Genomic DNA, 55,143 nt, shown 5'->3' with positions numbered 1-55,143 from the left:
CGCCCTTCGTGCCGCTGTTCGTCGTCGGCTTCGTCGCCGCGGTCGTCGTGCGGAGCGTGGTTCCGATTCCGAATTCGGTGTTGGACGGAGCGAAGGTGTTTCAGACGCTACTGCTCGCCGCCGCGATGTTCGCTCTCGGCACGGGAGTGACGGCCAAGGCCATGCGTGCTGCCGGCGCGGCACCCTTCGCGCAGGCAGCGCTCTGCACTGCCTGCGTCACTGCCCTCGGCCTGGGCGGGGCGTTGCTCGTCGGTTAGAGACGCTCCGCAGGCGGTGGGAGAATGCCGCCCATGCCGCAGATGCCCGACGGAGAGCCCGCACCGAACGACGGAGCGCTGCCAGCCGACGCCCTCGCGAGCGTGCCGGGCAGCGCCTTCGCGATGTACCTGCACGTGCCGTTCTGCGTGACGCGCTGTGGGTACTGCGACTTCAACACCTACACGCTCACCGAACTCGGCGTCCCCGGCGCGAGCCTCGACACGTACGCGGGCGCTGTCGAACGTGAACTCGACCTCGCAGCGCGCGAGATGGGAAAGGCGCCCGGCGGCGTGCCGACAGTGCAGACCATCTTCGTCGGTGGAGGAACGCCGACGATGCTCGCAGCGACCGACCTCGTGCGGATGCTCGACGCGGCGCGCGAGCGGTTCGGCCTCGTCGACGACGCCGAGGTGACGACCGAGGCCAACCCGGACTCGGTCGACGAAACGTACCTGCGCGTGCTCGCCGAGGGCGGCTTCACGCGCGTCTCCGTCGGGATGCAGTCGTCGGTGCCGCACGTCCTCGCGACGCTGGAGCGCACCCACGATCCGGCCAACGTCGAGCGCGCCGTCCGCGCCGCCAAGGCTGCCGGCCTGCAGGTGAGTCTCGACCTCATCTACGGCGCGCCGGGGGAGTCGCTCGACGACTGGCGGGCCTCGTTGGAGGCGGCGATCGCGCTCGATCCCGACCACATCAGCGCCTACGCGCTCGTCGTCGAGGAGGGCACGAAGATGGGCGCCCAGGTGCGCCGCGGCGAACTGCCGCTGCCCGATGACGACGACGAAGCGGACAAGTACGAACTGGCCGACGAACTCCTCGAGGCCGCGGGATACCGCTGGTACGAGGTGTCGAACTGGGCGAAGGAACCGCGCTTCCAGTGTCGTCACAACCTGGCCTACTGGCGTGACGAACCGTGGTGGGGCGCGGGCCCCGGAGCCCACAGCCACGTCGGCGGGGTGCGCTGGTGGAACGTCAAACACCCGCGCGCCTACGCTCAGCGGGTCGGTGAAGGAACCTCACCTGCGCTCGCGCGCGAGATCCTGGACGAGCGTCAGCGGTACGAGGAGAAGGTGCTCCTGCGCGTGCGTCTCGCCGAGGGGTTGCCGCTCGACCTGCTCGACGACGCAGGGCGCCGCGCGGTGGCGGGACTCGTCGCGGACGGTCTGCTCGAGGGAACGTCTGCCGTCCGTGACCGTCGGGCCGTGCTCACATTGCGCGGGCGGCTGCTCACCGACACCGTCGTCCGGCGCCTGCTCGACTACTGACCGCCGAACGCGAAGGGCCGGAACGCCACCCCAGAGATGTGACGTTCCGGCCCTTCGCGTGGCCGGGGCGAGTCAGCTGAGCACGCGCAGCTGGAACGGGTAGCGGTAGGGGCGGCCGCTGCTCGCGTTGAGCGCGCCACGGATGTGGCACCACAGGGCAACCACCGTGATGACGAACCACAGCGGGATCGCGACGACGATGCCGATGAACGTGATGGCGAACAGCCAGCCGACCCAGTAGAGCAACCACCAGGAGAGGTTGAAGTTGAACGCCCCGGCGGCGGCTTCACGCACGGCGGGTGACTTGTCCTTGTAGATGAACCACACGATGAGCGGGCCGAGCAGGCTGAGCGAACCGGCCGACACGACGGCCGCGACGAGTGCAGAAAGGTGGGCGACGACAGCGGCGCCCGTCTCGTCGGAGCTCAACTGGCGGGGCGTGACGCCCGCCTCGGTGGGCCGACCGTTGGGGTAGGCGTCGCCGTTGTGGCTCCACTGGGGGTCGGGGGTGGGGTAGGGCTGCTGGCTCATGGTGTCCTCACGACCTCGGCTGCGTAGGTGAACATCGTTCCAACCTCAAAGATGCCCTCCTCATTCCGTCGGCACCATCCTGGGTGACCCTGGTTCGTCCCTGAGGCTGGGGCTTAGGGCGTCACTGCTGCTCGGGGTCGGTGACGAAGTCGATGAGTTCCTCGACACGTCCGAGCAGTTCCGGCTGCAGGTCGGCGTAGGTGCGCACTGTGCCGAGGATCTGCTTCCAGCCGCGCGCGACGTCGGCCTGGCTCTGGTGCGGCCACCCCAGCTCGGCGAGGATGCCGTGCTTCCACGACTGACCCTTGGGGATCGTCGGCCACTTCGACCACCCGAGGCGCTCGGGGCGCACCGACTGCCACACGTCGACGTAGGGGTGACCGACGATGAGCACGTGATCGCGGGCCTGCGGAAGAGCCTGGGCCTCGGCGACGATGCGGGCCTCCTTCGTGCCGGGCACGAGGTGGTCGACGAGTATGCCGAGACGGCGCCCCTTCTCAGGGCGGAAGTCGCGGATGACGGCGGCGAGGTCGTCGACGCCCTCGAGGTACTCGACGACGACGCCCTCGATGCGCAGGTCGTCACCCCAGACCTTCTCGACAAGTTCGGCGTCGTGGCGACCCTCGACGAAGATGCGCGAACCGAGGGCCACGCGCGCCTTGGCGTTCGGGACGGCGACCGAACCCGACGCCGTGCGTCCGGCCTGCACCTTGCGCTCGGCGAGTGCGGCAGCGTCTGCGGGACGCGGGGGAGTGAGGATGACGGGTTCACCGTCGATGAGGAAGCCACCCCCGAGGGCGAAGCCGCGGGTCTTGCCGAAGCGATCCTCGAGGAAGACGACGTGGGTTCCACCCGACTTCTCGACGCGAACGACGGCACCCACGTAACCGCTCTGGGCGTCCTCGACGACGACATCCCGCTCGGCCGGAACCTCACGGGATCGGCCGCGCTTGGGCGCGCGCCAGTCACCGTAGAGGACGTCGGAGCCGTAGCGGTCGTTCATGGCAGTCAGGGTAGGCAAGCCCGACGCGGCACGGGCGGAGGCGCGCTGGACCGACGCAGAAGCGGCGACACCCACGGTCAGGACGAGCGGAGGAAGGTGAGCACCACCGCCACTCGACGGTGCTCGTCGCCGTCGGTGTGCAGATCGAGCTTGCTGAAGATGCGTTGCACGTGCTTCTCCACGGCGCCCTCCGTGACGACGAGGCGCTTCGCGATGCCTCGGTTCGTCAGTCCCTCGGCGATGTGTGAAAACACCTCGTGCTCCCGCGGCGTCAGGGTGTCGAGAACCGATTCCGCCGCGGGTCCTTGAGGGCCTCCCACACGCGCTTGATCGACCATCCGGTCTCCGCCGCCGTCGGGGCATCGGGGAGGGCACGGTCCAGAAGATGGCGCTGCATGGAGCGTTCGGCGTCCGTCATGACGTGAGCGACTCCGAGGCCGCCGAGGACGAGCGGAATGCCGACGAGCACGAACAGCATGCTCAGCCCGCCGGACATGAGGACGGCGAACGCGACGAAGCCCAGCAGGTGGATCCACCAGCCTGCGAACAGGTAGGCGCTGTCGCGCAGTGCCTGGCGTGGGGACCAGCGGAACTCGCGGTCCATCGCCGAGCCGGCGGCATTCGTGGGGACAGGGGCTGTGACGTCTGGAGTGCTCATCTCTTCGACGCTGTGGAGAGGCACGGGGGCACAACCATCCTGCCTGCAGGCTTCTTGACGGTGGGGAAAACCCGACATTCCGGCCCGCCGCGGACGCGACGCCCTGAGCGAACACGCCCGGAAAGATTTGGCACTCGATACCCGTGAGTGCCAACCTTGGGGAAGGTCAAAGGAGGTGTGAAGGCATGAGCAACGAGCGCCGTCTCGAAGTGTTGCGCGCGATCGTGCAGGACTATGTCTCCACGTCCGAGCCGGTCGGCTCCAAGGCCCTCCTCGAACGTCACCAGCTCGGTGTCTCGGCGGCCACGATCCGCAACGACATGGCGGCTCTCGAGGACGAGGGCCTCATCGCCGCGCCGCACACCTCCGCCGGGCGTGTTCCGACCGATGCCGGCTACCGCGTCTTCGTCGACCGCCTCTCTCAGGTGCGTCCGCTCACGCCGAGCCAGCGCCGCGCCATCCAGGCCTTCCTCGCGGAGAGCATCGACCTCGACGACATCGTCGAGCGCACCGCGCGTCTGCTCGCTTCGCTCACCCAGCAGGCCGCCGTCATGCAGTACCCGTCGCTGCGGCGCTCGCGGGTGCGTCACATCGAGTGCCTCGCGATGACGCCGACCCGCGCCATGCTCGTCGTCATCCTCGACTCGGGCCGCATTGAACAGCGCAACGTCGAGTTCGCCCACCCCGTGGCCGAGAGTGACGACTTCGTCGCACGGCTGCGCGAGCGACTCAACGCCGAGACCGACGGCCTTCTTCTCGCGGAGGCGGCCCGCGGCCTGTCGTTGCTGCGCGAAGCGTTCGAGCCCGAGCGGCGCGCTGACGTCGACGCCGTCGTCGAGACGATCACCGCCGTGTTCGGCGAGGAACGTGAGGAGCGTGTCGTGCTCGCCGGTACGGCCAACCTCGCGCGCGCCGGAACAGACGGGCTGCACGTGCAGCCGGTGCTCGACGCACTCGAGGAGCACGTCGTCATCCTGCGCCTCATGAGCAACCTCGCCGAGGATGCCGAAGCCCACGACCAGGTGACGGTCCGCATCGGCGCGGAGAATCCCCACGAGGGCCTGCACTCGACGTCGCTCGTCACCACCTCCTACGGCCCCGACGCCGTGGCGGCCCTCGGCGTGCTCGGACCCACCCGCATGGACTACCCCCAGACGATGGCGAACGTGCGGGCTGTGGCCCGCTACGTCTCACAGCTCATCGAGAGCTGACGCCCGCACACATCCCTTTCCACCCGCTGACGACAAGGACGTTCGTGAACGACTACTACGCCGAACTCGGCCTCTCCCGCGATGCCTCGAGCGAGGAGATCAAGCGCGCCTACCGCAAGATGGCGCGCAAGCTCCACCCGGACGTCAACCCGTCCGACGAGGCGGCGGATCAGTTCAAGCGCGTCGGTCAGGCCTACGCGGTGCTCGGCGACCCCGAGAAGAAGGCCTCCTACGACCAGGGAGTCGACCCGTACGCGCCCGGCGGCGGTGCGGGTGCCGGCTTCGGCGGCGCCGGTTTCAGCTTCAGCGACATCATGGACGCGTTCTTCACCGGCGGAGCAGCGGGCGCCTCGGGTGGCCCGCGCAGCCGCGTACAACACGGCCAGGACGCCCTGCTGCCGCTCGACATCGAGCTGTCCGACGCCGTCTTCGGCGGCGAGGTCGACCTGACGTTCGACACCGCCGTCGTCTGCACGACGTGCCACGGCGACGGTTCGCGCCCCGGCACCGGCAAGCACACGTGTGACGTGTGTGGTGGGGCAGGCCAGACCCAGCAGGTGCAGCGCAGCTTCCTCGGCCAGGTGCTCACCTCGCGTCCGTGCACGGCGTGCGACGGCTACGGCGACATCATCGACAGCCCCTGCTTCGAGTGCGACGGCAACGGCCGCAAGCGCGACACCCGCACCATCAGCATCAAGGTGCCCGCGGGCGTCGACACCGGCACGCGCATCCAGCTGCGCGGCGAGGGCGAGGTCGGCCACGGCGGCGGCCCCGCCGGCGACCTCTACGTCGAGGTGCGCGTCGCGAAGCACCCTATGTTCCAGCGTCAGGGTGACGACCTGCACTGCTCGCTCGAACTGCCGATGTCGGCCGCCGCACTCGGCGCGTCCCTTCCGCTCGAGACGCTCGACGGCCCGCGCGACATCGACATCCAGGCCGGTACCCAGCCGGGCGACGTCGTCACGCTCAAGGGCCTCGGCGTCACGCGCCTGCGTACTGAGAGCCGCGGCGACCTGCTCGTGCACGCCAACGTGCGCACGCCGAGCAAGCTGACGAGCGAGCAGGCCGACCTGCTGCGTCAGTTCGCGGCGTCGCGCGGCGAGGAAACGCCTGCTCCCAAGTTCCAGCCCGTCAACCAGGGCCTGCTCGGCAAGCTGCGTCAGGCCTGGAAGGGCTGACGTGACCGCACATCTGTACTTCGTCGCGCCGGGCACGCTGCGTGAGCAAATGCGGCCCGAGGAGCCGGTCGTGCTCGGCGGTGACGAGGGACGCCACGCGGTCACCGTGAAGCGCATGGCCGTGGGGGAGGAGATCCTCCTCGCCGACGGCGAAGGGCTCCTGGCCCACTGCGTCGTCGCGTCCACAGCCAAGTCGGAACTGACGGCGCTCGTGCAGACGGTGGAGCGCGAGGAGCGCCCGGCCGTCACGTTCACCCTCGTCCAGGCACTCGCCAAGGGCGACCGCGATCTCCAGGCGCTCGAAGCCGCCACCGAGCTCGGTGTCGACCGCGTCGTGCCCTGGAAGGCTGAGCGCTCGATCGTGCAGTGGAAGGGCGAGCGGGCCGCCAAGGCGCACCGTAAATGGGTGGCGCAGGCCGAGGCCGCCACGAAACAATCGCGTCAGGCCACGCCGCCCGTCGTTGACGAGCTCGCGGCGAAGCAGACCGTTGTCCGCCTCGTCGAGGAATCGGCCCTCACACTCGTCCTTCACGAGGACGCCGAGGTCGGACTGAGCGACGTGACGTTGCCCGACGCGGGCGATGTCGTGCTCGTCGTCGGCCCCGAGGGCGGCATCACGCCCGGCGAACTCGACGCGTTCGCCGCTGCGGGCGCCACGAGCGTCCGGATGGGACGCACGGTGCTGCGCTCGTCGTCGGCCGGCCCCGCGGCACTGGCCGCGCTCTTCGCGCGCTCGCGCTGGAGCTGACGCGCCCTAGACTGGAGGCACGATGACAGACGTTCCCGCCACCCAGGCCACCCCCGATTCGTCCAGCCAGACCCGTATCGTCGTCCCGCCGGACGTGTCGATGGTTCAGCTGCTCGGGCCCACCGACCAGCTCCTTCGCACGATCGAGCGCGCCTTCCCGCGCCTCTTCGTCTTCGCGCGGGGCAACGAGCTGACGATCGACGGCCCGGCCGAGGACGCGGCCATCGTCGAGACCCTCGTCGGTGAGTTGCTCACGATGATCGACGCGGGGCACGCGGTGAACCGCGACAACGTCGAGCGTTCCATCGCCATGCTGCGCAGCAAGAACGCGCAGCGCCCCGCCGACGTGCTCACGACGAACATCATCTCCAGCCGTGGCCGGACGATTCGTCCCAAGACGCTGGGCCAGAAGGAGTACGTCGACGCGATCGACAAGAACACGATCGTCTTCGGCATCGGCCCCGCCGGTACGGGCAAGACGTACCTCGCCATGGCAAAGGCCGTGGCGGCGCTGCAGAGCAAGCAGGTCAACCGCATCATCCTGACGCGCCCCGCCGTCGAGGCGGGCGAGCGACTCGGTTTCCTGCCGGGCACACTCAACGACAAGATCGACCCGTACCTGCGCCCCCTCTACGACGCGCTGCACGACATGATCGATCCCGACTCGATCCCCAAGCTCATGGCCGCCGGCACCATCGAGGTGGCGCCGCTCGCGTACATGCGTGGACGCACGCTCAACGACTCGTTCATCATTCTCGACGAGGCCCAGAACACGAGCAGCGAGCAGATGCGCATGTTCCTCACGCGACTCGGCTTCGGTTCGAAGATCGTCGTCACCGGTGACGTCACGCAGGTCGACCTTCCGGGTGGCACGACGTCCGGCCTGCGCGTCATCGAGGACGTGCTCACGGGTGTGGGCGACGTGCACTTCGCGCACCTGAGTAGCGGCGACGTCGTGCGTCACCGCCTCGTGTCCGACATCGTCGACGCCTACGGTCGCTACGACGCCGCTGCCGAGCGTCGTAAGGCGCAGGCCAAGAAGCGCCGCGAGGCACGTGCGAACGACGAGCAGGGAGAACGCGAGTGACGATCGACCTCGCCAACGAGACCGACGTCGCCGTCGATCTCGACGAGATTCACGACTGCGCCCGCTACGCGATGGACGCGATGTTCGTCCACCCCAACGTGGAGCTGTCGATCCGCATCCTCGACGAGGCGGCCATGGAGACCCTCCACGTGCAGTGGATGGATCTCGAGGGCCCCACCGACGTCATGAGCTTCCCCATGGACGAGCTGACACCCGGTCGTGAGGGCGCGCTGAGTGACGAGGGCATGCTCGGCGACATCGTTCTGTGCCCGACGGTGGCCGCCGCCCAGGCGTCCGCGGCAGGGCACGACACGATGGAGGAGTTGCTCCTTCTCACCGTTCACGGCGTGCTGCACCTGCTCGGCTACGACCACGCCGAGGCCGAGGAGCGCCTCGAGATGTTCGAACTGCAGCGCACGATCCTGCTCACCTACCTCGCGAGCCGTGGCCGCAGCGTCGAGGCGGGCACGATCCGCATCGCGCCGCCGAGCGGTCGCGAGTAGTCGGGGAGTGAAACGCACGTGACGATCGTGCTGATCGCCGCGCTCGTCAGCGTGGTGCTGGGCTTCGGGTTCGCCCTCGTGGAATCCGCCGTCAGCCGCATGACGCGCCTGCGCGTCGCGTCGCTCGCCGAGGACGGCCACGCCGCCGCGCCGGCGCTCGGAGCCGTCGTCGAACGACACAGCACCGCGCTCATGGTGCTCACCTTCATGCGCGTCGGTGCCGAGATGACGGCGGCCGTGCTCGTTACCGTCGCGGCCACCCGCATCTTCGACGACTTCTGGCCCGCGCTCATCACGGCGGTGGCCGTCATGGCGGTCGTCTCGTTCGTGCTCGTCGGCGTCTCGCCGCGCACGCTCGGCCACCAGCACGCCGACGCCGTGGCGCTCGCCGCGTCGCGTCCGCTGCTCGTTGCGCTCAAGGTCCTCTCGCCGTTGGCACGGATGCTCGTGGCCCTCGGCAACGCCGTCACCCCGGGCGAGGGCTACCGCGAAGGCCCGTTCGACTCCGAGGCCGAATTGCGCGAGTTCGTCGACCTGGCCGAGGATTCCGACCTCATCGAGGCCGACGAACGGCGCATGATCCACTCGGTCTTCGAACTCGGCGACACCATCGTGCGCGAGGTCATGGTGCCGCGCACCGACATGATCGTCATCGACGGCCACAAGAGCCTGCGCCAGGCGATGAACCTCTTCGTGCGTTCCGGCTTCTCCCGCGTGCCCGTCGTCGGCGAGAACACCGACGACATCGTCGGCCTGCTCTACTTCAAGGACGTCGTGCGTCGTCACCTCACGGGTGAGGCCGAGGAGATCCGCATCAGCGAGGTCATGCGCGACATGGCGTTCGTGCCCGAGTCGAAGCCGGTCGACGCCCTGCTCAAGGAGATGCAGCGCGACCGCGTCCATTTCGCCATCGTCGTCGACGAGTACGGCGGCACCGCGGGCCTCGTGACGATGGAGGACATCGTCGAGGAGATCGTCGGCGAGATTGACGACGAGTACGACCGCGTCACGCCTGGCGTCGAGGATCTCGGTGACGGACGCACCCGCGTGCCCGCGCGCATGTCCATCGACGACCTGGGCGAGCTGTTCGGCGTCACGATCGAAGAGGACGACATCGACACCGTGGGCGGCCTGCTCGCGAAGATCGACGGACGGATGCCACTGCCCGGCGCCACCGGTGAGATTGCGGGTCTGCGCCTCACGGCTGAGAAGATGGCCGGACGACGCCACCAGCTGGCCACCCTCGTGGTCGAGCGCGTCGGAGACGAAGATCCCGCCGAGCGCGGGGATGAACACGCCGCCAACAGCGGCGCGGAGGAGATGGTGTGATGAACACTGACGAGAGCACGTACCGGGCAGGGTTCGCCTGCCTCGTGGGCCGGCCCAACGCCGGCAAGTCGACGCTGACGAACGCCCTCGTGGGCGAGAAGGTCGCCATCACGTCGAGCAAGCCGCAGACGACGCGTCACACGATCCGCGGCATTCTCACGCAGGACGACGGGCAGATCGTCCTCGTCGACACCCCCGGGCTGCACAAGCCCCGCACGCTCCTCGGGGAGCGACTCAACGACGTCGTGCGCGAGACGCTGGTGGACGTCGACGTCATCGGTTTCTGCCTGCCCGCCGATCAGAAGGTCGGCCCGGGCGACCAGTACATCGCGAAGGACCTCGCCGAGCTGCAGCGCGTGCGCCGCAAGCCGGTCGTCGCCATCGTGACGAAGACCGACAAGGTCGATCGTGAACGCCTCGCCGAGCACCTCATCGAGGTCGACCGACTGGGGGAGTGGGCGGAGATCGTGCCGTGCTCCGCCGTCTCCGGGCGCCAGGTCGAGGACGTCGCGAAGGTGCTCACGAGCTACCTGCCGCCGTCGCCGAAGCTGTACCCGGACGACGTGCTCACCGACGAGCCGCAGATCGTTATGATCGCCGAACTCATCCGCGAGGCCGCGCTCGAGGGTGTGCGCGACGAACTGCCGCACTCGCTCGCCGTCGTCGTCGAGGAGATGGTGCCGCGCGAGGGGCGCCCCGAGGACAAGCCGCTCATGGACGTGCGCGTCAACGTGTTCGTCGAGCGCTCGAGCCAGAAGGCGATCATCATCGGGCGCGGTGGTTCGCGGCTGCGCGAGGTGGGCACGACGGCGCGTGAGGGCATCGAGAAGCTCCTCGGCCAGAAGGTCTACCTCGACCTGCACGTCAAGGTCGCGAAGGACTGGCAGCGCGACCCCAAGCAGCTGGGCAAGCTGGGATTCAATTTCTGAGGGTGTGAACGACACGATGGCTGGCAACATGAAGGATCACGAGGCGTGGGCCGAATTCGGTGACACGCTGCGTCTGCCGATCGATCCGGCGACGGACTACGTCGGCGGAATCCCGTGGGAGGCAGCAGGCTTCAAGCCGGACCTGCCGCTCGTCGACATCGGCCCGGGATCGGGCCTGACGACGCTGGCCCTCGCCGAGCAGTTCCCCGACTCCGAGCTCATCGCCGTCGAGCCCGACGCCTGGATGCGCTCGATGCTCATGATGCGCGTGGCCGAACGCCCCGAACTGCGTGAGCGCACGACCGTCGTGCCGAACTCCATCCTCGACGCGTGGATGCCCGAGCAGATCGGCGGCGCGCTGCTGTTCAACGTCATCTACTTCCTCGGCGGACGGGCCCGTCAGGCGTTCTGGGACCGCATGGCCCAGGTGCTGCCGGAGGGCGCCCCGATCCTCATGAGCCGCGCGTACGGCGTCGTCGAGACCGGTGAGGAGATGGTGAAGTCGGCCAGCGCCACGATGGGCCGCAACACCTACGAGCGCTGGCGTCAGACGGTGCCGGTCAAGGACGGGCGCGTCGAGATCACGAACACCTACCGCACCGTGCGTGACGGCGAGATCGTGCGCGAGGTGACGACGCGCATCGCGCCGTTTTCGCTCGACGAGGAACTCGTCGTCTCCGAGGTGCCGATCGGCAAGTACTCCATCGAGGAGATCGACGAGAAGTACCTCGTCATTCGGCGCGCGAGCGACATCCGGCGCTGAGGGCGCGCTCAAGGGTGATGCTCACAGGCGAGCAATGCGTGGCGACGTCCGCGTGCTGGGACGCTCGTCTCGAACGGTGGTGCTGTGCGCCGCGTCACGCCTACGGTGAGGGCGTGCGCTTTTCGCAGGGAGTGAGCCTCCTTCTTCGATGCCGCGGTGGGGCCAGTTAGTCGGCCATCCTCACCGCGGAGTTGAATGGTGCTCGGCCGGCACCCGCAACGAAACGCAGTGAGGCGAAAACCCAAATGCACGCACAGCAGCCGACGACCATGCCGATCGGCAAGTACGTCCCCTTCCACGAGCAAATCAAGGTCGACCTGCCCGATCGCACGTGGCCCGACAAGGTCATCGACAAGGCCCCGCGCTGGTGCGCGGTCGACCTGCGTGACGGCAACCAGGCGCTCATCGATCCGATGAACTCCGAGCGCAAGATGCGCATGTTCAAGCTGCTCGTCGACATGGGCTACAAGGACATCGAGGTCGGTTTCCCCTCGGCGTCCGACACCGACTTCAACTTCGTGCGTGAACTCATCGACGGCGGGCACATCCCGGACGACGTGACGATCCAGGTGCTGACGCAGTGCCGCGACCACCTCATCGAGAAGACGTTCGACGCCATCAAGGGTGCTCCGCAGGCGATCGTGCACTTCTACAACTCGACGTCGGTGCTGCAGCGCCGGGTCGTGTTCAACCTCGACCAGGACGGCATCGTCGACATCGCGCTGCAGGGCGCGCGCCTGTGCAAGAAGCTCGAGGAGACGATCCCCGAGACGAAGGTGTACTACGAGTACTCGCCGGAGTCCTACACGGGCACCGAGCTGGAGTTCGCGGCGCGCATCTGCAACGAGGTCATCGACGTCATCGACCCGACGCCGGACCACAAGATGATCATCAACCTGCCGGCGACGGTGGAGATGGCGACGCCGAACGTCTACGCCGACTCGATCGAGTGGATGTCGCGCAACCTCAACCGCCGCGAATCGGTCATCCTGTCGCTGCACCCGCACAACGACCGGGGCGAGGGCGTCGCGGCGGCCGAGCTGGGTTACATGGCCGGCGCCGACCGCATCGAGGGCTGCCTGTTCGGCAACGGTGAGCGCACCGGCAACGTGTGCCTCGTGACGCTGGGCCTCAACCTCTTCGGCCAGGGCGTCGATCCCCAGATCGACTTCTCCGACATCCAGACGATCCGGTCGACGGTCGAGTACTGCAACCAGATGCCGGTGCCCGAGCGCCACCCCTACGGCGGTGACCTCGTCTTCACGGCTTTCTCCGGCTCGCACCAGGACGCCATCAAGAAGGGCTTCGACGACATGGATCGTCAGTCCAAGGAGACAGGCAAGCCGATCAACGAGCTCGTCTGGGGCGTGCCGTACCTGCCGGTCGACCCGCACGACGTGGGCCGCTCGTACGAGGCGGTCGTGCGCGTCAACAGCCAGTCGGGCAAGGGCGGCGTCGCGTACCTGCTCAAGAGCGAGCACAACCTCGACCTGCCGCGTCGTCTGCAGATCGAGTTCGCGGGCGTCGTCCAGAAGTGGACGGACTCCGCGGGTGGCGAGGTGACGCCGCAATGGCTGTGGGAGACGTTCTCCGACGAGTACCTGCCGGGTACGGGCACGGGTGACTCCGCGTGGGGCCGCTTCTCGCCGGTCGGTCACTCGCTCGAGTCGACGGACGACGGCCAGGACCACATCGTCGCGCGCCTCACGGACGCGGGGGAGCCGCTCACGATCACGGGTACCGGTAACGGCCCGATCGACGCGTTCTTCGACGCGCTAAGCAGCATCGACGTCGACGTGCGCCTGCTCGACTACTCGGAGCACACGTTGAGCTCGGGCGAGGCGTCGCGCGCTGCGGCGTACGTCGAGGTGGCCATCGGCGACCGCGTGCTGTGGGGCGTCGGCATCCACGAGTCGACGGTCAAGGCCTCGCTCATGGCGATCCTGTCGGCGGTCAACCGCGCGGAGCGTGACGCTGCGAAGGTGAACGCCTGAGCGGTCGTGTGATCGCGCAAGTGCGCATCAGCGCACGATTGACGGCATAATCATGTGGGCGGGTGGAACCCAGTAACCGGGGAAGGTACTGGGCTCCACCCGCTTCGTCATGTCTGTCGGCGGCCCGTCGTGTGTCGCAGGAGACCGGCGCTGGGCGGGGGAGCCTGCCGTGAGGCCGGGGGCCGGTTCGAGATCAGGGACGACGTTCGCGCGTCTGCAGTTCGGTGGCAACACGCAGGAGTTCGCGCAGGGCGTCGAGGTAGTCGTTGAGGGCGTCCCAGGGGTAGTCCTCGCCGGTGACGGCCAGGTTGGGGGCGTCCTCGTCGTCACGATCGGCGCTCCAGGCGCCGCGGTAGTACGCGTCGAACTCGCTGAAGCGGGCGTCCATCGTGCGCAGCCCGCTCGTGAACCGGGCGATGCGCGCGGTGTCGTGCTCGACGGCGTCGAGGGTGCTCTGATCGCGACCAGTCTTCAGAGGCTCACTCGCTGAACTGTTCGTTGCGTCGGTGCTCACGCGTCACGCTCCTGGGTGTGCAGGTCGGCGGCGGTGCGCACGAGGTGACGCAGCGCATTGCTGCGGGCCGTCGCGATGTCCCACGGGTAGTCGTCGCTGATGACGGGCATCGAGACCGCGCCCGGGTCGTCCGGGTTCTCGCTCCACGTCTCGTGGTGGGCGGCGTCGACGGCGTCGAAGCGCTCGCCCATGGCGGGCAGGTCGCGCGTGAGCGCGCGGATGGCCTCGGTGTCGGCGATGACGGCGTCCATGAGCTCCTGGCCCCGGATCAGTCTCTGTGCAGCGTCCATGCGTGGACTCTATGCGGCGACGCTGGACGTTCGCCCAGCACGAGTGGCTTCAGCGGACGTTGTACGGCCTGAACTGGATGCTGATGCGCGGGCCGACGGGCTTGGTCGTCTTCGGCACCGCGTGTTCCCAGGTCCTCTGGCAGCTGCCGCCCATGACGAGCAGGTCGCCGTGCCCGATCTGGAAGCGCAGGCTGTTGCCGCCTCCGACGGGACGCAGCGCAAGGGTGCGCGGTGAGCCGATCGAGACGATGGCGATCATCGTGTCCTGCGTGCTCGAGCGGCCCTCCTTGTCGCCGTGCCACGCGACAGAGTCTCGGCCGTCGCGGTACAGGCACATTCCTGCCGTGGTGAAGGGCTCCCCGAGTTCCGGGAAGTAGTGCCGACTCAGGGCGTCCTGCGCTTCGCGCATCACCGGGTCGGGCCACGTCTCGTCGCTGCGGTAGAAGCGCAGGAGGCGTGGCGTCTCCACTTCCTTCTCCCACATGACGCGACGTTCACCCTGCCAGTCGACTCCGGCGCTACCGCCGAGATTGAGGCGCGTGAACAGTTCGTCAGCGCCGGTGATGAAGCCCGGGCGCAGATCGACCCACGCACCACGCGACAACTCGGTGCGACGTACGGCGCCGGCGAGCGGGCGGACGCCGACCTCGTCGACCTGGTCGAGCAGTGAACCCTGTAAACCTCCGAACATGCGTTCGATTATGGCATGGGAGAGCTGCGACGGAGGTCAGCTGGTGAGGTTTGCTGCGGATGGTGACGTTGCAACGTCACCAACCGCAGCAAACCTCACCAGCTGGAGCACTGAACGCCGAGCGTCTTCAACACGTCCGAGCGTCCCTGGATCAATCCCGAGCAAGCTCCCGACGAAGCCTCCGCCGATCACCTGCGCGAGGTTGTGGGGCGCTGCCCGTCCGGGGCCCTGCACATCGAGGAGCACTGAGCGCGCACCTGGTGGCCGCTAGGTGGTGGGGGGGGGGGGGGGGGGGGGGGGGGGGGGCGCCGCCCCCCCCCCCCCCCCCCCCCCCCCCCCCCCCCCCCCCCCCCCCCCCCCCCCCCCCCCCCCCCCCCCCCCCCCCCCCCCCCCCCCCCCCCCCCCCCCCCCCCCCCCCCCCCACACTCTCCTCGGGGGGGGGGGGGGGCCTTTTTTAATATCCGCCCGGGGCCCCCCCCCCCCGCGGGGGCCCCCCCCCGCGTCGCTCGTTGGGGCGCGCATGGCCCGACGGGGCCGATCCGGATTGGCCGCCCGACATCTCTTGCGCCTCAACCCTTCCCCCGTCACCGAAGATCCGTAGCCTTCAGGTATGGGGAGAACGACACGCAGCATCATCATGTCCACGGCCGTCCTCGCACTGACGGTCGCCTGCACTTCGGGCGACGGCGCGGATACCGCTCGCTCCGGTGACGGCACGAACACATCATCGGAGACGAACACCTCGGCGTCATCGTCGAGCGCGGGCCTGACGCACGGCGAGGTCGTCCACGTCGGCGGCTCGGGCGACATCCTCGTCCACACGCCGGTGCGTGATCGAGCCAAGGCCAACGCGGGCGGCTCAGGGTACGACTTCGACCCGATGTTCGCCGCCGTGAAGAAGCCGATCAGCGAGCTCGACCTCGCGCTCTGTCACATGGAAACGCCGCTCTCGACCGACAACACCAACCTGTCCGTCCCGGCCACGCTGTCGTTCAACGTGCCGCACGAGGTCGCGGGTTCGCTCAAGCGCGCCGGGTTCGACGGGTGCGACCGCGTCGGCAACCACGTCGTCGACCGCGGCCTCGCCGGCGTCGCGTCGACGAAGAAGGTTCTCGACGACGCGGGGCTGAAGAACCAGGGGCCCTCGCCCCATACGACGGACACCCAGAAGCCGGTGATCCACGACGTCAAGGGCCTCAAGGTGGCTCATCTCGCGTACTCGTACACGACGGGCAACGAGGCAGCGTCCAACACGAACGTGCCGCCGGACATGCCCTGGTTCAAGTACTGGCAGTTCCCGATCGTCAAGGCCGAAGGCATCCGCGCAGACGCCCGCAAGGCAAAGGCGGCAGGCGCGGACGCCGTCGTGCTGAGCATGCACTGGGGGCCGGAGTACAGCTCCGAGGCGAGCCCTGAGCAGCGGGAGCTGGCGAAGAAGCTCCTCGACTCCCCCGATGTCGACCTCATCCTCGGCACGCATGTTCACGTCGCCCAACCCTGCGAGAAGATCAACGGCAAGTACGTCGTCTACGGCATGGGCAACTTCATCAGCAACCAGAGCCACGACCAGAACCCGGACCTCAAGCCCGCGACCCAGGACGGCATGATCGTCGACGTCGCCTTCAGCCGCGGCTCGGACGGCAGGCTCGCGCAGAAGCTCACCTACCAGCCCACGCACGTCCACCTCGGCGACTACGAGATCCAGCTCGCCACGCCGACGCAGAACGCCGAGGCGTACAAGCGCGTCACGTCGACGATGTCGGCCCTGCCGAGCTGTGACGCGAAGCCCGCGAGCTGAGCCGGCAGGTCACCGGGGCCAGATCCTTACCCACGCTATGGAATGCACCGACGGCGAGCACCCGCTCGCCTTACATTGAGCGGGTGAGCAGCGCCGACCACCGCGAACCCGAGATCACCGCGAGACACTCGCGGCTGGCGATCACCGGTGTCGGCGTGCTCGGGACGCTCGGCGTCGCTCTCGTCTCGATCAACCTGCGCCCCGGGGCCGCCTCCGTCGGACCGGTCCTCGAGGAGGTGCGTGACGACGTCGGGCTCAGCGCCACCGTCGCGGGGCTCATGACGGCTCTGCCCTGCCTGTGCTTCGGCCTCGTCGGCGCGCTCGCCGTCACGCTGGCCAAGCGCATCGGCGTGACGGCGGGTGTCGCTGCGGGCCTCGTCGCCATCACGACCGGCCTCCTTCTGCGTTCCCTCACGGGCAACGGCGTCGGTTTCCTCCTGTTGTCGACGCTCGCGCTCGCCGGCATGGCCCTCGGCAACATCCTCGCGCCGGCCTGGATCAAGCGGCATTCGAGCGACGGCGGCACCCGCGGCATGACGATCTACAGCACCGGCCTGGCGATCGGCGGCTCGCTCGGCTCGCTTTTCGCCGCGCCCGTCGCCCAGAGCGCGCCCGGCGGGTGGCGAGGATCCCTGGCGCTGTGGGGCCTCGTCGCGGGCATCGCCGTCATCCCCTGGCTGGCCCTGACCGGGCGCGAGCGACGAACGTTCGCCCATCACACCGTGCCGCCGGCGGCGCCCCCGGTCCGCCTGCGAGCCTCGCGCACCGCCGTCTTGATGTGCGTGTACTTCGGGATGCAGTCGATGAATGCCTACGTCCAGTTCGGGTGGCTTCCGCAGGTGTGGCGTGACGCCGGCCTGTCGAACGTCGAAGCGGGATCCTGGCTCGCGCTCATCGCCTCGCTCGGCATTTTCGGCGGGCTCATCATGCCCAGCGTCGTCAACCGACGTGGACTCATGACGGTGATGGTGCTCGTTCTCGGCGCGCTCCTGTTGGGCGGCTACTTCGGGCTGCTCCTCGCACCGGCCAGCACCCCGTGGCTGTGGGCGCTCATGCTCGGCATCTCCGGGTGGAGCTTCCCCGGTGCCATCGCCATGATCACCGCACGCACCCGCAATCCGCGCATCACCGCCCAGGTGAGCGGCTTCGTCCAGCCCATCGGGTACGTCATCGCCGGCGTCGGGCCCGTGGCTGTGGGAATCGTGCACGAACTCGTCGGCGGATGGACCCTCGTCCTGCTGCTCCTCATGGGGACCGGCGTCATCATGACCGCCGCCGGACTGGTGCTCGCCCGTTCGGGATACGTCGACGACGAGCTCGCCTGAGTCTCTGCGGCCGACGTGGGTCCACGCCGATGGCGGGTCAGGCGCCCGTGCGTCGCCGCCTGCTCGGGACGCCCGCACGCAGGTGGGCGTAGGCGTCATCGGCGAGGACGACGGCATGCGTGCGACGCCGCGAGCGCCACATCATCGCGAGGCCGAAGGCCCAGACGAGATACTGCACGCTCATCGCTGCGCGGAAGGAGCCCGCGTCGTAGGTAGCCGGGCCGCCCGGGGCGACGTGGTCGAGCACGACCCCGATGAGCAGGATGCACGTCACGGAGGCGACGTATCCCCCGACGTTGACGATGCCGTTGGCACTGCCGAGGCGGGTGGGCGCGTTGAAGGAGCGGGCCATGTCGAAGCCGACCATGGAGCCCGGCCCGCCGAGCGACACGGCGATGCACAGCAGGACGAGCAGCCACAGCGGCGCCCGCCCGGGCCACGCGAGCACGACGCTCCACAGCGCGATGATGACGCCGATGAGCGTCATGACGACGACCGAGCGACGGTGTGGCATCCGCGCCGTGTACATGCCCAGCACCGGACTCGCCACGATGATCGTCACGACCATGAGGGACCGCAATGTGCTCGCCGTCGCCTCGGACAGGCCCTGACCCTTCGTGAGGAACGGGAAACCCCACAGGAGGACGAACACGTTCATCGCGAACTGTGCGGTGAAGTGGGTCCACAGGCCCAGGCGTGTGCCCGGCTCGCGCCAGACCTCGCCGAGCACCCGGGCAACCGCCCGCAGCCTGACGGTGTCGCGCCGTTTGTCGAGGTTCGGGCTGTCGACGACGACGAACCACATGACGAGGCCGAGCACGAGACCCAGGGCAGCGGCGATGAGGTAGGTCGTCTCCCACCCCAGCGCGTGGAGCGCCGCGGCGAGCGGACCCGCCGCGAGCAACGCACCGATCTGGCCGGCGAAACCGGTGATCTGGGTGACGAGCGGCGCTCGCATCGGCGGGAACCACAGCGCGGCGATGCGCAGGACGCAGACGAAGATCATCGCGTCGCCCATGCCGACGAGGACGCGGGCGCCCAACCCTGCCGCGAAGGTGTGAGCGAAGGCGAACCAGGCCTGCCCGGCCGTCATCGTCAGGGCACCGGCGGCCAGGAGGATGCGTGAGCCGTACTGGTCGAGCGCGGCCCCGACGGGCACCTGCATCGCCGCGTAGACGAGCAGTTGGACCATGGCGAAGGTCGCGAGCTGCGAGGAGCTGATGCCGAACCGCTCGGCCGCCATGATGCCCGCCACCCCGAGCGATGTGCGGTGGAAGACAGCGAGCACATAGACGGCGACCGCCGCTCCCCAGATCGCCCACGCGCGTCGGCCGCCGAGCGGTGCGAGGAGGCGGGGTTCGGGGGCGGGTGCGGGCGTGCTCGTCATGACGCCTCTACTTTAGTTCGCCTTCCGATATTCTCGCGTCAGTGTCTCAGCGCACCCGATGCGCCCGCACGCGGTGGATCGGGTGGAACGAGGCCACCCCGCGTGTGCCCGGTTCGGCATATGCCCGACGACCGATGGGATGACGATGGCCTCCGAGCGCAGCAACGCGCCCTCCTCGACCTCCGGGGCGGCCGCCGTCGAGACGCCGAAGCAGCGTCGCGCCGCACTCGTGGCGGTGACGGCCCTGCCGATCGTCGTCGTCATCGCAGGCGCGTGGGGCTACACCCAGCCCGGCCTTTTCACGCCGCACGCCACATGGGTGCCGTACCTGCTCGGCGTCGTGATGTTCACGATGGGTCTCACGCTCACACCACACGACTTCGCCGCCGTCATGCGCCGCCCCTGGGCCGTGCTCATCGGGCTGGTGGCCCACTACGTCATCATGCCGGGAGCCGGGTGGGTCATCGCGCACGCGCTCGCGCTCTCACCGGAGCTGGCCGTGGGTCTCATCCTCGTCGGATGTGCGCCGAGCGGCACGGCGTCGAACGTCATGACGTTCCTGTCGAAGGGCGACGTCGCGCTCGGTGTGTCGGTGGCTACCGTCTCGACACTTGTGGCACCCGTCGTCACGCCTGCACTGACGGCGCTGCTCGCCGGGTCGTACCTCCACGTCGACGCAGGCTCGATGATGGTGGACATCGTCAAGACGGTGCTCGTGCCGATCGTGCTCGGCGTCGTCGTCCGTCTCGTCATCAAGGACGCCGGCGTACGCGCCATCGCTCCGGCCCTGCCGTGGGTGAGCGCCGTCGTCATCGCCTGGATCGTCGCGATCGTCGTTGCAGGAAGCGCCGGCAAGCTCGCCTCCGTCGGCGGCATCGTGTTCCTCGCGGTCGTGTTGCACAACGGCTTCGGGCTCGGCCTGGGCTACCTCGCAGCGCGCTTCGCGGGCCTCGACGCGAAGGCCCGCCGCGCGCTCGCCTTCGAGGTGGGCATGCAGAACTCCGGCCTTGCCGCGACGCTGGCGAAGGTGCACTTCTCCCCGCTCGCCGCGCTGCCGTCGGCCGTGTTCTCCGTGTGGCACAACGTCTCGGGCGCCGTGCTCGCCGCGTGGTTCGCGCGCCGGCCGGTGCGCGACTGAGCACCCCGACCGTGATGTGAGTCGTGACTCGTTCTGTGAGCTGCGCTGGTCACCGGACGGACCGGAGCTCACACACCGGGCCATGGCCGACGTGATTCACCTCATGTGTACTCGTCCGTAACCCATACCGGCTTTGGCAAGGTGCCGAGCATGAGCGAGAACGTTGCCACCACCCGCTATCGCCAGGCCCGGGACGAGCTGCTGGCCCTTCGCGGCAAGCACGACGAAGCCGTCGCCTCGTTCACGTGGCCCGACCTGGGTGAGCGCTTCAACTGGGCGCACGACTGGTTCGACGTCATCGCGCGCGGCAACGACGCGAAGGCGCTCGTCATCGTCGAGGAGGACGGCTCCTCGCAGGAGGCGACGTTCGACGAGATGGCGCGCCGCTCCGATGCCATCGGGACGTGGCTCGCCGAACGAGGCGTACGCCGGGGCGACCCCGTCGTCGTCATGCTCGCCAACCAGGTCGAGCTGTGGGACGTCATGCTCGCCGCGATGAAGCTGGGCGCCATCATCATGCCGACAACGACGGCCGTCGGGCCGAGCGATCTCGTCGACCGCATCGAGCGCGGCGGCGTCAAGCACGTCATCGCGAACGCTGCGGACACCGGCAAGTTCTCCTCCGTGCCCGGCACGTACACGCGCATCTCCGTCGGCGAGAGCGACGGCTGGCAGGACATGCGCGCCGCCTACGCGAACGTCGAGGGCGCCACCCCGCTCGAGCACCCGGGCACCGCGCCGAGCGACCCGCTGCTCTACTACTTCACGTCCGGCACGACGAGCCGGCCGAAGCTCGTCGAGCACACGCAGTCGTCGTACCCGCTGGGTCACCTGTCGACGATGTACTGGCTCGGTCTCGAACCGGGCGACGTGCACCTCAACATCTCCAGTCCGGGGTGGGCCAAGCACGCGTGGTCGTGCTTCTTCGCGCCGTGGATCGCGGAGGCGACGATCTTCGTCTACAACTACACGCGCTTCTCCCCCGGCGCCCTGCTGGAGCAGCTGCGCAGCCGCGAGGTGACGACGTTCTGCGCGCCTCCCACGGTGTGGCGCATGCTCATCAACGCCGACCTCTCGGGCGGCAAGGGATCGCTGCGCGAACTCATCGGCGCGGGCGAGCCGCTCAACCCGGAGGTCATCTCCCGCGTCGAGAAGGCGTGGGGTCTCACGATCCGCGACGGCTACGGCCAGACCGAGATGACGGCGTCCGTCGGCAACACCCCCGGCTCCACGGTGAAGCCGGGGTCCATGGGCCGGGCGCTGCCGGGCATCCCGGTCGTCATCGTCGACCCGATGACGGGTGAGCGCGTCGAGGGCGCCGGCGAGGGCGAGATCTGCCTCGACCTGTCCGACCGGCCGCTCTCGCTCATGACCGGCTACCTCGGCGACGAGAAGCGCAACGCCGAGGCATTGGAGGGCGGTTTTTATCACACGGGTGACGTGGCGACGATCGACGACGAGGGCTACATCAGCTACGTCGGGCGCACCGACGACGTGTTCAAGGCGAGCGACTACAAGATCAGCCCGTTCGAGTTGGAGTCGGTGCTCATCGAACACCCGGCCGTGGCCGAGGCAGCCATCGCGCCGGCCCCCGACGCCGTCCGCCTCGCCGTACCGAAGGCTTACCTCGTCCTCGTCGACGGGCAGGAGGGTGACGAGGCGACGGCGGAGAGCATCTTCGCGTTCGCCCGCGAGCGCCTGGCGCCGTGGCAACGCGTGCGTCGCCTCGAGTTCGCCGAACTGCCGAAGACGATCTCGGGCAAGATCCGACGCGTCGAACTACGCGGCCGCGAGAACGAGCTGGCCGACGCCCACGAGCGGCCCGAGGGCGAGTTCCGCGACGAGGACTTCCCCAGCCTGCGCGGCTGACGGCGCTGCGGCGACCCTTCCCCCGGGCCACGGATGACGGCTCGGGGAAGGGTCGCTTTATGCCCGGCGCCGACTGAGGTGCCAACGCGCCACATGACGAGACCCATCACACACAAATCGCACTATCCGCCGAACGAAACGTTCGCTAAAGTGAACACATGGCCTACCTGAGCGAACGCGTCGGAGCGCAGATCAAGCTGCGCCGCGAGCAGCGAGGGTTCTCCCTCACCGAGCTCGCGCGACGAGCTGATCTCGGCAAGGGCACCCTGTCGAATCTCGAGGCGGGGCGCGGCAACCCGACGCTCGATACGCTCGACGCCCTGGCGCGAGCCCTCGGCATCCCGCTCACCGACCTGCTCACGGTTCAGCCCACCGGCCAGGCCACCGTCGTGCGCGCCGAACCCGCACCACACGACGAGTTCACCCGTCAGTTCCTCGCGCGCGTCGGCGGAGGCCGCAGCCTCGAGATCTGGCGTCTGCACATGCCGCCCGGCGACGTCTTCGACGGCGTTCCGCACACTCCCGGCACGGTCGAACACATCATCCTCGTGAGCGGCTCGCTGCGGGCCGGCCCCACGGACGCCCCCGTTGATCTGGAGCCCGGCGACCTCGTCGCGTTCCCCGGGGACGCACCCCACCGCTACATCGCCGGCCCCGAGGGGGCCGACATGCACTTCGTCTTCGCCACGCCCACGCTCGGCTGATCACCCAGAAGGAGCACCCTTGTCCCTCGCCACCTGGCTCACCCTGCTGTCGGCCTGGATCGTCGCCGTCGCCTCCCCCGGGCCCGACTTCCTCGCCGTCATGCGCACCTCGGCAACCTCGGGTCGCCGGAAAGGGCTGTTCGTCGCCGCCGGCGTGACGACCGGCATCGCCCTGTGGGTCGTGCTCGCCCTCACCGGCCTCGCCGTGGTCTTCGCCCAGTACGAGGCCGCCTACAAGGTGGTGCGTTACCTCGGCGCGGCGTTCCTCATCGGGTACGGCCTGCGCATCCTGTGGAGCCTGCGTCGCAGCAGCAGCAACAACGATGACGACGCAGAGGCTCCCGGAGCCAATGCGGCCGCCGCGTCAGCACCCCTCGCGACCCGCAGCGTGTGGAAGGCGTACCGCATCGGCCTCGTGACGAACGTCGCCAACCCGAAGGCCCTCGTCTTCTTCGGCGCCCTGCTCGCCTCGATCGTGCCGCACGGTTCGCCGTTGCTCGCCCAGCTCGAGGTCTTCGCCACCATCGTCGGCGTCGCGTTCGCGTGGTTCGCGAGCCTCGCGTGGATCGCGTCCGGCGAACGCGTCGCGAACGGCTATCGCCGCGCAGCCCGCCGTATCGACGGCGCGGTGGGTGGCGTGTTCACCGTCATCGGCGTCTCGCTCGCCGCGAAGGCGTGACCTTCGCCGCAGCGACGGAGGCGGTTGCCCCGACATGACGAAAGCCCCCAGGTGAGACCTGGAGGCTTTCGTGCGCTGAGCCGCTTGTCGGAATCGAACCGACGACCTTCTCATTACGAGTGAGACGCTCTGGCCGACTGAGCTAAAGCGGCACCGCTGGGCTCGGAGAATCTCCGGCAGCGAGGCTAGACATTACACGAGGACTCAGGCGAACGCGAATTGCGGGGGCCCTCCACGCGCTCGCCCACCCGTCGAACGGGTGTCGCGAAAAAAGCGTGAGGACAACCCTCAGCAGGTGGTCTTCTCCGGAAGGTTCTTACCTTCGAGCAAGTAGGAGTCGATGGCCGAGTCGACGCACTCGGAGCCGCGGCCGTAGGCCGTGTGACCGTCACCGTCGTAGCTCACGAGACGCCCGTTCTCGAGCTGCTTCTCGAGGCGTTCGCTCCACTCGTACGGTGTGGCCGGGTCGCGGGTCGTGCCGACGACAACGATCGGTCCGGAGCCCGCCGCCTTGACCGGCTTGGCCTCACCCGTGGCCTTGACCGGCCAGTCCGCGCAGATGGCGCCGGCCCAGGCGAGCTGCGAGCCCCAGGTCGGGGCGTCCTTGGCGAGCGCCTTCGATTCCTTTTCGTACGTCGCGACGCCGCCCGTCGGGGCCGGGCGGTCGAGGCAGGTGACAGCGTTGATGACCTGCATGATGTTGCCGTTGTAGGTGCCGTCGTCGTTGCGCTCGGCGTACTGCTTGCCCGAGGCGAGCAGGAGCGTCCCGTCACCGTTCATCGCCCCGCGCAACGCATCCGTCAGGCCCGGCCAGCTGGCCTCGTCGTAGAGGCCCGCGGCGATGCCGTTGACGGCCCACCCCTCGGTGAGTCGATCGATGCGCGAGTCACCCTCGGCGCGAACGGTCTTGTCGTCGAGGCCCACGAGGAACTCCTGGAGTTTCTTCTTGCCGGCCGCCGGTTCCGAACCGAGCGGGCAGTCGGATTCCTTCGTGCAGGAGGCGAGGTAGGCGTCCAGTGCCGTTTCGAATCCCTTGGCCTGTCCGGCGTTGAGCTCGGCCATCGTGAGGTCGGGTGGCAGCACGCCGTCGAGCACCATGCGCCCGACCTTCTTCGGGAACTGCTCGGCGTAGGAGGCTCCGAGGAACGTTCCGTACGACTTTCCGAGGTAGTCGAGCTTGTCCTCGCCGAGGGCCGCGCGCAGAACGTCCATGTCCTTGGCCGCTTCCTCGGTGGAGACGTGGCCGAGCAGCGGGCCAGCGTTCTTCTTGCAGGCGTCGGCGAAGGACTTGTCGGCGGCGAGCAGTTCCTTCTGTTCTGCCGCGTTGTCGGGTGACGGATCGGCACCGAGAAGATCGTCGAGCTCGGCGTCGCCGACGCACGTGATGGCCGCCGAACGTTGAACGCCTCGCGGGTCGAAGCCCACGACGTCGAAGCTCTCGCGCACGCCCGAACTGACGATGCTGTCGGCGGCCGCGGCATAGTCGACACCCGAGGCGCCGGGTCCACCCGGGTTGACGACGAGCGACCCCTTCTTCGTGCCGGTGGCTTTCTGGCGGTTGACCGCGATCTCGATCGTGGCACCGTTCGGCTTGGCGTAGTCGATGGGCACGCGCAGCTTCGCGCACTCACCCTCGTCGCACTCTTCCCACTCGAGCTTCTGGGAGTAGAACGACTGCAGACCCGACGGAGCGGGCCCGGCCTTCGATGCCGACGTGGTGGCACTGCCCGCCCCGGTTGCCTCGGAGTGCGACGACGACGAGCTGCAGCCGGCCACCAGCGTCAGTGCAGCAGCCGCCGCGAGGGCCGTGCGCAGTGAGCGGGGGGTGGCGCGTCGGGTCATGGGGTCTCCTCGGGGCGTCACAGGGGAAGTTCGAGCGCGATGCACATGGCTTCGAGCGCGAGCAGAGGCGGCACGTTGGCGGCGATGCGTTCGCGTGCGGTGGCGATGGCGTCGAGGGCGAGCAGCAGTTGCTCGGGTGTCAGCGCCCGCGCGAGCTGTTCGACCTCACCGACGATGTCGGCGTTGACGAGGTCGACCGGCTTGCCCCAGCGCACGACCATGGCGTCGCGGTACATCGAGGCGAGGTCGATGAGGGCACGGTCGACGACGTCACGCGCGAATCGCGTGGCCCGCGTCTTCTGCTCCTTCTCGAGCTGATTGATCGCCGAACGCACGTGCGGGGGTTGGGTTCTCGCCGACGTGTCGGCGCCCAACTGCTCGAGCAGCTTGGCTTTCTCCTGGGCGTTGCGCTCCCCCGACGACGCGCCGGATTCGTCCTCGGCGATCGACGCGAGGTCGGCGGCGGCCTTGAGTGCGTCACCGAGCCCGCGGATGGACAGGGCGAGCAGGAGGGTCTCCCGTCGGCGGATCCGAGCGCCTTCGTCACGCGCGAGTCGGCGAGCGATGCCGATGTGCGACTGCGCGGCGCGGGCCGCGTACGTGGCCATGGCCACGTCGACTCCGTCGCGGCGCACGAGAAGTTCGGCCACGGCTTCGACCGGAGGGATGCGCAGGCGCACGTGACGAGACCGGCTGCGGAGCGTGACGATGATGTCCTCGACGCTCGGCGCACACAGCAGCCAGACGGTGCGCGGCACAGGCTCCTCGAGGGCCTTGAGCAGGGCGTCGGCGGCGCGTTCGGTGAGGCGGTCGGCGTCCTCGATGACGATGACGCGCCAGCGCCCCACCGACGGCGACGACTGTGCCGCGAGCGCCAGATCGCGGGCCTCGCGGACCTGGATCGTCAGACCCTTCGTCGAGACGATCTGGACGTCGGCGTGAGAACCGTCGAACGTGGTGCGGCATTCGCGGCACTCACCACACCCGCCCTGTGGGCACTCGAGCGCGGCGGCGAACGCGCGGGCCGCGTTGGAGCGCCCCGAGCCGGGCGGGCCGGTGAGGAGCCACGCGTGCGTCATGCGGCGGGGGTCGGCGATAGCCTCCGAGAGCGTGCGGACGGCATCGTCCTGGCCGACGAGATCGCGCCACACGCCTTCGCCGATGCCCGGAACGGAGCGCACCTCGGGCGCCTGCACGCTCATCGACGCGCCGCCAAGGTCTGTTCGAGTCGGGTGCGAACCGCAGCTGCGATGTCCTCACGCGGCAGCGAAGCGTCGAGGACGAGGTAACGCTCCCCGTCGCGAGCGGCGAGTGCGAGGAAGTGTTCGCGCACGCGCGCGTGAAAGTCGTCGGCTTCACGTTCGAGCCGGTCTTCGCCGCCGCGGCCACCACGGCGGGCGCGGCCGTCAGCCGGGTCGACGTCGAGCAGCACCGTGAGCTCGGGCGTGAGGCCCGTGGTCGCCCAGCGTGAGATGGACTCGATGTCGGCGGCGTCGAGCGCGCGGCCCGCGCCCTGGTAGGCGATGGACGAGTCGATGTAGCGATCCTGCAGGACGACGTCGCCGCGTTCGAGCGCCGGGCGCACGAGTGTCTCGACGTGGTGAGCCCGATCGGCCGCGTAGAGCAGCGCCTCGGCGCGGGGCGCGACGTGGTCGCCGTGGAGGATGAGCTGCCGGATCGCGACTCCGAGTTCGGTGCCGCCCGGCTCGCGCGTCGTGACGACGGCGTGGCCCTGCTCCTCGAGCCAGGCCTGGGCGAGCGCGATCTGCGTCGTCTTGCCGGCGCCGTCGCCGCCTTCGAACGTGACGAAAAGACCTGCGCGTGCGCTGCCACTGACACCATCGCGGGCCGCGCCGGGCACGGGGGCGAGCAGTTCCTCGTCACGCACGTCGTCAGCCATGCGCACACCCTACCGAGGCGCACCGACAACGCCGGATCGCCGCTCGGTCGCGGCGGCCCGACGCGTCAGGACACAACGCGCCTGACCGCCTCGTCGGCACCTCAACCACCCCGATTCGGGACGCAAGGTGCCGCCGCGCCCCGCCCGCACCCGACGCCTGCGGAGGTCCGCCCTCACCCCGCGCCCGAGAAATTCACGAACCGCAGTTCTCGTCCACACCCCGCTTGGCGCAGTAGACCGTGATCACCGAGGTGACGTACGGCGCGAGGTCGGGCTCGACGTCGTCGTAGGTCTTCGCGAACCGCGGGTCAGCGCTGAACATCTCACCCATGCCGCGCAGCATCGGCAGCGGGACGTCGTTGAACCACGTCTCGATGTGGTCGCGGTGCGCCTGGACCGCGGCGTCCGCCTGCTCGGAGCCCGGTTCCGCGCCGTCACGCTTGGCCTGCGCGAACCGCTCCATGACGGCGTCGCCCTCGGCCTTGATGCGAACCCACTGTTCCTTCGTGTACGACTTCGCGCGGCGCTGCGACTCCTTGTACGCGTCGGTCTCGCCCCAGCGGGCCTCGGCTTCCGCGTCGTAGTTCTCGTCGTAGCCGGTGCCGAAGATCTCCTTCATCTCGCCTTCGGTGATGGCGTAGTCACTCATCGGTTCCTCCCTCGTCAGTGCGGTGTCGATGGCCCGCACGAGCCCGTTCAGCTCGTCGAGCCTGGCGATGACCGCCTCCCTGCGTCGGCGAAGCTGCTCGGTGAGCGCATCGTCGTCCGCCAACACGGCGCCGATGTCCGCCAGTGGCATCTCGAGACGCCGCAGCAAAACGACGCGGGCGAGACGTTGCACGTCGCCCGGCGAGTACAGCCGGTAGTCGGCCCAACTGCGCTCGCTCGGCGTGACGAGGCCGATCGCGTCGTAGTGGTGCAGGGTGCGCACCGTGATGCCGAAGCGTTCGGCCACTTGGCCCACCGTCAACAGGTCGTCGGTCATGTCACCACCCCACCGCCTCACGCAGCGTGAGGGTCAAACACGGGCGCGGAAAGTCACTGCGCGTAGCCGATCTCGGCGTCCTCGGCCTGCTCGTCGAGGCCGTAGACCGACCCCCGGTAGCTGGGAGGCGTCACGCCGGTCGCGGCATCGCGCCGCAGGAGTGGCTTGGCGATGGCGTGAAGAAAGATCGGTGCGAGCACGAAGAACCACAGCATGATGCTGCCGATCGTTCCGATGACACCGAACATGAGGGCCGCGGACCACGCGCCGTCCCGGAGGCCGAGACGAACCACCGACACGAGCGTCCAGACGACGGGACTCAGCGCGCACCACAGCTGGCACGCCGTGACACGGTCGCCGAGCGACAACCCGGCCGAACGCCGAAGCGCCACCAGCGCCAGGCCCGTTGCGGCGAGGGCATGCACGCCGACGATCCAGGCCGCAGCGATGAAGACCGCCCCGGCGCTCCAGCCGTCACCCGACGGGCCGTCGCCGAACGCCCCCGCTCGCCCCGCCAGGAGGACGACGAGGAGCCACAGCACCCCGACGACGCTGCTCGCCGCCACGGTGCCGACACCGATGGCGGCCGCCTTCGTCAGGTCGGCACTCAGCGGCGCCGTGCGATCAGTCTGCTGCTCGGTCTTAGTTCCCGTTCCCACGGCGACATTGTTCACCGTCGACGAAGGCCGAACGAGTGCGTTTCCACAACGGTTCGGTGACGAACAGCCGCCGCGGCTCGTTCAGACACGCACGTCGGAGGGGACGCCACCGTCCACCCCGGGCGCAGCCGAGCCATCCGACCGGACGCTCAGGGGCCTGCTGTCGCCCCGGTTGTCTGGGGAGATGACGGGTCGGCACCGGGTTCCTCCTGCGTGACGGGGTGACGACACAGCGATCCCCGGACCACCAACGCGACGACGAGCGGTGCGAGGGTGACGCACCACATCGCCACCCCAGCAGCACTCATTCCGATCCCGAGACCGATCGCCGTGAGGCCTCCTCCGTCTGACGATCCGGTCGTGAGCCACCCGGTGAACACGAGCGCGCAGATGACCGGGCTCGCCGCCGTCCAGAGCACCATCGACAGCACGCGTCCGCCCGCGCTCGCACCGCGGGTGGAGCGGAGCGACACGAATCCGAGAACCCACGCCACCAGTGCGCAAGGCACGGCGACCCACAGCGCCGAGCGGGCGAGTTCACCCCCGGAAAAGCGCCCGTCAGCCTGAGTGCCGAGGCCGAAGTCCGAGCCGAGGGTGAAGCCCACGACCGTCACGGCCACGACGCCCCACCCGGCCGCAGCGACGGCAGCCACTCCGGCGAGCAGAAGATCGGCCCTGCGCGTGGCGCCCGCCGTCTCGGTTCGTTCCCCGGTGTCCATGCGCCTCGTTCTGTCACATCTGCCTGTGCGGTGCCCGAATGTGCCACGGTGAACGCATGGCACACGTCCTGCTCCTGCACTCCGCACTCGGCTTGCGCCCGGCCGTCCACGAGTTCGCTGCCGACCTGCGCGACCTCGGGCACACCGTCGAGACTCCCGATTACTACGACGGCCACGTCTTCGACTCCGAACGCGACGGCATTGCCTACCGCGACGAGGTCGGTGTTCCCACGCTGATGAAGCGCGCAAAGGGCTACCTCGACGGGCTGCCTGAGGACGCCGTTCTCGGCGGCTTCTCCCTCGGCGCGTTCTTCGCACAGGCTTTCGCCGCGAAACGGCCCGACGCCCGCGCCGCTCTCCTCCTGCACAGCGTGGCCCCACCCCAGGGCGAGTGGAACGGTGTGCCGGTGCAGGTGCACCGCTACGCCGAGGACCACTGGATCGACGAACCCGACGTTGCGGCGCTGCGTGACGCGGTGGAGGCCTCGGGGGCGTCCTTCGAGGACATCGTTGTGCCCGGCCGCGGTCACTTGTTCACCGACGCCGGCACCCCGGACGGCGACGCTGACGCCACCCGTACCTCGCTCGAACGCATCGCCGCGCTGCTCAACGGCTGAACCTTCCGTCAGAGCGAACGAAGAGGTCGCCTCCCCGAGCGGGGAGGCGACCTCTTTTCGTCGTGACGTTCGGTTCAGGCCTTCTTGGCCGTCTTCAACGTGCTCTTGGCGGCCGTCTTCTTCGTGGCCGTCTTCGCCGTCGTCTTCTTGGCGGTCTTCTTGGTCGACTTCTTCGCTGCCTTCTTGCGCGTCGTCGGCCCCTTCGCCCGCTTCTCGGCGAGCAGCTCGAAAGCCCGCTCGGCCGTCAGGGTCTCGACGTCGTCGTCCTTGCGCAGCGTCGCGTTGGTCTCGCCGTCGGTGACGTACTCACCGAAGCGACCGTCCTTGACGACGACCGGCTTGCCCGACGCAGGGTCGGCGCCGAACTCCTTGAGCGGCGGCTTCGCAGCCGCGCGGCCACGCTGCTTCGGCTGGGCGTAGATCGCCTCGGCCTCCTCGAGCGTGATGGAGAACAGTTGCGACTCCGTCTCGAGCGAGCGGCTGTCGGTGCCCTTCTTGAGGTAGGGGCCGTACCGGCCGTTCTGCGCGGTGATCTCGACCTTCTCGGTCTTCTCCGTGCCGTCGTCAGCCGTCTTCTTCTCCTCGACGACGCCGACGACGCGCGGCAGCGAGAGCAGCTTGAGCGCGGTCTCGAGGTCGATCGTCGCGAGGTCCATGTCCTTGAACAGCGACGCCGTGCGCGGCTTCGGCTTGGCAGCCTTCTTCTTCGGCTTCTCGTCGGCGGCGGGGGCCTCGTCGGCCAGCACCTCCGTGACGTACGGGCCGTAACGACCGGCCTTCGCGACGATGTCGCGGCCCGTCTCCGGGTCCTGTCCGAGCACGCGACCGTCATCGTCGGCCGCTTCGAGCAGTTCGCGGATCTTCGCCGGCGTCATCTCGTCCGGCGCGATCTCGTCGGTGATCGACGCGCGGCGCGGCGTCGCCGACGCAGCGGCCTGCGCGTCCGCACCGTCCTTGACCTCGCCCGTGGCCGGGTCGACGCCCTCGGGCACGTCCTGCTGGACGTACGGCCCGTAACGGCCGACGCGCACGACGTAGCCCTCACCGATCGGAATGGTCGAGATGCCGCGGGCGTCGATCTCGCCGAGGTCGTCGACGAGCTGACGCAGGCCCTCGGCCGATGCGCCTTCGTCACCGAAGTAGAAGCGCGACAGCCAGCGGGCGCGCTCCTCGTCACCGCCGGCGATCCGGTCGAGGCCCTCCTCCATGGATGCGGTGAAGTCGTAGTCGACGAGGCTCGGGAAGTGCGTCTCGAGCAGGTTCGTGACGGCGAACGCGAGCCACGTCGGGATGAGCGCACTGCCGCGCGTTCGCACGTAACCGCGGTCCTGGATCGTGCCGACGGTGGCGGCGTACGTCGAGGGGCGGCCGATGCCGCGTTCCTCGAGCGCCTTGACGAGCGTGGCCTCGGTGAAACGAGCCGGCGGCGACGTCTCGTGGCCGAGCGCTTCGGCGCGCAGCACGTCGAGGGAAACGCCCTCGGAGAGCTTCGGCAGGCGACGCTCCGAGTAATCGTTGGAGTAACGGTCGGCGTCGCGCCCCTCCTCGTACGCGGCGAGGAATCCGCGGAAGGTGATGACGGTGCCGCTGGCCGAGTACTCGGCCTGCTTGGCCACGCCGGAGCTCTCGACCGGCACGGTGAGCTTCACCGAAGCCGTCGAGCCCTTGGCGTCAGCCATCTGCGAGGCGACGGTGCGCTTCCAGATGAGTTCGTAGAGCGCGAACTCGGTGCCGCGCAGCTGGCCGGCCACCTGCGCCGGCGTGCGGAAGCGGTCACCCGCGGGACGGATCGCCTCGTGGGCTTCCTGCGCGTTCTTTGCCTTGCCCGCGTAGCGACGCGGCGCGTCCGGCACGTACTCGGCGCCGTAAAGGTCGCGTGCCTGCTGGCGCGCAGCGCTGATGGCCGACTCCGACAGCGTCACCGAGTCGGTACGCATATAGGTGATGTAGCCGTTCTCGTAGAGGCGCTGCGCGACACGCATCGTGTCCTTCGAGCCGAGGCGCAGCTTGCGGCTCGCCTCCTGCTGCAGCGTCGAGGTGATGAACGGCGCGCTCGGCTTGCGCGAGTACGGCTTCTCGCTGACGGCGGAAACGCTCGCGTGCGACGAACGCGTCGACTCTGCGATCTTCTCGGCGGCAGCGCCGTCGAGGTGGCGCACGCCCTTGCTCTTGAGCACACCGTCGTCACCGAAGTCGCGGCCGGAGGCCACGCGCTCGCCGTCGACGGAGCTGAGCTTGGCGACGAACGACTGGCCGGCCTTCGCCTCGAACTCGCCCTCGACGTCCCAGTAGGACGCTGCGCGGAAGGCCATGCGCTCGCGCTCACGCTCGACGACCATGCGCGTCGCGACCGACTGCACACGACCGGCCGACAGCCCGCGGCGCACCTTGCGCCACAGCACCGGCGAGACCTCGTAGCCGTAGAGGCGGTCGAGGATGCGGCGCGTCTCCTGCGCGTTGACCATCTGCATGTCGAGGTCGCGCGTGTTGTTCGCGGCACGCTGGATGGCTTCCTTGGTGATCTCGTGGAACACCATGCGCTTGACGGGCACCTTCGGCTTCAGCGTCTCGTACAGGTGCCACGCGATGGCCTCGCCCTCGCGGTCCTCATCGGTGGCGAGGTAGAGCTCGTCGGCGTCCTTGAGGGCCCGTTTGAGCTCGGCCACCTTCTTCTTCTTGTCCGCGTCGACGACGTAGTACGCGTCGAAGCCGTTGTCGACGTCGACGGCGAACTTGCCGTACGGCCCCTTCTTCATGTCGGCCGGGAGTTCGCTCGGCGTGGGCAGATCACGAATGTGACCGACGCTGGCGTCGACGACGTACTCGTCCCCCAGGTACGCGGCGATGTTCTTGACCTTGTTCGGCGACTCGACGATGACGAGTTTGCGGCCTGACGACACGTGTTGCTCCTTTGCTGTCGATCGCGGGGCGCCGGATTCGTCGGCGCCGCCCCAGTGCGATCGCTATGACCGTACCCGACGCCTCCGAGTGCCCGAACAGGCCGATCGCCCGGACGACACGCCGTTCCCTGCCTGAGGGTGGAACAGTTGAAGGCTCAACGGTGTTGCACCGTCATGACATCGCCCGTGGCCACGCCGCCCTCCTCCGACTCACGACCGCCCGTCCTCTACCTGAGCCACGGTGCTCCCCCGCTCGCCGACGACGCGACGTGGACTCGCGAACTGGCTTCGTGGTCAGGCGCGTTCACCAAGCCGAAGCAGATCCTCATGGTGTCGGCGCACTGGGAGAACGCCCCCGTCACCGTCTCCTCGACGACCGGTGCACCCCTCGTCTACGACTTCTGGGGCTTTCCGCAGAAGTACTACGAGGTCACCTACGACGCGCCTGCGGCGCCGGAGCTCGCCGAATCCGTGGCGCGCCTCCTCGGCACGCCCGACACCCCGATCTACCAGGACACCTCGCGCGGCCTTGACCACGGCGCCTACGTGCCGCTCGTCGAGATGTTCCCAGACGCCGACGTTCCCGTCCTGCAGATGTCGATGCCGACGCTCGACCCGCGTGAGCTCTTCGAGCTCGGGCGCAAGCTCGCGCCGCTGCGTGACGAGGGCACCCTGGTCGTCGGTTCGGGGTTCACGACGCACAACCTGTCGTGGTTCAACCCCGTGGCGGATTGGCCCGCCCCCTCGCCGTCCGTCGAGTTCGACCACTGGGCTGCGGAGACGATGGCGAGCGGCGACCTCGACGCGTTGTTCGACTTCATCCACAAGGCCCCGGCTGCTCACGAGGCGCACCCGCGCACCGAGCACTGGGCACCGCTCTACGTCGCCCTCGGCGCGGCGAACCCCGACGGAGCCGCGAGCGCCACATCACGCACGAGCATCGACGGCTTCTGGCACGGGCTGAGCAAGCGGAGCTGGCAGCTCGACTGAGGTGCGGCGGGTGGGCGACGAACCTCGAACTTCCGCAAGAACATTGGGTGGCAAACCACACCCGGGGCACCCGAGAGGACGTACTGTTCTTCTCAGATGTCCAGGGGATTCAGAACTTTTTCCGAGGTGCAGGGTGAACGCCTCGAAGAAACATGGAACCGAACGCCTCTGGGCTCCGTCACAAGAGCAGTTGACACCGCCCACAAGGAGGAATCCCATGTCACTCATTCGCAAGGCACTGCCGCTCACCTTCGCTGCTGCAGTCGGCCTTTCCGGCTGCACGATGAACGTCGGTTCCGAGGGCGAGTCGAGCTCCGGCTCGTCCACTCAGTCCCAGACGTCGAGCGAGTCGCCCAGCTCGTCGGAGCAGTCGTCGGAAGAGTCGTCGGAGAGCCCCAGCTCCACCGAGAGCCCGAGCTCCGAGGAGTCGTCGGAAGAGTCGTCCGAGAGCCCCAGCTCCTCTGACAGCCCGAGCTCTGACGGCTCCTCGTCGTCGAAGCGTCTCTCGTCGAGCGAGCTCGGCAACTACGCCTCGACGAACGCCGTCCGCGCCTGCGCCATCAAGGACATTGCCTACAACGGCACGGCCCGCTTCTGCGGCTCCGACCACGAGGACATCACGGCCGATTACAAGGGTCAGCAGCTGTGGGTCACGTTGGCCACGAAGTACGAGAAGGGCGCCACGTACAGCTACACCGTCTCGAACGGTCAGCAGTCGCAGACGAAGTCGCTCCCGTCGAGCAACCTCAACGACGGAGACAGCGCCACGGTCGCCGTCTACGTCCCGATGCGCGTCTCGGGTGACTACAAGGTCACCTACAAGAAGAACGGCGCCCAGATCGCCGAGAAGTCGGTCAAGGTCTCGGTCGACTGATCACCTCAAGCACGGCCGACGGCCCCGCTCCTCACATCGAGGGGCGGGGCCGTCGCTCGTCCTGCGGGCTCTCGGCGCGGCCGGTCAGCCTTCCACGCGTTCGAGCATCCCGTTGGCGATGAGCCGGCGCAGCAACGGCAGCGTCCCGGCGATGACCTCGTCGTCCGGCACACCGACGAGTGAGGCGATGGCGACGAGCGCGGTGCGGGCGCTCATCGAGCCGTCACAGACCGACAGGAACGCCGCGAGCACGGTGTCGGCCTGGATCGAGAGGCCCAGCCCACCGCCCTGACGGATCATGATGACGCTCGGGTCGTCCGCGCCCGGCTTCGTGTGGCGCTCCTCGGTGACGTCGGGTGCGGCCCGCCACGTGCCGTCGAGGAGGTCGTCGTCGCTCGTCAGGGCCAGCCAGGAGCGGGCTCGCAGCCCGGCGTCGATCGTCGGGCCCATGGCCGATGCCACCGGGCCGCGCTCGTCCATGAGGTCGACGAAGGGATCGCGCTCGGACTCGGGCCGCTGCAGCGTCACGATGCCGAATCCGATGCTCTCGACTCCGCGTGCCGCGAAGTCGTCGAGCCATGCCGCGTACATGGCACCGTACTCGGGTGAGTTGACGCCGGCACCGCCGTCACGGGCCCACAGTTCGGCGTACTCGAACGGATCCTGAACCTCGCGCTGGACGACCCACGCGTTGAGTCCGGTGCCCTCGAGCCATTCGGTCCAAACCTGCTCGAACCCGTGGCCTTCGCGCATCTCCCAGTTACCGAGGAATTGTGCGATACCGCCGGGCTCGAGGTGATCACCCACGGAACGCACGAGGTCGCGGATGACGCCGTCACCCACAGCGCCGCCGTCGCGGTACTCGTAGCCGGGCATGCCCTCGGCGCGTGGCGTGATGACGAAGGGCGGGTTGCTCACGACGAGGTCGAAGCGGCGGCCCGCGACGGGCTCGAGCATCGAGCCGGCGAGCACTTCGAGCGGCAGGCGGTTGAGGGCGGCGTTGAAACGAACGAAGTCGAGGGCGCGCGTCGCGAGGTCGGTGGCGACGATGTGCTGCACGTGCCCCGCGAGGTGAACGGCCTGGACGCCGCAGCCAGTGCCGAGGTCGAGAGCAGCGGCCACCTCTCGGCGCGGGGTCCAACGCGCGAGCGTCGTGGACGCACCGCCGATGCCGAGCACGTGATCGGTGGCGAGGACGCTGCCCGTCGCGAGCTCCGACAGGTCGGAGGCGAGCCACCACGAGGAGTTCTCGTCGCCGTAGGGGCGCAGGTCGACGGCCGAGCGCAGCCCGGAGTCTGCCGGAACCGCGAGACCGAGACGTTCGAGTCCCTTGGCCCGTAGCGACGGGAAGGCCGCGTCGAGAGCGTCGAGGGTGTGAGTCTCGCCGAGGGTGAAGAAGCGGACCATCGTGGCCACCGGGTCGTCGCTGCCTGCGAGGGCACGACGCGCGGGAAGAGGCTGCTCCCGGTGCAACGCGGCGGACGCGCCCGGGCCGAGAAGCTCTGCGACGTGCTCGACGGTGTAATCGGCGACGACGAGGTCGTCTCTCAGCGCTTCGACGAGGTCGGTGGCTTCTGCGTCGGGGACGGGCATCCGGGAAGACATGCCCCCAGTATGGCGTTGCCGTCTCCGGTCGAACGCGGCGCGGCTCAGGCCGAGATGGCGGCGACCGACGAATCGACGTCCGTGTCGATGGCGAAGATGTTGTCGAGGCCGGTGATCTTGAAGTTGCGCAGCACGTGGGGGTTGGTGATGACGACGCGCATCTGTCCCTCGAGCAGACGGACGGCCTTGAGGCGTCCCACGAGGACGCCGAGGCCGGTGGAGTCGAGGAAGCCCACGTCACGCAGGTCGGCCACGATGTTGTGGTGCCCGGCCGCGAGTACCTTCGAGATCGCGTCACGCACCGTGGGTGCCGTGTACACGTCGACCTCACCGTCGAAGGCAACGACGACCACGTCACCTTCGCGATGCATGTTCACCTTGAGGTCCACGTGCGCGACCCTCCTGTTCGGTCGTGGTCTGGCAGGGGTGCGTCGAGCGTTAGTTTGTCATCTGGCCACCGAAAGTCAACGCCCGGCACCGCTTCTGGGCCCTGGGGAGGGACGCTCGCGATGACGTACGACGCCCGGTGCTCCCCGGATCAGATGCTCGACATCCTCGCCGGGCAGGGCACCGGGGAGTTGCGTCACGTACGTCGACGGCCCGCTCGCGAGACCGTGACGGCGCCGTGGCCGGACTCTGTTCCGGCTCTCGTGCGGTCGACTTTCGAGGGCACCGGAATCCACGAACTCTGGTCGCACCAGAGTGAGGCCATCGCTCGGGTGATGGCCGGTGAGCACGTCGTCGTCGCGACGGGCACTGCGTCGGGAAAGTCCCTCGCCTACCAGGTGCCGATGCTGTCCGCCGCCACCGGTGCGCACGACCCGGCTACCCCGTCGATGTTCGCCTCGCTGCGCGGCGCGACGAGTCTCTACCTGTCGCCGACGAAGGCGCTGGCAGCCGATCAGCGCACCCGCCTCGAAGCCTTGGCCGTGCCGGGCGCGCGCCTGGCCACCCTCGACGGTGACACGCCTCCCGACGAACGACGTTGGATCCGCGACCACGCGAACGTCATCCTCACCAACCCTGACCTGCTCCATCACTCGATGCTGCCCGCGCACGAACGGTGGTCGATGTTCTGGCGCTCGTTGCGACTCGTCGTCATCGACGAATGCCACATCTACCGAGGTGTCTTCGGGGCGCACACGGCCGGCGTGCTGCGACGGCTGCGGCGTATCGCGGCCCGCTACGGGGCCGAGCCGACGTTCGTGCTCGCCTCGGCGACAGCAGCCGACCCTGCCAGGCACGCTCGCGCGCTCACGGGGCTCGACGTCACCGCCGTCACGGACGACGGCTCGCCGCGCCCGGCGCTGACGTTCGGCCTGTGGGAGCCCGGGCCTCCGCCCGGCGCGGAGGCCGAGCACGAGGTTTCCTCAGCACTCGACGGAGCTCGTGGTTCGGATGACCCCGCCGATTCCTCAGCCGACGTCACGGACGATCTCGGCCGCCGCAGCGCCGTGGCAGAGACCGGTGACCTCTTCGGCGCGCTCGTCGGTTCCGGGGTACAGACGCTCGCCTTCGCGCGCTCGCGGGTCGGCGTCGAGGTGGTGGCCGACATGGCCCGTCAGCGGCTGTGGAACGAGGGGCTCGACGAATCCCTCGTGGCCGCGTACCGCGGCGGATACCTGCCCGAGGAGCGCCGCGCCCTCGAGCGCGGACTGCGCACGGGAACGTTGCGGGGCATCGCCGCGACGAGCGCGCTCGAACTCGGCATCGACGTCAGCGGGCTCGACGCCGTGCTCCTCGCGGGTTGGCCGGGCACTGTGGCGTCGTTGCACCAGCAAGCGGGCCGGGCCGGACGCTCGGGGCGAGACGCCCTGGCCCTGTTCGTGGCCGCCGACGACCCGCTCGACACCTACCTCGTCCACCACCCCGACGTGTTCTTCGGCCGACCGGTGGAGGCCACCGTGATGGACCCGACGAACCCGTACGTCCTCGCTCCGCAACTCGCGTGCGCGGCCGCCGAGTTGCCTCTCACCGAGGACGACGAGGCCCTCTTCGGGCCGGGTATGTGGCCGCTCGTCGACTCGCTCGTGGAGCGCGCCGTCCTGCGGCGACGCCCGACCGGTTGGTACTGGGCCCGCGACGACCGCCCCGGCGACCACGTGTCGCTGCGCGGCGAGGGTGGCGACGACGTGCGCATCGTCGAATCGCGCACCGGCCGAGTGCTCGGAACGGTCGACGGCGAACGGGCGCACTCGAGCGTCTTCAAGGGCGCGGTCTACGTGCACCAGGGCGTCTCGTACGTCTCCACGGAGTTGGACCTCAAGGACGGCAGCGCGCACGTCGTGCGCGGCAACCCCGGGTGGTCGACGGCCGCTCGCTCCGTCAGCGCGTTCGACATCATCGGCTCGAGCGCCAGCCGTGCGTGGGGCGCTGCGACGCTGCACTACGGCGACATCCGGGTGACGACACGCGTCACGTCCTTCCTTCGGCGTCTGCCGTCGGGGGAGGTGAAAGGCGAGCACCCGCTCGACCTGCCGGAGCGCACCCTCGTGACGAAGGGCGTGTGGTGGACCCTGCCCGAGGACGAGCTCGCCGACGCAGGCATCACCCCCGACGTGGCCCCGGGCGCCCTTCACGCCGCCGAGCACTGCTCGATCGGTCTCATCTCGTTCGTGGCGCAGGGTGATCGGTGGGATATCGGCGGCGTCTCGACGGCGCTGCATCCGGACACGGACATGCCGACAGTCGTCGTCTACGACGCCCTGCCCGGAGGGTCGGGCTTCGCCGAGCGCGCCTACGCGCGGGCCACGGAGTGGCTGACGGCGACGAAGGAAGCGATCGAGACGTGCGCGTGCGAGTCGGGCTGCCCGGCGTGCATCCAATCGCCGAAGTGCGGCAACGGCAACAGCCCTCTCGACAAGCACGGTGCGATCGCTCTGCTCGACCTGCTGTTGCGCGACGCCTACGACGACCCGGCCAACTGACGCGTGGCTGCCCCGTGCTCGACGCAGGATGTGAGCTCTGGTCCGATCTGTGAGCGGCGCCGGTCACACACCGGGCCGAAACTCACACCTTGGCGTCGATTCGTTGCCCCCGTCATGGTCCACGCCCCTCGGGGGCGCCGGCGCGGGCGAGACCGCGTGCTTCGCGTCCGAGCGGCGCGGCGCGCGTGACCGCGACCTGCACCGACGTCGAGCGCACGACACACGACGTGACGCGCGCACCGTTGCGCTCGGCCGTCGTGGCGGCCAGGGCGCAGGGCGACGACCCCGGTTGCGCCGACGAGCCGAGCAGCACACTGGCCGCGGCGAGTGCTGCCTGATCGGCCGCGAGGCGGGTGCGCTCGGTGTCGATCGCGGTGCGCGCGTACGTGACGATCACACCGGCGAGCAGGACGAGCACGACGATGACGCCAAGCATCGTCACCGTGACCGAGCCGCTGTCGTTCCGGGCCTTCGGAGATCCCTGACCTCCCCCGCCGTGACCGTCTCGCACCCGGCCGAGTCGGCTCAACCAGCGTTCACGAGCCCGCAGTGGACGCGTGCGACCCCGCGCGGACCACCCGGTCACGGCGAGCCTCCCGAGCTGTTCGCAGCGTCACCCTCGTCCCCGCGTTCTGCGGCAGCCACCGCGCCGGCGGTGATGTCGCCGAGCGCCCACCCGAACCCGCGTGGAGCGGGAACGGAGACGGCCACGCGCACCCATTGCGAGCTCCGCGTGATCGACGTGGCTCCGGAGACACCGCTCTGGCGGACGGCCGCGCGCACGGCATCGTCGCTCTCGGCCCGGGCGGCAACCCTCGCGCCCACGGACGCGGCATGCCACGCCCGATGGTGCAGCAGCAACAACTGGGCAAGACCGACGACGAAGGCGAGCACGAGCGCAACCGCAGGCAAGGCCACGGCGAATTCGGCTGTTGCCATGCCCGATTCGCCGTCACGTTCGTGCGTTCCGTGCCTGCGGCGCGCTCGTGTCATCGTCACGTCAGCGGGTCGAGAGAGCCGACGAGATGATGCCTTCGAGGGCCGAGCGCACGGTCGCGGACTTCACGACGGCGATGAGCACGGCCGCGAAAGCAACCGCGGCGATGGTGCCCACCGCGTACTCGGCCGTGGACATGCCGGCCTCGGCGCGTTCGGCGGCCGCTTGCCAGCGGCGCAGCAGGGCGTTACGGGTACGACGGGTCACAGCGATCATGGCGATCTCCTCAGGGGTTGAGTTCTTTCGAGTGGTGCGCCGGAGGGCGCGCCGCCGGGGTTCCGGCGGGGTTCGGGGGTGGCCGATGCCAGGTGTCAGCCGAGGGGTTCGACGAGACCCATGACGAGGGGGACGACGGTGAGCAGGACGAAGGCGGGCAGGAAACACAAACCGAGCGGCAGGACGATGCGGACTCCGGCCTTCGCTCCGGCGACAGCGATGCGCTCGCTCTCGCCGACGCGCAGGTCATCAGCGGCCCGCCGCAGAAGGGTGGACGGCGGAGCTCCCGCCCGAGCAGCGAGCGCGAAGGCTCCTGCGGCCGGACGCCAGGCCGAGGAGGCGCCGGCCCAGGCACCGTCTCCGTCGACGCCCCAGCGCATCGCGGCAGCCACACGGGCCAGCGGCTCGCGGACGCCCGGCCCGGTTGCCGCGGACACGGCTTCGAGGGCTGCGACGGTGGGGGCTCCACCCGCGAGCGCCAGGGCGAGCAGGTCCATCGCGTGGGCGACGACCATCGGCGACTCCTCGACCGTGTCGCGTTGCTTCGCCTCCCGTCGGGATGCACCGAAGGCACGTTCGGTCAGGGGCCGAGCGGGCCAGACGCCAACGGCGAGAAGAACCAGTGCGAGGGCGATCACGGCGTCACCGCCGGAGGCTTGAGAGCCGAGGCAACCATGCGCTGCGACCAGGTGGCGCCGGCCCACAAGAGGGCCAACCCGGGCCACAGGGTGAGCAGGCCCGATGTGCCGCTGTAGATCTCGAAGACATCCACGCCGAGCATCCACGCGAGCGCCATGCCCAGAACTGGCAGGAGGACGAGGACACCCATCGTGGCCTTGGCGCCCGCGGTCGCTGCCTCCAGGGCTCGATCGTGGCGACGGCGTGCCCGTAGGTCCGCTGCCGCACTCGTCACGGCGTCGGCCAGCGGACACCCGTGTCGATCGGACATCTCCCACGCCGCCGCAATGTCAGCGCACGCCGGCAGCCTCCACATGACGCCCAGTTCGCGCCAGGTGTCCGCGAGATCTCCACCGGAGCGGGCCGCGTGACGCAACCGCTGCCACCCCTGGCTCGAGTGGGTGCCCCCGTCTGCGTAGGGGGCGACAACGAGCTCGACAGCATTCGACGTAGGAGCACCGGCTCGCAGAACGGCACCGAGCGCATCGAGAACGGCGAGACATTCGGCCTGGGGATCACTACGAGCGAGAAGACCGAAGCGCGACCCGGTTCGCGGGGTGCGCGTCAACGTGAGCCATCTCGGGGCGGGCCACAGCCCAACGGCGACTGCGAGCGCGAGCGCGCACCACCACAGGGCGGTGTCGGACGGCCACGTCATGACGCCGCTCCGTCCATGAGCGCGCCGAGTTCGTCCCACGCCTCACCATGGCGCCCACCTCTCCAGGCGCTGCGCACTGTGAGGCCGCGGTGATCGCCGTCGAGGACCCCGATGCTCCCCACCCGACGTAGCCCGCCGGATCGCTCGAGGTGCACCACGACACGGAGCGCGGAGCGCAACTGCGTACGCACGGCCTCGGGGCTCAACCCGGCCAGCGCGCCGAGCGCTTCGAACCGGGCGGGGACGTCACGTGGCGCGTTGGCGTGCACGGTGCCGCATCCACCCTGGTGGCCGGTGTTGAGCGCAGACATGAGTTCGCGCACCTCCGCGCCACGTACCTCGCCGACGACGATGCGATCCGGGCGCATCCGCAACGATTGGCGCACGAGCGTGGTGAGGCTGACCTCTCCCACGCCCTCGACGTTCGGACGTCGTGCTTCGAGCCGCACCACGTGAGGGTGAGCCACCGACAGTTCACGGACGTCCTCGACGAGCAGAATGCGCTCCGAGATCGGCACGCGGGCCAACATTGCGCCCAGCAGTGTCGTCTTGCCGGTTCCCGTGCCTCCGCTCACGACGAAGGCCGTTCGGCTCGTCACAAGTCGCGTGAGCAGGCTTTCGACCTCGGGGGAAACGCTCCCGAGCCGCACGAGGTCCTCGAGCAGCGGTCGTTCACTCGCCGGCACACGCAGGCTGAGGTGGGCAGCGCCTTCGACGAGCGGTGGCAGCAGCGCGTGCAACCGAGCACCGCCGGGCAGTACGGCGTCGACGAACGGGCTCGCGTCGTCGAGCCGCCGCCCGGCCACCGCGGCGAGCCGTACCGCGAGACGCCTCACCGCCTCCGCGTCCCCGAGGTCGACCCCGACTTCCTCGAGACCTTCTCCGCGGTCGATCCACACCCCGTCACAACCGTTGACGAGGACGTCGGTGACTCCCTCGATCTCGATGACACCCTGGAGCGGTCCGGCCCCGAGCACGTCAGCTCCGAGGCGCTCACCCAGCACGGAGGTCTGCGCTCGTGAGTACACGGGAGCGTCCGCATCGACGATCGCCGCGAGCGCCGCAGCACTCGGTGCCCGTCCGGCGTAGATCTCCTTCCACATGCCTTCTGCTACGCCCATGCCATGCTCCGACCTCGCGAGCGGACATAGATGACGACATCCTGAACGAGGCGAGTCATCGTCCGCTCGCCCTCGCCCGGCCAGCGACCGGCCAGCACGTCGTCGGCTGCTCGGTGCCCCAGACGCCACCGGGTGGGACCGGACGTCACGACCTCCAGGTCGAGCGACTCGCCGAGTGCCACACGAGCCCGGGCGTCGGCCTCGAGCGTGACGAGCACAGGCATGAGCTCTCCGTCCAGCTTGTCGACGTACTGCTGGGCGGCTGCCATGGAGCACACGGTTCCGCGCACGAGGAGGACGATGACGTCGCACTCCGTCGGTTCTGCCGGCTCGTGGGGCGCCAACGTGACGACCGACCAGGCCGCTTCGCCCGCGAGCGCCCCGAGTACTGCGCTCCGCACGAGGCGATCGTGAACACGGGGTGCACCTCGTCCGTGCGAGAGCACCCGGACCCCGTCACGTTCCGGCAGTGCGGCGAGGAGCTTCTGCGCGTCGATGTCGGGGCCGGCGCCTCGCAGCGCGTCCCAGCGTGCGCCCGCCTCACGGTCGAGGTCGAGGACGACGTCGAGACCACCTGTGCCCGGTTGTCCGTCGACGAGGACGACCGGGCCGCGGTCCTGCGCCGTTCGATCCGTACCTGGAGACCGTGCGAGATGCCGTGCCACGGCACAGGCGAAGTACGCGGCGTCGGCGGCTGAATCGGGGCAGACCACCCCGATACGGCGCAGTTCGCCGCGCTCGCTGCCCACCTCGTCGGGGGCTGGTGGGCCGAAGAAGTCGGCGTCGAACTCGTCCATGCACGCCAGAGTCGGCCCACAACCTCGACACCGTCCACGACGCGTCGGACGACCTTGTGGACGGGGCCGCCTGAACTACCGAAACGGCGCTCACCGCGTCGCAGATGTGGACGACGGCCCCCGTGCCGGGGGCCACCGCGGCCGCATGGGAGTAGGTGCAGGACATACGACAGCCCCCACCGGGGGGACGGTGGGGGCTGTCTTTACGTGCATACCCTTGGGGGTGCGGTATGCACGTCAGCGCTCGACCCGAAGGGAGCGCACGCCCCTAATGTGCCATGAGTGGCCACACGTTGCAACCGGCCCGCACATACCCGGTCAATACAGTAGCAACGGTTCGATAAATGAGAAACCGACTCGCCGGACGTTTTTTATTTGTTCTTATCGCAGGCGGCCGGCCAAAACGGCGTCCGAAATGGCGCCTCCTTCGGCGGCGCCCCGCTCCAGCGCCCCAGCGCTGAACTGCAGCCACAGGGCCACGCCGTCGCGCGTTCCCGAGGCATAGGCGGCCAGGGCGCCCGCATATCCCGCGCTCGCTTCACGCAGGTAGCCCACCTCGGGCACGGCCACACCCGTCGGGTCGAGCCCACACGACTGGACGAGCGCACGCTCGAAAGCTCTTGCCACCACACCGTTTCCGCGCGCGAACGGACGCATGACGGCGATCTCCGCATGCGCAATGGCCCCGACGACGAGGGCCGGCACCTTCTCGTGGCACGCCACCACCTCGTAGAGCCCGGCCAGACGCCCCGGCAGGTCGAGCGGGTCGCACGCCGGGCCGGCCTCGACGAGTTCCTCGCACGTCTCCCCCGGCGACCGCGGGCGCCCCACCTCGTCGGCGGAGAGCAGTTGCGAACCGGCGGCTACGTGCAGACGCGCCAACGCCTGCGCGGGCGACGACAGTATGATCGAACGAACGTGCTCACTCTCGAGCGTCCCCTGAACACTCGCACGAAGCACTCGCTCGAGCGGGTCGGGCTCGGGCGGCCACTCGGTCATCCCCATGACGAGTTCACGCACGACATCGACGGAGACCTCGGCGCCCTCCAGCGCCGCGCCGGCCCGGGCGCCACGCACGCGCGACTCGGCGGCGGCCTGCGCCGTCCGTCGGCGCAACGCGTTGTGCCAGCGCAGCTGGGTACACGCCTCGCGGGCTCGCGTGAGGCCCGCCTCGACCTCGGGGATCGTCGCGAGCGATTGCAGAGCTTCGAGGGTGCCGGGCATGGGCATCAGCGTACTTGGACGCCGACGGAAACTACCGGCGAGTATCCACCCCTGACTTCCCAACCCCACGCGACGATGGGGTAGAAAAGCAGCCAAGTGTTGTGACCTACGCCTCGTTTCGGCGTGGTCGAAGTCGACGGAAGGAAGACAAGACATGTCCGAGACCGCCGAAGAGTACGGCCCCTTCCCGCCGAGCCCGGAGTTCAGCCAGCAGGCCGTCGGGCAGAAGTCGCTCTACGAAGAGGCCGACGCCGACCGCGAGGCGTTCTGGGCCAAGCAGGCGCGCGAGCGCCTCACCTGGGCCAAGGACTTCGACGAGGTGCTCGACTGGAGCGAGGCCCCCGTCGCCAAGTGGTTCGTGGGCGGCGAGCTCAACGTGGCCTACAACTGCGCCGACCGTCACGTCGAAGCCGGTAACGGTGACCGTGTGGCGCTGCACTTCGTCGGTGAGCCGGGCGACGAGCGCGACATCACGTACGCCGAGCTCACCGAGCTCGTGCAGAAGGCCGCCGGCGCGCTCAAGGCCGCGGGCGTCGAGAAGGGTGATCGTGTCGCCCTCTACCTGCCGATGATCCCCGAGGCCGTCATCTCGATGCTGGCCTGCGCGCGTCTAGGCGCCGTCCACTCGGTCGTCTTCGGCGGGTTCTCCTCCGACGCCCTGCGCACCCGCATCGCCGACGGCGAGGCCAAGGTCGTCATCACGGCCGACGGCGGCTTTCGCCGCGGCAAGCCGAGCGCACTCAAGCCGGCCGTCGACGAGGCGGTCAGCGGTGAGACGACGGTGCAGAAGGTCATCGTCGTCAAGCGGACCGGTGAAGAGACGGAGATGACCGATAAGGACGTCTGGTGGGACGAGGCACTCGAGGCCGCCGCACCCGCGGCCGACTTCGACACCTTCGATTCAGAACACCCGCTCTTCATCCTCTACACCTCCGGCACCACGGGTAAGCCGAAGGGCATCTTCCACACGACCGGTGGCTACCTCACGCAGGCGGCGTACACGAACGCCGTCGTCCACGACGTGCACCCGGGCGAGGACGTCTACTGGTGCACCGCCGACGTGGGCTGGGTCACCGGCCACAGCTACATCGTCTACGGCCCGCTGGCCAACGGCGTCACGCAGGTGCTCTACGAAGGCACGCCGGACAGCCCGCACCAGGGCCGCTGGTGGGAGATCGTGCAGAACAAGAAGGTCTCGATCTTCTACACGGCGCCCACGGCCATCCGCACCTGCATGAAGTGGGGCAAGGAGATCCCCGCCGAGTACGACCTGTCCACGATCCGCGTGCTCGGCAGCGTCGGTGAGCCGATCAACCCCGAAGCGTGGATGTGGTTCCGCGACAACATCGGCGGGGGTTCGGCGCCGATCGTCGACACGTGGTGGCAGACGGAGACGGGCGCCATCATGATGTCGGCCCTGCCCGGCGTCACGTCGCTCGTGCCCGGTTCGGCCCAGGCGCCGGTGCCCGGCATCACGGCCGACGTCGTCGACGAGGAGGGCAAGTCCGTCGGCAACGGCGAGACCGGCTACCTCGTCATCCGCGACCCGTGGCCGTCGATGCTGCGCGGCATCTGGGGCGACCTGCAGCGCTACAAGGACACCTACTGGTCGCGCTTCGAGGACATGTACTTCGCCGGTGACGGCGCGAAGCGTGACGAGGACGGCAACATCTGGGTGCTCGGTCGTGTCGACGACGTCATGAACGTCTCGGGCCACCGCCTGTCGACGTCGGAGATCGAGTCGGCGCTCGTCTCGCACGACGCCGTCGCGGAGGCCGCAGTCGTCGGCGCCGCCGACGAGACGACCGGTCAGGCCGTGTGCGCCTTCGTCATCCTGCGCGAGGAGGCTCGCGACCAGGCCGCCGACGACGACAAGCGCGAGGAGCTCGTCCAGGCGATGCGCACGCACGTCGGCAAGCAGATCGGCGCCATCGCGAAGCCGAAGACGATCCTCGTCGTCGACGAGCTGCCGAAGACACGTTCGGGCAAGATCATGCGCCGCCTGCTCAAGGACGTCGCCGAGGGCCGCGAGGCCGGTGACGCGACGACGCTCGCCGACCCGAGCGTCATGGAGAAGATCCAGGCAGGTCTGAAGAACTAAGCAGCAGAGCGATCCGACGATGCGCGGGTGGGGCAGGCGCCCCGCCCGCGCATCTTTTCGCGAGAACGACGACAGCCGGTAAAATCGCGGGCGGTGTGCCGGGAAGTCTGGTCGGCCGTTCGCGTGAGGCGCGGATGACGACGACCACCCCTGCCCGAGGAGATTCACCATGGCCAAGCGCCACAAGAACAGCCTTCCGCCGATGAAGGACGAACAGCCGAGCTTCGAAGAGTTCAAGGAAGCCGCGCACGTCGCCCCCGTCGCCGTCGCAGGACGGCTGACCCGCCGCCTCTTCACCCGCGGCACGTGGCCCGAGGCCCAGCGCGTCAAGGAACTGCTGCGCACCGAGACCATCGGCGGCCTCATCCTGCTCGCCGCTGCGGTCGCCGCGATCGTCTGGGCGAACTCGCCCTGGCGTGACGGTTATGAGGCCCTGCGGGACGCGCACATCGGCCCCGACTTCCTCGGGCTCAACATGTCGGTGGCGCACTGGGCCGCCGACGGCCTGCTCGCCGTGTTCTTCCTCGTCGTCGGGCTCGAACTCAAGCACGAGTTCGTCGCCGGCGACCTGCGCAACCCGGCAGCCGCCGCAGTGCCCGTCATCGCTGCCGTCTGCGGTGTCGCAATGCCTGCGCTCGTCTACGTCGCGATCAACGCCGCAGCCGGCGGCGAAGGGCTCAAGGGGTGGGCCATCCCGGCCGCCACGGACATCGCGTTCGCCCTCGCGGTGCTCGCCGTCATCGGTTCGCACCTGCCCACGGCGCTGCGTTCGTTCCTCCTGACGCTCGCCGTCGTCGACGACCTCATCGCCATCACGATCATCGCGATCTTCTACAGCAAGGGCTTCTCGCTCGGCTGGCTGCTCGCCTCGATCGCGGTCGTCGCAGTCTTCGGCTTCCTCACCCAGCGCGGCATCAAGCACTGGGCGATCCTCGCGCCGCTCGCGATCGTGGCGTGGGTCTTCATGTACAAGTCCGGCGTTCACGCCACGATCGCTGGCGTGCTGCTCGGCCTCGTCGTTCCGGTCAAGGGCAAGCACGCCCTCGCCCACCGCATCGAACACCGTCTGCGCCCCTATTCGGCAGGGTTCGCCGTGCCGGTCTTCGCGTTCTTCTCCGCCGGCGTCACCGTCGTCGGCACGAGCATCACCGAGACGCTTGCGGACGCCGTCACGCTCGGCGTCATCGCCGGCCTCGTGCTCGGCAAGGTCGTCGGCATCTTCGGCAGCACGTTCCTCGTCAGCAAGTTCACGAAGGCCAAGCTCGACGAGAACCTCTCGTGGGCCGACGTGTTCGGCCTCAGCCTCCTCGGTGGCATCGGCTTCACCGTCAGCCTCCTCATCGGCGAGCTCGCGTTCGGCACCGGAAGCGTCAAGGACGACCACGTCAAGGTCGGCGTGCTGCTCGGCAGCCTCCTGTCCGCGCTCCTCGCGAGCATCGTGCTCGGACGCCGCAACCGCATCTACCGCCGCATCGAGGAAGAGGAGACGCGCGACGCCGACCGAGACGGTGTGCCGGACGTCTACCAGCGCCCCGAACCGGCCTGAACCGCACCGAACCGAGGAGCCGGTAGGCGCGAATCGGCCGATATCGGTAGTGTGTCCATTGAATAGAAAACGTGTGATGCGACGGACGGCCGTCACCTCGACGAGGTGACGCCGCCTGCTGAACAGGAGATAACCATGGCCCTCAACACCCCCCGGGGCTCCGAGCGCACGCTCGGTCAGCTCGTTTCGGACGCTTCCGCTGACCTCTCGAACATCGTCAAGGGCGAGATCGACCTGGCGAAGATCGAGATCAAGGCTGACGTGCAGAAGGCCGGCAAGGGTGGCGGCATGCTCGCTGCCGCCGGTGTCGTCGCCCTGTTCTTCGTCGGCTTCCTCCTGACGGCCCTCGCCTGGGCCATCTCGGAGGTTCTCGACTGGCCGAACTGGGCCGGCTTCCTCATCGTCGCGGGCATCCTCGCGCTCGTCGCCGGAATCCTCGCCCTCGTCGGCATCAAGTCGATCAAGCAGGTCAAGGGCAAGCCAGTCAAGACGATCGACAACGCGCAGAAGACCGTCGCGGCCATCAAGCCCGCCAAGTGACGTTCTGACCTGCCGCACGAAGGCGGCTCACCCTCGAGGGTGGGCCGCCTTCGTCATGTTCGCCTTCCTCATGTTCCCGGCCGGGCGTTCAGCTGAGGAAGCGATCGGGCACCTGACGCTCGTCGTCGCGGTTCCACGAGCGCGCTACGCCCCCGGTGGTCAGGACCGCGTCGAGCACGAACGCCGTGAAGCCCCAGATGTAGAAACCGTCGACCTCGAACCCCGGCCCCTTGAAGCCGCGCGGGTGTGTGACCGTGTGGCGGTTCGCCGGGTCCACGAGATCGCGGACGGAGATGCGCGCGACGCGAGCGACCTCGACGGGGTCGAGCACCGAGATGTCGGACGGTACGTTCCACCAGGCGAGCACGGGGCAGACCTCGTAGTTCGTCACGGGCAACGCGACCGGCTGCAGTTCACCCATGACGTGGACGCCCTCGGGCACGAGCCCGATCTCCTCGTTGGCCTCACGCAGCGCGGTGTCGGTGAACGTGACGTCCTGCGGTTCGACCCCACCACCGGGAAAGGACACCTGCCCTGCGTGCTTGCGCAGATTGGTGGCTCGCTCGGTGAGCACCACGTCTTCCCCGCCGTCGTCGTTCGGGCCGAAGAGCATGAGGATGGCAGAGGCCTTGGAGCCCTGCTCGGGACGCGGCCACCCCGCGCACAGGTCGCCGCGGCGACCGGCGTCGAGCACCGTGTTCAGCCAGGGCGGAGGCGTGGCGTCGCCCACCGGCACGCTCATCGGGCCTCGCCCTGCGCCCCTGCACCGGAGTGACGTGGCACGACCGGCGTTCCTCGATGCCCGGTCGAGAAGGAGGCGTCGGGCACTCCCCCGTCGACGAGCAGCGGCACCGGCGCCTCACCACCCTTCGGGGCCGCGAGTTCGTACTTGAGCAGGGCGCGCGCCTTGTCCGGGTCGGTCTCGCCGTCACCGAAGGACGGGCACCACTGCGCCACCGGGCAAACGCCGCATGCGGGCTTGCGGGCGTGGCAGATACGTCGGCCGTGGAAGACGACGACGTGGCTGAGCATCGTCCAGTCCTTGCGCGGGAACATCTCGCCCACCTCGGTCTCGACAGCGACCGGGTCGGTCGACGTCGTCCAGCCGAAGCGGCGCGCGAGGCGCCCGAAGTGGGTGTCGACCGTGATGCCCGGAACACCGAACGCGTTGCCGAGCACGACGTTGGCCGTCTTGCGTCCGACGCCCGGCAGCGTCACGAGGTCGGCGAGCTTGCCCGGCACCTCGCCGTCGAAACGTTCGACGAGTTCCTGACCGAGCTTGATGACCGAGCGCGTCTTCGCCCGGTAGAACCCGGTGGGACGCAGGATCTCCTCCATCTCGCTCGGCTCCGCCGACGCCAGTGCCGCAGCGTCCGGGTAGCGACGGAAGAGCACCGGCGTGACCTTGTTGACCCCGACGTCTGTGGTCTGCGCCGAGAGGATGGTGGCCACGAGGAGTTCGAGCGGCGACTCGAAGTCGAGTTCGGCTCGCGCGTACGGGTACTGCTCCACGAGTCTGCGGTAGATGCGGCGTGCCTGACGCACCCGCCCCGTGGCGGTCTCGGGCACGCGCGCGGCCCGCTTCGGCGGCGTCACGGTTTCGGAGGTCATGCCCACACCCTAGAACGCCCCACCGACACCCCCGAGCACCTCATCTGCTGGACGAACGAGCGCCCTTTTCCGCGCTTTCCTGGGAGTGAACTGTGTGGAGCGTCACCCGAAACGTGGCAGGATGGAGGCGTGGACATTGAAGTAGTGCGTCAAGCTCCCCTTTTCGCCGCGCTGACGGACGAAGACGCCCAGGCTCTTCTGCAGCGCATGTCGCGCGCCCGTATCGAGCGCGGCGACATCCTCTTCGAAGAAGGGGAGGAGGGCGATCGCCTGTACATCATCACCTCTGGCAAGGTGAAGCTCGGCCGCCGCTCCCCCGACGGTCGCGAGAACCTGCTCGCGATCCTCGGCCCCGGTGAGATGTTCGGCGAGCTCAGCCTCTTCGACCCGGGCGCCCGCACGACCACGGCCACGGCCGTCGCCGGCACCGACCTCGTCGCGCTGGGTCACACCGAACTCACCGAGTTCGTCTCGTCGCGCCCCGACGTGGCCGTCAAGATGCTCGGCTCCATCGCTCGCCGCCTGCGTCGCACGAACGAAGCGCTCGGCGATCTCGTCTTCACCGACGTTCCCGGCCGTGTCGCCAAGGCTCTGCTCGACCTCGCGAGCCGCTTCGGCCGTCAGGTCGACGACGGGGTCCTCGTCGCGCACGACCTCACGCAGGAGGAGCTGGCTCAGCTCGTCGGCGCCTCCCGCGAGACCGTGAACAAGGCTCTCGCCGACTTCGCCAGCCGCGGCTGGCTCAAGCTCGAGGCCCGCGCCGTGACGCTGCTCGACGTCGAGCGCCTTCAGCGCCGCGCCCGCTGAGGCCGCACTCACCTCGGTTGACAGCGAAGCGCCCGTTCCTTGCGGGGGACGGGTGCTTCGCTGTGTCGTGGGGCTGTTCTCAGAGGCGGCCGAGATGGGCCAGCTGCGCCTTGACGACGGCCTCCACCGCCGGGCGCAGCTGCGGGCCGATGTCGCTGTAGGCGCCGTCCACGACGGGGCCGACGAGCTCGTCACCCTGCGCCGGCGAGTCGCCATTCTCGGAGTCGACGTCGGCCAGCACGGTCCGCACCTCGTCGAGGCGCTCCTGACGGTGGGCGCGGTAACGCTCGACGACGGGAGCGGCGTCGGCTCCGACAGGTCCGTGCCCCGGCGCCAGGACGACGACTCGCTCCCCCGCCTGCGCGACGAGCGCCATGAGGACGTCGAGCGTCGCGAGGTAGGCCGTGAGATCGCCGTCGGGGTAGGCGACGAAGCTGCTGCCCTCGCCGAGAATCGTGTCGCCGCTGAAGAGGACGTCGACGCCGTCGCGCTGGAGGACGAAGGCGGCTGAATCGCGCGTGTGGCCCGGCGCGAGCAGCACCTGGAGGTCGCCGATCATCTCGCCGTCGGTGAAGGCGTCGCCACCCGAGCCGCCACGCAACGCGACCGCGAGGCCGCGCCCACGAAGCGCCTCGACGAGCGCGCTCGCACCGCCCTCGTGGTCGTCGTGGTGATGGGTGAGCAGCACGACGACACGCGTGGCCTCGGCGCCCCGCACGGCGTCCATGATCGCGTCACGGTGGCCGGCGTCCTCGGGCCCCGGGTCGACGACGGCGACGAGCGAGCCGTCCCCGCCCGAAGCTTCCTCCAGGGCGATGACGTACGTGTTCGTGCCGCTGAGCGTCATCGGGCCGGGGTTGTCGCAGCGCAGGTGCCGCACACTGCCGGGGAGTCGGTCGAGTTGATCGGTCACAGGTTCACCTCCGCGTGAAGGTAGGGCCCGTCGGGGCCCTTCAGCAGTTCGGGGCGCGTGGGGAGGAAGTGGAAGCCGCGTGCCTGCTCGAGCGCCTCGGTGGCACTCGACGCCCGGGAGAGGCGCTCGAGCGCCGTGCGCGTCGGGGGCAGGAGGCGGGCTCGCCCAGCCTCGGCTTCTGCCAGCATGGCTTCGGGCCGAACCCACTGACCTCGCTGCGACTCACGCGACACGGCATCGGCAGTGGCACCGTCCGGCAGCAGCGCCGTGAGGAACCAGGTGTCGAAGCGGCGGCTCTCGAACGCGGGCGTGATCCACCGGTCGACGGCCTCGACGAGGTCTCCACGCAGCGTCAGGCCCGCAGCAGCCTCGGTGAACGAGACCTCGTGAGCCTCGACCTGAGTGCGGCGCGCCCTCCACTCGTCGGTGGCGACATCGACGATCGCGTCGCCGTCCCCCTCGGACGCGAGAAGCACTCCGGCCTCCTCGAACAGCTCGCGCAACGCGCACACGAGCACACTGAGCGCCTCGTCGTCCCCGACGCCGAGCCGATCGGCCCACGCCTGCTCGCCACCCGCGGGGCTGCGCAGGCGGTGCGCCGGAGCGTCGTCGACGCCGAGGTCGGCGGGGTCGACGCGTCCACCCGGGAAGACCCAGGTGGACGGCGCGAAATCCATCGTCGCGGCGCGTTCGATCATGAAGACCTCGACGGGCTCACCGCGCACCAACAGGACGGTGGCGGCCTGCGCCGGAACTGTCGGCTCCGGGCGCGGTTGCGTGTCGTCGAACCAGCGCTCGGCTGCCTCGGCGAAGGGACCGATCGGGAAGTCGCGAGGCTGCCTCGGGATGTCGCTCATCAGTCGGCGACGGCGACCGTGATCTCGACCTCGATCGGAGCGTCGAGCGGGAGTACCGCGACGCCCACAGCCGAACGGGCGTGGACACCGGCGTCACCGAACGCCGCACCGAGCAGCTCGGAGGCGCCGTTGATGACACCGGGCTGACCGGTGAAGGAGGGGTCGCTGGCCACGAAGCCGACGACCTTGACGACGCGCGTCACCGTGTCGAGGTCACCGACGACACTCTTGACGGCGGCGATGGCGTTGAGGGCACACGTGCACGCGAGTTCGGCGGCCTGCTCGGGCGTGACGTCGGCACCGACCTTGCCCGTGGCGGCGAGGTTGCCCGCCACCATCGGCAGCTGACCCGCGGTGTAGACGAGGTTGCCCTCGCGCAGCGCGGGGACGTAGTCAGCCACCGGCTTGGCAACCTCGGGCACCTCCAGCCCGAGCTTCGCGAGGTTCTGCTCGACCTGAGCCATCGCCGGTCAGGCCTTCGGACGCTTGAAGTAGCCGACGAGGCCGTTGCCGTCGGGGCCGGGAACGATCTGAACGAGCTCCCAGCCGTCCTCACCGAAGTTGTTGAGGATCTGCTGCGTCGCGTGAATCATGATCGGCGCGGTGAAGTATTCCCATTTCTGCATGCTCCCACCGTAGCCCGCAGACCCTGTTCGGGGACGACGAAGCCCGCCCCACATCTCGTGTGGAGCGGGCTTCGCTCGTGCCGGTCAGGGCTTGATGTACAGAGTGACCTTCTTGCCCTCGCCGATCTTCTGACCACCTGCGGGATCGGTCTTCCAGACCTGGCCGGAGGAGACCTCGCCCGAGTCCTGCTTGACCACCGTGGCCTGCAGCTTCAGACGCGCGAGTTCGGCCTTCGCATCCGCCTCGCTGCGGCCCTTGAGCTGCGGGACGGTGATCTGATCGCCCTTGATGACGCCCGAGCCCGGCTCGGGGAACGCCTTCTTCGGAAGACCCTTGCTGATGGCATCCATCGTTTCCTTCCACACCGGCGCGGCGATGTCGCCACCGTAGAGGAAGTTACCGACGTGCTTGGGGCCGATGGTGACGTTCTTGATCGGGTTGGTGTTCTCGCCGCCGCGTCCGACCCAGATCGCCGTCGAGTACTGCGGCGTCGAACCGACGAACCAGGTGTGCAACGAGCCGTCGACGGTACCCGTCTTGCCGAAGGCCTGACGCCCCTCGGCAAGAGCAGCCGACTTGG

The 55,143-nt window shown here is 69.2% G+C and carries 57 protein-coding genes, 1 tRNA gene and 1 pseudogene (2 of these 59 running past the window's edge); 26 read left to right on the top strand and 33 right to left on the bottom strand.

The window, feature by feature from the left end:
* Positions 1 to 257, top strand: the 3' end of a protein-coding gene (locus K9D12_RS05540) for a putative sulfate exporter family transporter (protein ID WP_223059679.1). 775 nt of this gene lie to the left of the window's left edge; 257 of the gene's 1,032 nt are visible here — the last part of the coding sequence; its start codon lies off the left edge, out of view; the stop codon is at positions 255 to 257.
* Positions 258 to 290: 33 nt separating this feature from the next.
* Positions 291 to 1,523, top strand: a complete 1,233-nt coding sequence (gene hemW, locus K9D12_RS05535) for a radical SAM family heme chaperone HemW (protein ID WP_223059678.1) — start codon at positions 291 to 293, stop codon at positions 1,521 to 1,523.
* Between the two features lie 72 nt (positions 1,524 to 1,595).
* Here the strand turns inward: hemW and K9D12_RS05530 are convergent, their stop codons facing one another.
* From K9D12_RS05530 to K9D12_RS05515, 4 genes are all read right to left on the bottom strand, one after another.
* On the bottom strand, positions 1,596 to 2,054 hold the full coding sequence (locus K9D12_RS05530) for a DUF4870 domain-containing protein (RefSeq protein ID WP_118912656.1): 459 nt from the start codon (positions 2,052 to 2,054) through the stop codon (positions 1,596 to 1,598).
* Between the two features lie 121 nt (positions 2,055 to 2,175).
* Positions 2,176 to 3,057: a DUF3097 domain-containing protein gene (locus K9D12_RS05525; RefSeq protein ID WP_118912655.1), complete on the bottom strand. Its 882-nt coding sequence runs from the start codon at positions 3,055 to 3,057 to the stop codon at positions 2,176 to 2,178.
* 77 nt (positions 3,058 to 3,134) lie between these two features.
* Positions 3,135 to 3,311 (bottom strand): LuxR C-terminal-related transcriptional regulator, encoded by a 177-nt coding sequence (locus K9D12_RS05520; RefSeq protein WP_241510842.1) that lies wholly within the window; start codon positions 3,309 to 3,311, stop codon positions 3,135 to 3,137.
* 17 nt (positions 3,312 to 3,328) lie between these two features.
* A complete protein-coding gene (locus K9D12_RS05515; RefSeq protein WP_182434646.1) occupies positions 3,329 to 3,715 on the bottom strand; it encodes a sensor domain-containing protein in 387 nt (128 codons plus the stop codon).
* Between the two features lie 185 nt (positions 3,716 to 3,900).
* Between K9D12_RS05515 and hrcA the strand changes: the two genes are divergently transcribed.
* The 9 genes from hrcA to leuA all read left to right on the top strand — a co-directional run bounded on the left by hrcA (position 3,901) and on the right by leuA (position 13,457).
* Positions 3,901 to 4,926 (top strand): heat-inducible transcriptional repressor HrcA, encoded by a 1,026-nt coding sequence (gene hrcA / locus K9D12_RS05510; RefSeq protein ID WP_118912652.1) that lies wholly within the window; start codon positions 3,901 to 3,903, stop codon positions 4,924 to 4,926.
* Between the two features lie 44 nt (positions 4,927 to 4,970).
* Positions 4,971 to 6,104, top strand: a complete 1,134-nt coding sequence (gene dnaJ, locus K9D12_RS05505) for a molecular chaperone DnaJ (RefSeq protein WP_047312059.1) — start codon at positions 4,971 to 4,973, stop codon at positions 6,102 to 6,104.
* Between the two features lies 1 nt (position 6,105).
* Positions 6,106 to 6,852, top strand: coding sequence for a 16S rRNA (uracil(1498)-N(3))-methyltransferase (locus K9D12_RS05500; RefSeq protein ID WP_193643150.1), 747 nt, complete (start codon positions 6,106 to 6,108; stop codon positions 6,850 to 6,852).
* A gap of 22 nt (positions 6,853 to 6,874) precedes the next feature.
* Entirely contained in the window at positions 6,875 to 7,939 is a 1,065-nt protein-coding gene (locus K9D12_RS05495; RefSeq protein ID WP_193643151.1) for a PhoH family protein, read from the top strand.
* Positions 7,936 to 8,442 (top strand): rRNA maturation RNase YbeY, encoded by a 507-nt coding sequence (ybeY, locus tag K9D12_RS05490; protein WP_223059677.1) that lies wholly within the window; start codon positions 7,936 to 7,938, stop codon positions 8,440 to 8,442. Before K9D12_RS05495 ends, ybeY begins: the two co-directional genes overlap by 4 nt.
* Positions 8,443 to 8,460: 18 nt before the next feature.
* On the top strand, positions 8,461 to 9,771 hold the full coding sequence (locus tag K9D12_RS05485; RefSeq protein ID WP_187034705.1) for a hemolysin family protein: 1,311 nt from the start codon (positions 8,461 to 8,463) through the stop codon (positions 9,769 to 9,771).
* On the top strand, positions 9,771 to 10,700 hold the full coding sequence (gene era / locus K9D12_RS05480) for a GTPase Era (protein ID WP_223059676.1): 930 nt from the start codon (positions 9,771 to 9,773) through the stop codon (positions 10,698 to 10,700). The genes K9D12_RS05485 and era overlap by 1 nt, the downstream gene beginning before the upstream one ends.
* Before the next feature lie 16 nt (positions 10,701 to 10,716).
* Positions 10,717 to 11,463 carry a class I SAM-dependent methyltransferase gene (locus K9D12_RS05475; protein WP_225910957.1) on the top strand — a complete coding sequence of 249 codons (747 nt, stop codon included), beginning with the start codon at positions 10,717 to 10,719 and terminating at the stop codon, positions 11,461 to 11,463.
* A 245-nt stretch (positions 11,464 to 11,708) separates the two neighbouring features.
* A complete protein-coding gene (gene leuA, locus K9D12_RS05470; RefSeq protein ID WP_129665344.1) occupies positions 11,709 to 13,457 on the top strand; it encodes a 2-isopropylmalate synthase in 1,749 nt (582 codons plus the stop codon).
* A gap of 193 nt (positions 13,458 to 13,650) precedes the next feature.
* Here the strand turns inward: leuA and K9D12_RS05465 are convergent, their stop codons facing one another.
* The 3 genes from K9D12_RS05465 to K9D12_RS05455 are packed head-to-tail and all read right to left on the bottom strand — an operon-like array spanning position 13,651 to position 14,952.
* The gene (locus tag K9D12_RS05465; RefSeq protein WP_129665346.1) at positions 13,651 to 13,971 is read right to left on the bottom strand and encodes a hypothetical protein; all 321 of its coding nucleotides are present in this window, start codon (positions 13,969 to 13,971) and stop codon (positions 13,651 to 13,653) included.
* Entirely contained in the window at positions 13,968 to 14,261 is a 294-nt protein-coding gene (locus K9D12_RS05460; RefSeq protein ID WP_129665347.1) for a hypothetical protein, read from the bottom strand. The genes K9D12_RS05465 and K9D12_RS05460 overlap by 4 nt, the downstream gene beginning before the upstream one ends.
* Before the next feature lie 49 nt (positions 14,262 to 14,310).
* Positions 14,311 to 14,952, bottom strand: a complete 642-nt coding sequence (locus tag K9D12_RS05455) for an alpha-ketoglutarate-dependent dioxygenase AlkB (RefSeq protein ID WP_129665349.1) — start codon at positions 14,950 to 14,952, stop codon at positions 14,311 to 14,313.
* Positions 14,953 to 15,081: 129 nt separating this feature from the next.
* Between K9D12_RS05455 and K9D12_RS15240 the strand changes: the two are divergent.
* From K9D12_RS15240 to K9D12_RS05440, 3 genes and pseudogenes are all read left to right on the top strand, one after another.
* Positions 15,082 to 15,201: pseudogene (locus K9D12_RS15240) on the top strand ((4Fe-4S)-binding protein); the annotation flags it as partial.
* 361 nt (positions 15,202 to 15,562) lie between these two features.
* Complete coding sequence (locus tag K9D12_RS05445; protein WP_223059675.1) at positions 15,563 to 16,750, top strand: CapA family protein; 1,188 nt, start codon at positions 15,563 to 15,565, stop codon at positions 16,748 to 16,750.
* 83 nt (positions 16,751 to 16,833) lie between these two features.
* Positions 16,834 to 18,075 carry an MFS transporter gene (locus K9D12_RS05440; RefSeq protein ID WP_370633460.1) on the top strand — a complete coding sequence of 414 codons (1,242 nt, stop codon included), beginning with the start codon at positions 16,834 to 16,836 and terminating at the stop codon, positions 18,073 to 18,075.
* A gap of 37 nt (positions 18,076 to 18,112) precedes the next feature.
* On the opposite strand, the gene K9D12_RS05435 is transcribed toward K9D12_RS05440, so the two are convergent.
* Positions 18,113 to 19,462 carry a nitrate/nitrite transporter gene (locus tag K9D12_RS05435; RefSeq protein WP_223059674.1) on the bottom strand — a complete coding sequence of 450 codons (1,350 nt, stop codon included), beginning with the start codon at positions 19,460 to 19,462 and terminating at the stop codon, positions 18,113 to 18,115.
* Positions 19,463 to 19,601: 139 nt separating this feature from the next.
* Between K9D12_RS05435 and K9D12_RS05430 the strand changes: the two genes are divergently transcribed.
* From K9D12_RS05430 to K9D12_RS05415, 4 genes are all read left to right on the top strand, one after another.
* Positions 19,602 to 20,600 carry a bile acid:sodium symporter family protein gene (locus K9D12_RS05430; protein ID WP_156170380.1) on the top strand — a complete coding sequence of 333 codons (999 nt, stop codon included), beginning with the start codon at positions 19,602 to 19,604 and terminating at the stop codon, positions 20,598 to 20,600.
* Between the two features lie 150 nt (positions 20,601 to 20,750).
* Complete coding sequence (locus tag K9D12_RS05425; protein WP_223059673.1) at positions 20,751 to 22,469, top strand: AMP-binding protein; 1,719 nt, start codon at positions 20,751 to 20,753, stop codon at positions 22,467 to 22,469.
* 158 nt (positions 22,470 to 22,627) lie between these two features.
* Entirely contained in the window at positions 22,628 to 23,173 is a 546-nt protein-coding gene (locus tag K9D12_RS05420) for a helix-turn-helix domain-containing protein (protein ID WP_047312475.1), read from the top strand.
* A gap of 19 nt (positions 23,174 to 23,192) precedes the next feature.
* Positions 23,193 to 23,852, top strand: coding sequence for a LysE family translocator (locus K9D12_RS05415; protein WP_052947100.1), 660 nt, complete (start codon positions 23,193 to 23,195; stop codon positions 23,850 to 23,852).
* Between the two features lie 78 nt (positions 23,853 to 23,930).
* Here K9D12_RS05415 and K9D12_RS05410 read toward each other — a convergent pair.
* The 7 genes from K9D12_RS05410 to K9D12_RS05380 form a co-directional block, all read right to left on the bottom strand.
* A tRNA-Thr gene (locus K9D12_RS05410) sits at positions 23,931 to 24,004 on the bottom strand.
* Between the two features lie 136 nt (positions 24,005 to 24,140).
* Positions 24,141 to 25,694: an alpha/beta hydrolase gene (locus K9D12_RS05405; protein WP_223059672.1), complete on the bottom strand. Its 1,554-nt coding sequence runs from the start codon at positions 25,692 to 25,694 to the stop codon at positions 24,141 to 24,143.
* 17 nt (positions 25,695 to 25,711) lie between these two features.
* The gene (locus K9D12_RS05400) at positions 25,712 to 26,896 is read right to left on the bottom strand and encodes a DNA polymerase III subunit delta' (protein WP_223059671.1); all 1,185 of its coding nucleotides are present in this window, start codon (positions 26,894 to 26,896) and stop codon (positions 25,712 to 25,714) included.
* Positions 26,893 to 27,594, bottom strand: a complete 702-nt coding sequence (gene tmk, locus K9D12_RS05395) for a dTMP kinase (RefSeq protein WP_223059670.1) — start codon at positions 27,592 to 27,594, stop codon at positions 26,893 to 26,895. Before tmk ends, K9D12_RS05400 begins: the two co-directional genes overlap by 4 nt.
* 193 nt (positions 27,595 to 27,787) lie before the next feature.
* Positions 27,788 to 28,579 (bottom strand): MerR family transcriptional regulator, encoded by a 792-nt coding sequence (locus K9D12_RS05390; RefSeq protein WP_223059669.1) that lies wholly within the window; start codon positions 28,577 to 28,579, stop codon positions 27,788 to 27,790.
* A gap of 53 nt (positions 28,580 to 28,632) precedes the next feature.
* On the bottom strand, positions 28,633 to 29,238 hold the full coding sequence (locus tag K9D12_RS05385; protein WP_223059668.1) for a hypothetical protein: 606 nt from the start codon (positions 29,236 to 29,238) through the stop codon (positions 28,633 to 28,635).
* A gap of 149 nt (positions 29,239 to 29,387) precedes the next feature.
* Positions 29,388 to 29,957, bottom strand: a complete 570-nt coding sequence (locus K9D12_RS05380; protein ID WP_223059667.1) for a hypothetical protein — start codon at positions 29,955 to 29,957, stop codon at positions 29,388 to 29,390.
* Positions 29,958 to 30,013: 56 nt separating this feature from the next.
* Here K9D12_RS05380 and K9D12_RS05375 point away from each other — a divergent pair, with 56 nt between their 5' ends.
* Entirely contained in the window at positions 30,014 to 30,574 is a 561-nt protein-coding gene (locus K9D12_RS05375; protein ID WP_223059666.1) for a dienelactone hydrolase family protein, read from the top strand.
* A 74-nt stretch (positions 30,575 to 30,648) separates the two neighbouring features.
* Here K9D12_RS05375 and topA read toward each other — a convergent pair whose 3' ends face one another.
* Entirely contained in the window at positions 30,649 to 33,474 is a 2,826-nt protein-coding gene (gene topA, locus K9D12_RS05370) for a type I DNA topoisomerase (RefSeq protein WP_129664904.1), read from the bottom strand.
* Between the two features lie 174 nt (positions 33,475 to 33,648).
* On the opposite strand from topA, the gene K9D12_RS05365 reads away from it, so the two are divergent.
* The gene (locus tag K9D12_RS05365; protein ID WP_047312483.1) at positions 33,649 to 34,464 is read left to right on the top strand and encodes a dioxygenase; all 816 of its coding nucleotides are present in this window, start codon (positions 33,649 to 33,651) and stop codon (positions 34,462 to 34,464) included.
* A 217-nt stretch (positions 34,465 to 34,681) separates the two neighbouring features.
* Complete coding sequence (locus tag K9D12_RS05360) at positions 34,682 to 35,338, top strand: hypothetical protein (protein ID WP_129664902.1); 657 nt, start codon at positions 34,682 to 34,684, stop codon at positions 35,336 to 35,338.
* Between the two features lie 84 nt (positions 35,339 to 35,422).
* Here the strand turns inward: K9D12_RS05360 and K9D12_RS05355 are convergent, their stop codons facing one another.
* Both K9D12_RS05355 and K9D12_RS05350 read right to left on the bottom strand, forming a co-directional pair.
* Positions 35,423 to 36,943 (bottom strand): methyltransferase, encoded by a 1,521-nt coding sequence (locus K9D12_RS05355; RefSeq protein ID WP_129664900.1) that lies wholly within the window; start codon positions 36,941 to 36,943, stop codon positions 35,423 to 35,425.
* Between the two features lie 44 nt (positions 36,944 to 36,987).
* The gene (locus K9D12_RS05350) at positions 36,988 to 37,332 is read right to left on the bottom strand and encodes an STAS domain-containing protein (protein WP_047312485.1); all 345 of its coding nucleotides are present in this window, start codon (positions 37,330 to 37,332) and stop codon (positions 36,988 to 36,990) included.
* 120 nt (positions 37,333 to 37,452) lie between these two features.
* Between K9D12_RS05350 and K9D12_RS05345 the strand changes: the two genes are divergently transcribed.
* Positions 37,453 to 39,870 (top strand): DEAD/DEAH box helicase, encoded by a 2,418-nt coding sequence (locus K9D12_RS05345; protein WP_225910956.1) that lies wholly within the window; start codon positions 37,453 to 37,455, stop codon positions 39,868 to 39,870.
* Between the two features lie 112 nt (positions 39,871 to 39,982).
* On the opposite strand, the gene K9D12_RS05340 is transcribed toward K9D12_RS05345, so the two are convergent.
* From K9D12_RS05340 to K9D12_RS05305, 8 genes are all read right to left on the bottom strand, one after another.
* Positions 39,983 to 40,381, bottom strand: coding sequence for an Rv3654c family TadE-like protein (locus K9D12_RS05340; RefSeq protein ID WP_370633459.1), 399 nt, complete (start codon positions 40,379 to 40,381; stop codon positions 39,983 to 39,985).
* 71 nt (positions 40,382 to 40,452) lie between these two features.
* A complete protein-coding gene (locus K9D12_RS05335) occupies positions 40,453 to 40,809 on the bottom strand; it encodes a TadE family type IV pilus minor pilin (protein WP_156170382.1) in 357 nt (118 codons plus the stop codon).
* A gap of 61 nt (positions 40,810 to 40,870) precedes the next feature.
* Positions 40,871 to 41,083 carry a DUF4244 domain-containing protein gene (locus tag K9D12_RS05330; protein ID WP_052947104.1) on the bottom strand — a complete coding sequence of 71 codons (213 nt, stop codon included), beginning with the start codon at positions 41,081 to 41,083 and terminating at the stop codon, positions 40,871 to 40,873.
* A gap of 95 nt (positions 41,084 to 41,178) precedes the next feature.
* Positions 41,179 to 41,598 (bottom strand): type II secretion system F family protein, encoded by a 420-nt coding sequence (locus tag K9D12_RS05325; RefSeq protein WP_129664893.1) that lies wholly within the window; start codon positions 41,596 to 41,598, stop codon positions 41,179 to 41,181.
* Between the two features lie 119 nt (positions 41,599 to 41,717).
* Complete coding sequence (locus tag K9D12_RS05320) at positions 41,718 to 42,419, bottom strand: type II secretion system F family protein (protein ID WP_223059665.1); 702 nt, start codon at positions 42,417 to 42,419, stop codon at positions 41,718 to 41,720.
* On the bottom strand, positions 42,416 to 43,540 hold the full coding sequence (locus tag K9D12_RS05315) for a TadA family conjugal transfer-associated ATPase (protein WP_225910955.1): 1,125 nt from the start codon (positions 43,538 to 43,540) through the stop codon (positions 42,416 to 42,418). The genes K9D12_RS05320 and K9D12_RS05315 overlap by 4 nt, the downstream gene beginning before the upstream one ends.
* Entirely contained in the window at positions 43,531 to 44,337 is an 807-nt protein-coding gene (locus K9D12_RS05310) for a hypothetical protein (RefSeq protein WP_223059664.1), read from the bottom strand. The genes K9D12_RS05315 and K9D12_RS05310 overlap by 10 nt, the downstream gene beginning before the upstream one ends.
* A 381-nt stretch (positions 44,338 to 44,718) precedes the next feature.
* A complete protein-coding gene (locus tag K9D12_RS05305) occupies positions 44,719 to 45,561 on the bottom strand; it encodes a Fic family protein (protein WP_129664887.1) in 843 nt (280 codons plus the stop codon).
* 154 nt (positions 45,562 to 45,715) lie between these two features.
* On the opposite strand from K9D12_RS05305, the gene acs reads away from it, so the two are divergent.
* The 3 genes from acs to K9D12_RS05290 all read left to right on the top strand — a co-directional run bounded on the left by acs (position 45,716) and on the right by K9D12_RS05290 (position 49,748).
* Complete coding sequence (acs, locus tag K9D12_RS05300) at positions 45,716 to 47,662, top strand: acetate--CoA ligase (RefSeq protein ID WP_223059663.1); 1,947 nt, start codon at positions 45,716 to 45,718, stop codon at positions 47,660 to 47,662.
* Positions 47,663 to 47,831: 169 nt separating this feature from the next.
* Positions 47,832 to 49,208, top strand: a complete 1,377-nt coding sequence (gene nhaA / locus K9D12_RS05295) for a Na+/H+ antiporter NhaA (RefSeq protein WP_225910954.1) — start codon at positions 47,832 to 47,834, stop codon at positions 49,206 to 49,208.
* A 135-nt stretch (positions 49,209 to 49,343) separates the two neighbouring features.
* On the top strand, positions 49,344 to 49,748 hold the full coding sequence (locus tag K9D12_RS05290) for a phage holin family protein (protein ID WP_223059662.1): 405 nt from the start codon (positions 49,344 to 49,346) through the stop codon (positions 49,746 to 49,748).
* 88 nt (positions 49,749 to 49,836) lie between these two features.
* Here the strand turns inward: K9D12_RS05290 and K9D12_RS05285 are convergent, their stop codons facing one another.
* Both K9D12_RS05285 and nth read right to left on the bottom strand, forming a co-directional pair.
* A complete protein-coding gene (locus K9D12_RS05285) occupies positions 49,837 to 50,490 on the bottom strand; it encodes a CoA pyrophosphatase (protein WP_187037182.1) in 654 nt (217 codons plus the stop codon).
* The gene (gene nth / locus K9D12_RS05280) at positions 50,487 to 51,359 is read right to left on the bottom strand and encodes an endonuclease III (protein WP_223059661.1); all 873 of its coding nucleotides are present in this window, start codon (positions 51,357 to 51,359) and stop codon (positions 50,487 to 50,489) included. Before nth ends, K9D12_RS05285 begins: the two co-directional genes overlap by 4 nt.
* A 129-nt stretch (positions 51,360 to 51,488) precedes the next feature.
* On the opposite strand from nth, the gene K9D12_RS05275 reads away from it, so the two are divergent.
* Positions 51,489 to 52,166 (top strand): Crp/Fnr family transcriptional regulator, encoded by a 678-nt coding sequence (locus tag K9D12_RS05275; RefSeq protein WP_047312491.1) that lies wholly within the window; start codon positions 51,489 to 51,491, stop codon positions 52,164 to 52,166.
* 79 nt (positions 52,167 to 52,245) lie between these two features.
* Here the strand turns inward: K9D12_RS05275 and K9D12_RS05270 are convergent, their stop codons facing one another.
* From K9D12_RS05270 to K9D12_RS05250, 5 genes are all read right to left on the bottom strand, one after another.
* Positions 52,246 to 53,079, bottom strand: a complete 834-nt coding sequence (locus K9D12_RS05270) for an MBL fold metallo-hydrolase (RefSeq protein ID WP_223059660.1) — start codon at positions 53,077 to 53,079, stop codon at positions 52,246 to 52,248.
* Positions 53,076 to 53,936 (bottom strand): NUDIX domain-containing protein, encoded by an 861-nt coding sequence (locus K9D12_RS05265; RefSeq protein WP_223059659.1) that lies wholly within the window; start codon positions 53,934 to 53,936, stop codon positions 53,076 to 53,078. Before K9D12_RS05265 ends, K9D12_RS05270 begins: the two co-directional genes overlap by 4 nt.
* Positions 53,936 to 54,400 (bottom strand): RidA family protein, encoded by a 465-nt coding sequence (locus K9D12_RS05260; RefSeq protein WP_223059658.1) that lies wholly within the window; start codon positions 54,398 to 54,400, stop codon positions 53,936 to 53,938. The genes K9D12_RS05265 and K9D12_RS05260 overlap by 1 nt, the downstream gene beginning before the upstream one ends.
* A gap of 6 nt (positions 54,401 to 54,406) precedes the next feature.
* Positions 54,407 to 54,562 carry a DUF4177 domain-containing protein gene (locus K9D12_RS05255; protein WP_118914533.1) on the bottom strand — a complete coding sequence of 52 codons (156 nt, stop codon included), beginning with the start codon at positions 54,560 to 54,562 and terminating at the stop codon, positions 54,407 to 54,409.
* An 84-nt stretch (positions 54,563 to 54,646) separates the two neighbouring features.
* On the bottom strand, positions 54,647 to 55,143 hold the end of the coding sequence (locus K9D12_RS05250) for a transglycosylase domain-containing protein (RefSeq protein ID WP_223059657.1). The gene runs 1,867 nt beyond the window's last position; only the last 497 of its 2,364 coding nucleotides appear in the window; its start codon lies off the right edge, out of view — the gene reads right to left on this strand; the stop codon is at positions 54,647 to 54,649.

The sequence above is a fragment of the Dermacoccus sp. Tok2021 genome (assembly GCF_019895135.1).
Taxonomy (GTDB): domain Bacteria; phylum Actinomycetota; class Actinomycetes; order Actinomycetales; family Dermatophilaceae; genus Dermacoccus; species Dermacoccus abyssi.
Note: the sequence above shows the minus strand (reverse complement) of the source record. Positions and strands in the feature narration are given on the sequence as shown.

Bases quoted from the DNA above. Each gene is read 5' to 3' on its own strand.
- hemW (WP_223059678.1), top strand. From the start codon at position 291: ATGCCGCAGATGCCCGACGGAGAGCCCGCACCGAACGACGGAGCGCTG.
- K9D12_RS05530 (WP_118912656.1), bottom strand. From the start codon at position 2,054: ATGAGCCAGCAGCCCTACCCCACCCCCGACCCCCAGTGGAGCCACAAC.
- K9D12_RS05525 (WP_118912655.1), bottom strand. From the start codon at position 3,057: ATGAACGACCGCTACGGCTCCGACGTCCTCTACGGTGACTGGCGCGCG.
- K9D12_RS05515 (WP_182434646.1), bottom strand. From the start codon at position 3,715: ATGAGCACTCCAGACGTCACAGCCCCTGTCCCCACGAATGCCGCCGGC.
- hrcA (WP_118912652.1), top strand. From the start codon at position 3,901: ATGAGCAACGAGCGCCGTCTCGAAGTGTTGCGCGCGATCGTGCAGGAC.
- K9D12_RS05495 (WP_193643151.1), top strand. From the start codon at position 6,875: ATGACAGACGTTCCCGCCACCCAGGCCACCCCCGATTCGTCCAGCCAG.
- era (WP_223059676.1), top strand. From the start codon at position 9,771: ATGAACACTGACGAGAGCACGTACCGGGCAGGGTTCGCCTGCCTCGTG.
- K9D12_RS05475 (WP_225910957.1), top strand. From the start codon at position 10,717: ATGGCTGGCAACATGAAGGATCACGAGGCGTGGGCCGAATTCGGTGAC.
- leuA (WP_129665344.1), top strand. From the start codon at position 11,709: ATGCACGCACAGCAGCCGACGACCATGCCGATCGGCAAGTACGTCCCC.
- K9D12_RS05460 (WP_129665347.1), bottom strand. From the start codon at position 14,261: ATGGACGCTGCACAGAGACTGATCCGGGGCCAGGAGCTCATGGACGCC.
- K9D12_RS05455 (WP_129665349.1), bottom strand. From the start codon at position 14,952: ATGTTCGGAGGTTTACAGGGTTCACTGCTCGACCAGGTCGACGAGGTC.
- K9D12_RS05445 (WP_223059675.1), top strand. From the start codon at position 15,563: ATGGGGAGAACGACACGCAGCATCATCATGTCCACGGCCGTCCTCGCA.
- K9D12_RS05435 (WP_223059674.1), bottom strand. From the start codon at position 19,462: ATGACGAGCACGCCCGCACCCGCCCCCGAACCCCGCCTCCTCGCACCG.
- K9D12_RS05430 (WP_156170380.1), top strand. From the start codon at position 19,602: ATGACGATGGCCTCCGAGCGCAGCAACGCGCCCTCCTCGACCTCCGGG.
- K9D12_RS05425 (WP_223059673.1), top strand. From the start codon at position 20,751: ATGAGCGAGAACGTTGCCACCACCCGCTATCGCCAGGCCCGGGACGAG.
- K9D12_RS05420 (WP_047312475.1), top strand. From the start codon at position 22,628: ATGGCCTACCTGAGCGAACGCGTCGGAGCGCAGATCAAGCTGCGCCGC.
- K9D12_RS05405 (WP_223059672.1), bottom strand. From the start codon at position 25,694: ATGACCCGACGCGCCACCCCCCGCTCACTGCGCACGGCCCTCGCGGCG.
- K9D12_RS05400 (WP_223059671.1), bottom strand. From the start codon at position 26,896: ATGAGCGTGCAGGCGCCCGAGGTGCGCTCCGTTCCGGGCATCGGCGAA.
- tmk (WP_223059670.1), bottom strand. From the start codon at position 27,594: ATGGCTGACGACGTGCGTGACGAGGAACTGCTCGCCCCCGTGCCCGGC.
- K9D12_RS05390 (WP_223059669.1), bottom strand. From the start codon at position 28,579: ATGACCGACGACCTGTTGACGGTGGGCCAAGTGGCCGAACGCTTCGGC.
- K9D12_RS05380 (WP_223059667.1), bottom strand. From the start codon at position 29,957: ATGGACACCGGGGAACGAACCGAGACGGCGGGCGCCACGCGCAGGGCC.
- K9D12_RS05375 (WP_223059666.1), top strand. From the start codon at position 30,014: ATGGCACACGTCCTGCTCCTGCACTCCGCACTCGGCTTGCGCCCGGCC.
- K9D12_RS05365 (WP_047312483.1), top strand. From the start codon at position 33,649: ATGACATCGCCCGTGGCCACGCCGCCCTCCTCCGACTCACGACCGCCC.
- K9D12_RS05360 (WP_129664902.1), top strand. From the start codon at position 34,682: ATGTCACTCATTCGCAAGGCACTGCCGCTCACCTTCGCTGCTGCAGTC.
- K9D12_RS05355 (WP_129664900.1), bottom strand. From the start codon at position 36,943: ATGTCTTCCCGGATGCCCGTCCCCGACGCAGAAGCCACCGACCTCGTC.
- K9D12_RS05345 (WP_225910956.1), top strand. From the start codon at position 37,453: ATGACGTACGACGCCCGGTGCTCCCCGGATCAGATGCTCGACATCCTC.
- K9D12_RS05335 (WP_156170382.1), bottom strand. From the start codon at position 40,809: ATGGCAACAGCCGAATTCGCCGTGGCCTTGCCTGCGGTTGCGCTCGTG.
- K9D12_RS05330 (WP_052947104.1), bottom strand. From the start codon at position 41,083: ATGATCGCTGTGACCCGTCGTACCCGTAACGCCCTGCTGCGCCGCTGG.
- K9D12_RS05325 (WP_129664893.1), bottom strand. From the start codon at position 41,598: ATGGTCGTCGCCCACGCGATGGACCTGCTCGCCCTGGCGCTCGCGGGT.
- K9D12_RS05320 (WP_223059665.1), bottom strand. From the start codon at position 42,419: ATGACGTGGCCGTCCGACACCGCCCTGTGGTGGTGCGCGCTCGCGCTC.
- K9D12_RS05315 (WP_225910955.1), bottom strand. From the start codon at position 43,540: ATGGGCGTAGCAGAAGGCATGTGGAAGGAGATCTACGCCGGACGGGCA.
- K9D12_RS05310 (WP_223059664.1), bottom strand. From the start codon at position 44,337: ATGGACGAGTTCGACGCCGACTTCTTCGGCCCACCAGCCCCCGACGAG.
- K9D12_RS05305 (WP_129664887.1), bottom strand. From the start codon at position 45,561: ATGCCCGGCACCCTCGAAGCTCTGCAATCGCTCGCGACGATCCCCGAG.
- acs (WP_223059663.1), top strand. From the start codon at position 45,716: ATGTCCGAGACCGCCGAAGAGTACGGCCCCTTCCCGCCGAGCCCGGAG.
- nhaA (WP_225910954.1), top strand. From the start codon at position 47,832: ATGGCCAAGCGCCACAAGAACAGCCTTCCGCCGATGAAGGACGAACAG.
- K9D12_RS05290 (WP_223059662.1), top strand. From the start codon at position 49,344: ATGGCCCTCAACACCCCCCGGGGCTCCGAGCGCACGCTCGGTCAGCTC.
- K9D12_RS05285 (WP_187037182.1), bottom strand. From the start codon at position 50,490: ATGAGCGTGCCGGTGGGCGACGCCACGCCTCCGCCCTGGCTGAACACG.
- nth (WP_223059661.1), bottom strand. From the start codon at position 51,359: ATGACCTCCGAAACCGTGACGCCGCCGAAGCGGGCCGCGCGCGTGCCC.
- K9D12_RS05265 (WP_223059659.1), bottom strand. From the start codon at position 53,936: ATGAGCGACATCCCGAGGCAGCCTCGCGACTTCCCGATCGGTCCCTTC.
- K9D12_RS05260 (WP_223059658.1), bottom strand. From the start codon at position 54,400: ATGGCTCAGGTCGAGCAGAACCTCGCGAAGCTCGGGCTGGAGGTGCCC.
- K9D12_RS05255 (WP_118914533.1), bottom strand. From the start codon at position 54,562: ATGCAGAAATGGGAATACTTCACCGCGCCGATCATGATTCACGCGACG.